Origin of the sequence: Pedobacter sp., from assembly GCF_041645105.1 — a bacterium.
GTDB lineage: Bacteria > Bacteroidota > Bacteroidia > Sphingobacteriales > Sphingobacteriaceae > Pedobacter.
In genome coordinates, this window is sequence record NZ_JBAZQQ010000008.1 from 1 (window position 1) to 57,671 (window position 57,671).

Consider the following 57,671-nt stretch of genomic DNA (forward strand, 5'->3'; position numbering starts at 1 on the left):
GATTTTGCAGAACGGTATTGTTCCAACATTTGTCGTACACAATGCAACTTGAATTCAAGACTGTGTTTCTTTTTCTTTATCATAAAAATGCCCCCAGAAAGTGTCTAACTTTTTGGGGGCACTGCAATTTTCGACAGCTTTTTTTTGGTGTTATAGGTATAATTAGTTTAAAAAATATCCAGAATACATTAAGCTTAAAAATATACTAACGAATAAAAACTACCGCTAACAAGGGTTTGGCGATAGCGGGCAGGAAGTTATCAATTCACGTTTTGTGCTTCGGTCGAAATTTGTATTTTAGTTAAAGGTTTCGGCTTCGGTTTGCCCCCCCCATCGCGAAGCCCCGAAACGTTAGCGGCAATATTTACAAACTCTATGAAGACAGACAAAGAATTTTATTTATCAGTTGGAATAAACGATATTCCGTGGGACAGACTTGTTCATTGGTATGGACGTTCAACAGATTTTCCAGCTTATTTTTATGACATACTTTCTGACCAATCAGAACGACAAAAAGTGGCTATCGATAAGATTGGAATTAACATTGAGCATCAAGACGGAATAATGATGGCGACACCGTTCACATTAATATTCTTGTTCCGACTTTTATCATTTGACAACACAAACAAAAAGCAAATTTTAGATAAAATTCTAACCGTAGCAAAAGCGACAAAATTTCAGTTTGGACGTTACGAAAATCAAGAATACCCATCAACGATTAACAATATTCAGGAACTTCTAAGTGAGGAATATATTTGGGCGACATTTGAAAACGAACTTCAAGATGAGATAAATTGGGAAGAATATAATTACAGCGATGAGCATTACTATTGGTTGAAATATACTTTTGACATTATAAGAACATTTTCACCAGTTTTAAGAAATTTGACGGACAATGAAGATAGAAATATTGCAAATCAAATTCTATCCACGGTCGAATAATACTGCCGCAAACAAGGTGTTACCAAAAGCGGGGCTGAACGGCTTCGATTGAGAATTTGTACAAGGTTCAACATTCGTTCTTCGATTGAACTTTTGTGCTAAAATCCACCATCTATAAGCTGGGTATTTCGCCAAAGGTGGCCATTTGTTCCGCATTTAAGCTTTATCTTCCAAAATAAAACTGGGATACATATTTTAAAAAAGAAGCTGAAGAATTAATGCTTAATCTGTTATTGTAAAATCCTGAATTCCTCGTTAATTATGTGATTAAATATCTACTTGATCGAAGTTTTCGACTAACAAAATTTTTATATTTTTTTCTATTGCGATAGGTGTTAGTTAACCAGTTTTTTCGTTTACTGTTTGTTTTTCCGTTGAAAAGCAGTATATACCATAATCGCACTAATAGTCATTAGAATAGCGCCTAGAAAAAATGAGGCTCCTGGAAATTGTAAGGGCGATTTATCCTGGGTGAAATAATAGAATAAGTTTGTCATAATCGGAGGGCCTATCATCGCTGTAGCACTTATTAAACTTGCTAATGAACCTTGAAGTTCGCCCTGTTCATTTGAAGGAACATTTTTACTGATAATTGATTGTAGTGCTGGCCCACAGATGCCTCCTAAGGAGTAGGGAACGAGAAAAATAAACATCATCCATCCTTGATTAGTAAATGCAAAAAGCATTAACCCAAACGCATAGAATAGCAACCCAAAATATATACTTTTCTGTTCTCCTAGTTTAGGGGTTGTCCATCTTATTAGAACTCCTTGTACTAATCCAATCAATAATCCAAGTAACCCGAGTGATAAGCCCACAGTTCGTTCTGTCCAATTAAATTTATACATAGTAAAGAAATGCCAGTTGCTCTGTACTGCATGAAGAGCGACATATATCAAAATCAAAGCAACTACAAGACCTGATATTTTAGACTGGTTTCTCAAGAAATTAAATGTTCCAATGGGATTTGCGCGTTTCCAGTTAAATGAGCGACGATTGTCTTTTTCCAAACTTTCTGGTAGTATAAAAAGTCCATAAAGAAAATTCATAATGCATAGCACGGCAGCAGCATAGAAAGGCAATCTTGATCCAAGATGTCCAAGTAAACCACCTATTACCGGCCCAATAATAAACCCTAAACCAAATGCTGCACCGATCAGACCAAAGTTTTTGGTTTTGTCTTCGTCGGTGGATATATCAGCTATATATGCACTGGCAGTGGAAATACTTGCTCCTGTGAGCCCGGCAATGATTCTTCCTAGAAATAACCAACCAATTGAAGGAGCAAGTGCTAATAGTATATAATCAATTGCAAATGCAAAAAGTGAAATTAAAATAATTGGGCGCCTTCCATATTTGTCACTGAGATTACCTACTATTGGCGCAAATATAAATTGCGTTATAGCATAGGCAAAGCCCAGCCAACCGCCATATGTTGCCGCTTCACTAAGATTACCATGAATGAGTTCTTTGATGAGTTTAGGAACCACTGGAAGGATGATTCCCCAACCAGTAATATCAATTAGCAACGTGATAAATATAAATCCAATAGCTGCTTTTTTAGCTGTTTTTTTCATGCTGTAAAAGTAGCCAGAGGCAAAAAGAAGATATTGACAATTAAATGGTGTTTACGTACAATTTGAAAGTTAAGACTGTTCAATAACACGTAAATCGTGCTGGCGGATTATTGAAAGTCATTTATTATTCATTTCTGTAAGTTTTTGGTGATACCCCTGCTATTCTTTTAAAGTATCTGCAAAAGACACTTGTTTCCTCAAAATGAAGCTCATTGCTGATTTCTTTGATTGATAAACTAGAAGATTTGAGTAATGTCTTAGCATGCAGAATTGTAATATGATCAATCCATTGTAATACAGACTTTCCAGTTTTTTGTTTCAAGAACGTAGAAAGATACTGAGGTGTTAAATGGAGTTTTTCAGCGTAAAATCCAACGCTTCTTTGGTGACTGGCATTCTTTGAAATTAACTGATAAAAATCGTCTATAATCTCATGTGTACGGTTCTTTACTGAGCTTTTGTTATTTGGTAAATTAGAATATACTTCGGAAATCATACTAACTAGAACCATAACAAGATGCTTAAGCATTTCTGTTTTATTGGGGCTCTGTTTTTTATGGTAGAAACTCTGTAAAAGTGCTATCAGTTCATTTTGTAACTTAATATCTTCAGGTTTAAGTCTTATTATTGGCTGCCATCGAATCTGATTGTTCATTATGAACTCACGTAGAATTGGAAACGTTGTGATAAAATCCAATGAGAGGCCAATTGTTACTATTTCAGCATCCTCACTCAATGACTTAGTGTCAATCATTAATTGCGGCTGTAAAACAGCAATATCACCTGCTTTTATTTCATATTCTAAAAAATGAATTTGTGATCTCATAGATCCTTGTATCATAAATCCAAGCAATAATCCATCAAATAGGCGACTGTGATTAGTGTATTTTTTTTCCGGGTCATTTTGTTGACGAAGAACAACTATCCCTTCAGTTTTTTTGGCAGGGTCAAGGTTGTATAATTTATAGACATTATCTAAAGTTATAAATAGAGCCATGTTCAAAGGTCTAAAAAAAAGACATCCGTGGCAAGTATTTATGAGGTGGTACTTTACGAATTGTATGGGGCTCTGTCGCATTGATGAAACGAATGAACAGGAGAGAAGTGTCGGTAAGGGAGCGGGGATTGCATTAAGTATATGTTACGATATGATTCAGCAGATGAATGGCCGACTTTGGGTAGAAACTGAACCTACCAAGGGTACTACGTTTTATAATTCGCTTCCGCAATAAGGTTCAAGTAAAGAAGGCACATTATGTTTTTATAAAAATTCTAAAAAATCTCTTGTGTTTTTTTTATCTCGTTAGTGAAATTTGATTTAGCATAACCAATGATTTCAGGATCGGTTTTTATTTGAGATTTCATTTGGATAGATAGAAGTAAAACATGGCTTTTACAATCTGGCTCATGGAACGTTTGCCTGTGACCCAATCTGATATACTTTCCCTGTCAATGCCAGTTTCAAAGGCGATTTGCTTGATTCGTACTCCTTTTTCCTGCATTTTTCTTTCCAGCCATGCGGTGTTGACTACGCTGGTCGGTGAGGGTAGGTAAGTGAGTGGATGAACTTTGATTTGAAACTCAGTAATTTTACTGAATACCTCTTGTGTTCTTTTGATTAGGGTGGCTTCAGTGGCGTATTTGCCGGATTTGTTTTCGCCCTGGGCAGTTTCTATTTCGATCAGATTGTCCTCAATGGCCAGTAAGGTGAAACTGATGTTGGATTGTGTGGTATGTCTATCTGCTGCTTTATTGAGCTGGTCAATTTGTTCGCTTGAAAGTGCTGTGTTTAATTTTTCTATTCCTGTGATCATCTGCGTATTTGGTGTTTTATTGTAGAGATAGCTGCCTTTTATCAAGTGGCTTTTTGTATTTAGACTGTTGGATGGTTACTGTCTATATGCTTGCAGACCGAGTATCCGCTGGGTTTTTTGATCATGCTCGCCATTGAAAAACTGATCAATAGCTTGCTGAAATACCGGATCTGCGTGTGGTACTGCAGCAAACAAGGTTATACTTGAACGCAACTTGAGCTCATCTGGAGAACCAAATATTTCATAAGCGGTTTTATCCGTGTGATTGAGTAATTCTTTGGCAACTTTTATCAGTCTTGGCCCGAGAAGGGGATGAAGGTAATACTGGGTTGCTTCCTTCAGATCCTTTATGTCGTAGTATTTGGCCGTATCTGAAAAACCCAGTCCTTGGATTTGGGGAAATATGTACCACATCCAGTGTGTTTGTTTTTTGCCATAGCTGATTTCAGTTAAGGCAATTTCGAAATCTCTTTCCTGGGCTAAAACAAATCTGTCCAGGCTGGGCGTATTTATTGTGATCATAGGTGGGGTTTATACTCCATAACCATTTTAGATGAATTTGGTTTTTAAAGACCGGAGAAATAATTAAAAATACAGTTGCAGTATTGCTGCCAGCATGGTGTGCTGGGGATTATCAAACTTATTTGATCTGGGGATTGTAATGATTTATACCATTGGAAATTGCCCGATCAGCAACAGTTTAGACAAGTAGATTAATCATTTCATAATTGAGTGAACCTGCATCAGGGTTGTCAAAGTTGTAAGTGAAGGTGCATCAGCAAGGGATGCTTGATGCACCGTTTTCTTCCGGATAACTATAGTTACCCACGCAACGGGTTTGTATGGCATCTTGGATCATTTTTCTGTAGTTCATCATAAATGGTATTAGTAATTAATTTTTGTGATAAGCGGTTGTTACTGATCAGGGTGTGATTAATTTTTCTTTTTGGTCTCATCATCTGCTCTTTTATTGCCTAAGTCTGGTTTTGGTACGCTATGTTCCGGTTTGGTTTTCGCTTTTTTATGCTCTTCATTCAGGTTTTCTGTAGCTGGTAATTCTTGGCTGTTTCTGTGATCGGTACTGCTATGAAATTTTGGTGTGGTGAGTTCTTCTGTTTTTTCAACGTTGTATTCTGCTGATCCAGGTTTCGGAGTTTTCTTTTGATTGTTCATAGTCATATAATTAGGGCCAAATACGGCTGGTGATTAGACTCTTATAACATTCAGTTTAGCGCATTGTTTATAGAAATTTTTAATTGATTTTTTTGAAATATTCTATATTTCAGGATGTTGGGTATAGGTTGTAGATCCTTTTATAAATATGGAATTCAATACTTGATAATGAAATAAAACTGCTTTTACCAATATTGAAGAAACTATGGTGGGGAGAGCAGGGAATGTCCCTTACCAATTGGAAAGCAGGTTAAAAGAATTGGGAGCCAACTTATCCAGCGCAATGATACCTTTTGTAAGTCACGTTGAAATAGACGGGTTGCTGGTTACCGGACAGAATCCTTTATCTGCTGGTCCGGCCGCAAGAGCATTAATAAAAGTGATAGAAGAGGGCTATTAAAAAGATAACATAATGAAAGAACAGGATCAATTTGCTGATGCAGATGATATCAATATGGAAAGCGATTATGAAATTTATTATTGGACCAGTCAGTTGAAAGTGACCAATGATGAACTGAAAGAGGCGGTCCGAGCAGTTGGAAATGAAATTGAGTCGGTAAAAGTGTATTTAAATAAAGCTTAACAAATGATGGAAAACAATAAGCATATATTGGAAGAGGCCAACGCTGCCATGACCAAAGGCGACTATGAAGGTTTTCTTTCCTTCTGTACAGCAGATAGGCTATGGCCAGGCCTTGATCGCCGCTTTCTTCTAATATGGCATTGGCTATTTCTACTGCTTTTTCCCTGAGTTTAACGGGAAGGTTTTTATAGGAGGGTGGATAGGTTTCTTTAAGCCAGGGCATAATGTTTTGATTTTGGTTAAAGTTTCCAGTTTTCGTGTGCTTGAATTTGATCTCGGATGGAATTCAGCAGTGGCATATCCAGTTCGCATCCCTGGCTTTCACATCGGGCATGGTCTTTTTCGTCCAGTTGAATCGTTCCTATGGTTTCTCCTTCAATGTATATCTGATAACGTGCGTTACCTAAAGGTTTGATGTCGTAAAACTTCGCTTGTCCGTTATCTGCTACTTCTATTTTAAATTGTTCCATCACTTGTAGTATTTATCGTATTCAACAATGTAATTGCATTATTGTTTAAAATTGAGCAGGAGTGTCTTGATTATGAGTGGATTGTCAGCTCACTTTAATTGTTTCAGTTTTAATCTTTACTGAGGCCCAGATTTTTCCGGGTTTTGGTTTTTTATAAGGGACTGTATGTTGGATGATTGGGCTCTTATTTAGAAACCCGTTTGTCAGTGTTGATCCTATGCCTGCTCATCTGGAATTTCCAGCATGCTATGTAACAATGGCCATACCCGCTCAGCGATGATCTGGTAACCTGCGGCATTGGGGTGAAGTCCGTCAGGCATATTCAGCTCTGGCTTTCCGGCAACGCCTTCGAGTAAAAAAGGTAAATAACTCATTCCGTATTTTTCGGCCAGGCCTCTATAAAGTTTGCGGTAAGGCTCCGCTTTTGCCTGTGTGATCCAGGCAGGAAGTTCCATTCCCAATAAAGCCAGCTTAACTTCCGGGTTAGTTTCTTTTACGCGCTGGATGATCTTTTCCAGGTTGGCGGCTGTTGCAGTAGGTGAATGACTCTGGAGCATGTCATTTGCACCAAGGGCAAGGATAAATATAGCTATTGGCGAGCGCAGTACTTTTTCCAGTCGGTATAATGCAGATTGAGTGGTATCTCCGCTGATTCCTGCATTAATAATTTGGTAAGGAAAACCACTTTGATTGATTTTCTGCTGTAATAGTGCCGGAAAGGACTCAGTGGGGGCTGAGCGCAAGCCGTATCCTGCGGTGAGGCTATCGCCAAAAAAGATGATTTGTTTCATTCGGTGCTTATTGACTGTTATGGGCTGTCCAAACCAGATCCGCTGTGCGGTAGCCTAATTTTTCAGCTTGCGCGAGATAATTATTTTTTACGGACTCGGGTATAGAACTTGTTCTGGAAAGTATCCAGAGGTATTTCAGGTTGTTGCCGGCCACGAGTGCATATTGGTAATCTTTGTCGATGGCGATTACGTTATAACCTGCATAGAAGGGGCCGAAAAAAGAAACTTTTAATCTTCCCTCATCTGGTCCTTTTACCAGCTTTGCTTTACCTATGCTTTGTTTCCATTCTTTTTTTATGGTGTGATAGCCGCGGTTATCTACCTGGATTTGACCTTTATCTTTTTCAGTATAGGTTGCTGTTACATTATTGAGGTTCTTTTCATATTTAAAATCAAGGCGTGCGATTTCGTACCATTTGCCCAGGTAACGTTTGCTGTCAAATGGTTTTACTGCTTTGGCTCCTTTTGGTATGCTGACTTTGCAGGCATTGAAAAGTATCGAGCAGGTACTGAGTGCTAAGCTGAGGTATAGTAGGTTTTTTCCCGTATTGTTCATATTGGCTATTTGTTTCATCTGGATAGGTGTATGCTCCCGTTAAAGGATTCATTTACTTAACTAGGGTAACAATTGCGGATGAATATAGTTTCGGGGTTGAATGGATCAGCTGGGATTTGGAGGTGAATTTTTGGCATTATGAAACTGAAATTTTTTCATTGCTGCTGAAAATTTTTCAGTCTGAGCGTGTGTTTTTGGCATTGGCATTTTGCTTGTATTAGGAAAACTGAACGCGAAGTTCATGAGTTTAATTAATTGTATGTTTTAATCATTAAATCAAATTAAGGAGGAAGAACCTATGACACTAGTTAAATTTAATCCAAAGAGTAACAATTCATTAATGCCAGGCTTTAATGATGTTTTCGATTCTGTTTTCAATGATACTTTTTTTTCGGATCGCATGATGACAAAGGTGCCTGCAGCGAATATTTCGGAAAGTGCCGATCATTTTCATGTGGAGCTGGCTGCCCCTGGTTTGAAAAAGGAGGATTTTAAGTTGAAGCTGGAAAGGGATGTGTTGAGCATTTCGGTTGAGCAGGTGCATGAGGATCAAAAACAAGAGCGCAATTATGCGAAACGTGAATATAGTTATAGTTCGTTTGTACGTTCTTTTACTTTGCCTGAAACTGCGGACCAGAATGGAATTGAGGCGAAATACAATGATGGGGTATTGTGTATTGATATTCCTAAACGGGAGGAAGCGAAAGTGCAATCCCGCCAGATTGAGATTAAGTAATTAATGGTTTTAATTTAGGTTGACCGGGCCGCTCTTTGGGGAGCGGCTCTTATATGTGATAGATGATGGAAACAAGTTATGAGATTTCGCTGAATATGAAAACCCTGAAAGGTGGTCGTGACCATATCCATCTATTTCTGGTTTAAACGTAAAGGCTGGCTTAAAAGGGCTCGCTAGTAGACTGGATGCTTATATTTGTGTTTTTGTGCCGGAGTTTATGTGTTGTATCTTCCAGGTGACTAGTCAAGAGTTAAACATTGGTTGTGTAGATATCTTTTGATGCTGTGATTTTAAGTCTCTGCCTGCTTTTTTTCGAGAGCTATTTCCTGGTCTTCAGCTGTGACTTCCATGCTTTCCTGCTGATGTTTTGCTGTGGGCTCGTATTGTAAGGCGATGTAGATGGGGAAATGGTCTGAATCAAAATTATTTAATCGTTTCATGCTATTGAGTTTAAAGTCTGTGGAAATAAATGCGTGGTCTAACGGGAAACGCATAATCGGGTAATGGGCATGAAATGAGTTGTAGAATCCCCGTCCTCTTCTTGGATCGAGCAATCCGCTCATTTTTAAAAATAATTCGGTGGTATAGCTCCAGGCTACGTCATTCATGTCTCCGATCACGATGACTGGATCTTTTGATGCTTTGGCTAAGTCGGCAACAAGCAGGAGTTCCTTGTCACGCTCAGTTGATCTGGGGTTTTCATTAGGTACTGGTGGTGTGGGATGCAACGCATATAATTGTAGGAGCTGTCCACTGGGAAGTTTGATTTTTGTATGAATAGAAGGGATGTCTTTTTCTACCAGGAATTTTACTTCGGTGTCAATCAGTTCATATCGGGAGTAAAGCAGCATTCCATAGGTGTTTTCTAGAGGCAGACGTTGATGGAAGGGATGTGTTTTTTCCAGGCTGAGGGTTTGCTGTTCCCACATTTTATTGGTCTCCAGCAGCAGAATTATATCTGCCTGGTTTTTACTGAGCTCGTCAATACAGCTTTTATAGTTGGTGTTTTCCTGGTATACATTGGCGATGATAATGCTGATGCTTTGATCAGGGATTTGTTTTGTTATTCGTAGGATATGTTTTTTGCTTAAGGGGGTGAAAGGAATAATCTGATAGGCCAGGAAAACCAGATTTATGGACAGTAAAGCCATCAAAATATACTGTATGGTTGCTCCGTTGTAAAATACTGTGACCAGGATCAGGGTCAGAATGGTGGCTACGAATTTCTGTAGTCTGGGATAATCGAATACTCTGAATGTCCAATAATCGTGTCTGATGACTGAGAGCAGGGAGAATGTCAGTAAAAGGGAGCTAAGTACGATTAAAAAAATGTTCATCTATGAATTGGTTTAGGATAAATCGATCTTGCTGATGAACAATCATTATGCCTAGTTTATTTAAAGGGTGAATTTGAGATTTTACAGTTTGTAGTGATCAATTATATTTCCACTTGTTCAGGAATGTCCTTTACAAAGGCCTGCTGCTCACCCATAGTAAAACGGCGTTCAAATACGCAGTATTAGATCCAGCCATTTTTATCCGTATGTACGCTGGTCATAAGGAGTACTTCATCCGGGCCGGTAATTACCTGGAGTTCGTCGCATCGAAAACTGGCCTGTAGAGTTAAAATGAATAGTTTCTAGCAGGGAAACCACCAGTGTATAAAAGATACTTTCCCATTCCTGAAAAATATTTTGATATGCCCGTCAGAAATCCCTTCATGATCTTCTCTTAATTGGATTACCCAGAGTTTTCCTTCCTTATCCATACCCAGTCTTCCACTTACAGCGGTCGGGAATAATTGTTTGATATCATTCATCGTAGTATTGGCATCTATACGGATGCCTTTGTAAGTGATAAAATTCCCATTCAGGAACCAAAATTCATCTACAGCCACTTTGTTTTTGCTGGTTTCAAAACGTGAGCCATTTTTGTATAAATATTTATCATCGGGGGCTTCGGTATCAAAAATGGTAACACAAGGAGCCTGATCTTTCAGCAATTGTATGCTGTCGGGTTTCCCAAATACATTTTCAAATTCAGTTATTGTAAAAAAACGTTTCAGTTTACCATTGAATCTTATATCTGCTTCCTGCATCACATCTCTTTGTTCATAATCGGTTCCGGGTTTGGCAATAGCTGCTTCGGTGCCACACAATTTATAAAGATCATACCTTTGCAAAAGGGTGGTATCATATTGTAATACCAATGGTCTATCGGGGTCATTGGTAATGTCTGTCAACCGCTTGGTTTGCCTGTGAAATTCTAACCAGCCTACGGCATTTTCTGTTAGCTTTTTATTGGCCGGATCTTCCGAAATATCACTGAGTACATATAATTTAATCCTTGCTTTTTCAGCTGTAAAGTATTCCAGACGGACTTTTACAAGGGTATCACTAAAATGTTTCAGCGCAACTGCATTGCTGGATTTTACAATGGCTGACAGGAATTGGTCGCAGGAAATTTCTTGAGCATCCCTGGTCATAGCTGTTTTTGTTGTGTCGGATGTACTGGTTGATTGCGATTTATGACCAGAAGGGCTTTGGCATGAAAGCAACACCAATACCATAAAAAAGGCTGAAATTTTTGACATACAATAGGAGTTACAATCCTTAACTTCATAGGCTCCGGTAATTGTATCTTTTATTTCTTTTACATAGTTCATAATCGATTATGTTTTAAATGCCGACTTATTTCCAATTTAATTGTAACAAATCACCAAATATCTCCTTCAGGAAGGGAATAAAGTTTTCAGGTAAATTTGCTTTCTCAAGATCTATTGCTATCTCACTATCCTGTATAATAAGCCTTAATTTCTTATTGTCAATGCTTATCTCATGACAACAATTAAAACATGAATCTCCGTTACACTCAATATATATACCATTAGTTTTTGCATTCGGATCATCGTTTTTACTTAATTTATATGGTTTTTGAAAAATTATATATTTTTCAAAATCAAATTCATCTTCAGCAAGACCAACTAAATAATAATTGTCTTTTTTTTCAATTGATGCATGTGCAAATTTTGCCTCTATTTCTACTTTGTACATATTTTAATAAAGTTTTGGATGTGATTTCTCTTAATTGATTTTAAGTATTCCCAACTTCCCGTTATAGAAATAATTTCCATTTTCTGTAATTAAATAACATGAAGATGCAGACTTAAACTTTTTTCCATCAAGTTGGTAATAAAAGATTTCGTGCATCGTACCAAGCCTGCCGGTATTTGTCCATTTATGGATAATACTTTTGTCAAACTCATCCAGTTCGTTTAATTTTTCATCCACTTTTATATCTGAAGTTTTCTTTGCAAAGGCTGTATCTGCTGGTTTTTTTGAGGTGTAATCAGGGGCTAAGAACATGACATCATTTATGATCACGTCATTTTTTTCGTTTATGAGCACCGATGATTTTGAATCTAACATTTCTGAATGATACGTTTTGCCGTTAAATACATTTTTAAGTGCAAAGTTGTTTTTTATGCTCACCTCAGTCGCCGTTTTTTCATTACTTTCAGGGTTTTTAGTTTCTGAGTAAATATGATGAGGGGTTTGCGTTAAATAGACCGAGTCGCTTAAAAACGTGATGAAAGGAAATAATGAAACTGAATCTTTTTTCTCGATGAAAATAACCTCCCCGTTTTCAATTAGTTTTTCCAGGGTTAAAATATCAGGATGCTTATCCTTACTTGTGCAGGATTGCAACATAAGTGCCGTAAAAAATAACGTGGTTAGTTTTTTCATGTTTGCTCTTTTTTTAAAATCTTTATTTGTCTATTTTTCAGATTTGATTTGTGGTTTTATTTATTGCAGGATACAGATCCGGGCTATCGGGTTTAAAAATATCTATAAAGCCATCTAAATTGTGGTTTTCCAAAATACAATAGAACCTGAATTAAATTCTCTTTTTTTTTCTATTGCTATTGTAGCAGGATGGGGAATTGATTTAACAGGAGCCGCTGCCCCAATTGTAACAGGTTCTTCTACCGATTTGGGATCACTTTGGCTTTTTGTTTTTACTTTCTGCTCACAGGAAATGATGACTACAGACAAGAAAACAATTGCGCGTATTTTTTTCAGAAACTTGATCTTCATTTTAATTGAAATTTTAAGGCTGCTCAATTTTATATCCATTGTTTGTAAAATTTGTTACCCCCAGAGTTTGTCTTTTTATCTTTTTGTATTTCAGTTACGTGAGCAGAAAAACTTGCTTGTTATCCTCTAACATAATATCGGAAGCTAATTTGGTTTTTTCACAGCTGATGATTTTCTGTCCTAGAACCTGAATTAATCTACAGTTGCGCTTTTTTGCTGAGATCAAAACGCGAGCCATTTTTTCATATTGTTTGTACAGGTTGGCAAGAGTTTTGATATAATTTCATGAGCCCAGGAACGTGCATAACTTCTGATTGGAAAGGTTTTGAAAGAAAACAATCAACTAGATGATGATAAAAATACGCAAATGCTTTTTCAAGATATTAATATTCTTGTTTCTCTTATTTGCATCTAACTTATCTTCTTTTGCTCAAATGAATAAAGAGGTGGTTGTTGGGTATGCGGAAACTTACGAGAAATTACCAAAACTTTCATTTACGACAAGCAGTTTTGCAGAGTACGATGGATGTCCGGCAATAGAATATATGGTCAAACCTACATTAAAAACCTCAAAAACACATCATATCATCTCCACAAGAAGGAAACAATTTAACCTCAGAAAATATAAGGATTATGGTGGTAACGATGGTTTTAGAGGGTATGAATTTCTAGGTTTCTATCCACGGTTAAAAATGTTTGCAATTACGGAAAGCTCGACCACTGAGCATTTAGGATTTAGCAGTTTGGTATTAATTGATAGTTTAAGCTCGTACCAATATCATGTTGTATCAATTGGTGATGGGGCTGTAGAGGCACCCATACCTTCGGCACAAAGTAAATATTTAGTTTATTTTTATAACTGGCCATATGAAGACAATAGCTGTTTTATTGGGTTGTTAAAAGTTAATCATCTCTCTAAGCCAGATAAAATGCTTGTCGAAAAGGCTAGCTACGATACAAGAAAATGGGCTGTTGAAAGCATTAAGTGGTTGGATGATGAAATTTTTTATGTTAAAGCATTTACTGTAAAGCCACACCAACGACAGGGAAGAAGGCTTTATCAATATCTTAAAGGGAAAATAGAATGAAGGGACTGACTACATTTTTTGTTTTTTGTCGACAAATCTATTTGCTCAAAATTTTACCCACGTACAAGTCTGTATTCGTTATAACACATTACAAGATTAAAACCGAGTAACAGAATAGCCTCTGAACTTACCTTCAACTTGTTCGTGTCAATGCCTAGTATTGCCGATATAAACAAAGTTGAGAAAACCAGGATTGCACCAACAAAAAGACTGAGATGAACAGAACGGAATAACATAGTAATCCTGAAATAGTTCCTTTTAAAAAATAAGTCAGGATTGCGGATCAGCTGCATCAGATTTATGAAAATAAATAAGCCAATAATCAGGATATATCCATTCAGGAATGGACTGTTTGTGTTCCAGGAGGGGATATTGAAAAAGCCTGCATTAATAAAGTAGCTCAGAATTCCAATACAGATCAGGCTCTTTATGATTGTCCAGCTGCTCTTTTTTGCCATTAATGCATGCCATTTTGGGTATTTCTGCTGATCAATAAGTGTTGAAAACCGCATCAGTTTCTCTGAAGGCGTTACAAAAGGATTGAATAGACCTAGCAACATGAGCAGGATGGTACTTGAAAATTGAAATGCTGCATCTGCTACCAATCTGTTTATATGCTCCTGATCCAGGATAACATCCTTTGAATAAGTAAATATGGAAAGACATATCAGTACAATCACTACAAAATGAAAAAATACTCCAAAATAACTGGTAATATTGTTTTCCTGAAAAGCCGTTGTAGCTGAACCTTGCTGTATGTTGTTGCGCAACGAAAAACGGCCGGCCATGTCCTTCAATGAATCGGCGGTTCCTCTAACAAAGAGTGCGATGGCAAGAATAAAAATGCCTATTCCTAAACTAAAGGCCGCTATACCTGCCGCTTCGAATTTGTACAGGCTCAGTAAAAAAATGATTAGACCTATGCTAAGCGCAGCGTGTTTATATTTTATTTTGCTGAAACCGTGCAGATTAAGCAGTAAAGAATAAAATAAACCCAAGGCACCACCGATAACTGCAGCAAGAGCTATTTTTGAGATGATATTTTCAGTCATAGTAACAGATGTGAATCAAGGGTGAATATAAAAGATTGTTCTCAAATATACCGGCATTAATACCGTTTATATCAGTCGACTTTAATTTTATACCTGTTAAGCTATGGCTGTTTTAGTATTGGGCCGTTTGTGATTAGCCCGATGTGCGAAGTGTTTGGACTTTGGTAGGAATAATGCTAATGAGTACCTCTGGTTATTGTTTAACCAGAGGTATATTCTTATTCTGCTGGGGACTTAGCTTTCCAAGCTGTGGTACCAGCTGAGGGTATTTTAATTTGTGTTGGATCTTTTCGTTTACTTTCTGGCCCTTGAAGTTGAACCGCATGTTCACGCGCGGCTTCCCGAAGGTCATCAAATAAATGTTCTTCGAGCTCATGTTGAGGATCTTGCTGACCAAACCTGAGTTTTTCGGCCAATAGTTTTCTGAATTCACGTCCGGGCTTTGGTGCGAATAATACAGCTATTGCAGCGCCTGCTGCAAGTCCTGCAACGAATGCAAAAGTGCTGAGACTATGGTCTTGTCGGCTTTGTAGAGTATTTTGGATGATTTTTCTATAGTTCATAATAACAGGTATTAATAATTAATTTTTGTGATAAATAGACTCTTATAACATTCAGTTTAGCGCATTGTTTATAGAAATGTTTAATTGGTAAGTTACTATAGTCTATAATATTGTTGGTGAGTATTGACAAATGGAGGGGCAATCATTATTTATCATAGGATAATTTTTGTCCTATATTTTCTGAATAGCTTTGCTCCGTTCTTAGCAATAAGAACAAGAATAAAACAATTTACTTTCTTATTATGGAACAAAAAGAAGGCCCCATTTCTCAATTTATGGAGAAAAACTATTTGCATTTTAATGCTGCAACTGTGGTAGATGCTGCTAAAGGATATGAAGCTCATTTAACTGCTGGAGGTAAAATGTTGATTTCTCTTGCAGGAGCGATGAGTACAGCTGAACTGGGGATCTCTTTAGCAGAGATGATCAGGCAGGGAAAAGTTGATATCATCAGCTGCACAGGAGCTAATCTGGAAGAAGATATCATGAACCTTGTGGCACACTCACATTATAAAAGAATTCCAAATTACCGTGATTTATCACCTCAGGATGAATGGGATCTGTTACAAAATAAATACAACCGTGTAACAGATACTTGTATTCCTGAAGAAGAAGCATTCCGTAAGATACAAACGCATATTGAGAAGATTTGGAAAGATGCTGAGACTGCAGGAGAACGCTTCTTCCCACACGAGTATATGTACAAGCTGATATTAAGCAGAGTATTGGAGGATGAATATGAAATTGACCCAAAGAATTCCTGGATGGTTGCAGCAGCTGAACGCAATTTACCAATCGTTGTTCCGGGGTGGGAAGATTCCACAATGGGTAATATTTTTGCTTCATACGTCATCAAAGGAGAATTAAAAGCCTCAACTGTAAAAAGTGGAATAGAATACATGGTATGGTTAGCTGATTTCTATGAGAAAAATACAGTTGGACACGGAATCGGATTCTTCCAAATTGGTGGTGGTATTGCCGGAGATTTTGCAATGTGTGTAGCACCGATGCTGGAACAGGATTTGGAAAAAGATAATATTCAGAAATGGCGTTACTATTGTCAAATAACCGATTCTACAACATCTTATGGTTCATATTCAGGCTGTATACCAAATGAAAAAATTACCTGGGGAAAATTAGATATAGATACACCTAGTTATTTTATAGAATCGGATGCAACGATTGTAGCTCCTTTAATTTTTTCTTGGATTTTAAATCATTAAAAATAAATTTTGGTAAAGAGAATTGTAATCATAGGTGGTGGATTTGCGGGTGTCAACCTTATAAAATATCTCAATAGCAAAGAATATCAGGTTACCCTAGTAGATAAAAATAATTATGCGTTTTTTCCACCGCTTTTATATCAGGTGGCAACAGGCTTCTTAGAAACCTCAAATATAAGTTACCCTTATCGTAAAATGTTTCGTGGTATATCGAATCTCTGCTTCAAATTAGGAGAGGTAGTAAAAATAAACCACGAGGAAAATAGAATTGTGCTGACAACAGGGGAATTGGAATACGACTATCTGGTGCTTGCGACAGGCACAGAAACCAATTATTTCGGAATGGATAATGTAGAAAAGAAAGCCATTCCGATGAAAACTGTTAACGATGCTTTAGAAATGCGGAATTACATCCTAAAACAATTAGAATTTGCTACTTCTCTTCCGTCTGACAATGAAAGGTTACAAAAGGTGCTAACCATTGTAATTGCAGGCGGTGGGCCAACAGGAGTCGAAATCTCGGGAATGTTAGCGGAAATGCGGGCTTCTGTATTTCCAAAAGATTATCCTGAATTTGGAAAAATGAATGTGCAACATCATATTTATCTTGTGGATGGCAGCCCTACATTGTTGCCATTATTAAGTGAAAAATCACAGAATAACACACTCAATGCATTAAGAGACATGGGTGTAACGGTTATCTTAAATGCAAAGGTTATCGACTACATAAACGATAAGGTCATATTAAGTAATGGTCAAAGTATTGAAACAGAAAACTTGATATGGGCAGCAGGCGTGACCTCAAAAATGTTTGAGGGTATACCAATAGAATGTTACGGACGAGGAAAAAGGTTGATTACAGATGCTTACAATAAAGTTGAGGGTTTAAAAAATGTATATGCCATTGGTGATACTTGCATACAAACAACAGATGATGAATTCGCTTCAGGGCATCCGCAAGTAGCACAAGTAGCCTTGCAGCAAGGAAAAAATCTAGCTGCCAACTTTAAGCTAATAATGCTTAATAAACCACTAATACCTTTTATATATAAGGACAAAGGTACTATGGCTATAATCGGACGTAACAAAGCAGTAGTAGATCTTCCGTCTAATTTGCATTTCAAAGGTTTTGTTGCTTGGTTTATCTGGATTTTTATACATCTTGTTTCATTAGTGCACTATAGAAATAAGATTACAACTTTATATAACTGGGTTGTTTCTTATTTCACCAAAGACCAATCTCTGAGAATGATTATACGGCCAATAACAAAAGAATAAAAGTCTTATTAATGGAAGTTGTTGCACTAACAGGAGAAATGTATAAATCGAAATTTAACTTCAATAAATAAATTGGAAAGATAACTTAGGAACTAATAATTGATAATATAGTACATAATCTGGATAATAAATTTCAAAACGACAAAGCTTGTATCTCGCATATTTGTGTAATGCCCTTCTTAATTTTATGAAGAGGACATTACAAATAGCCAAATAGATGTAAAAACCATGATTACTTTAGTTAAGCTACTGTTAATCTAAAAAGGGCCTGAAGGTGTATAAAAATTCAGATAGTTTAGATATTGATAAACTTATTGCAGGTGATGAATCTGCATTCAATAGCGTTTATCACCTTTATTCTGAAAGAGTTTTTAGACTGGCATTCCGATTTGTAAAAAATAGAGCGCAATGTGAAGGGATCGTTCAGGAAACTTTTCTCAGACTCTGGTTATTTCGCTCAAGACTCGATCCATCGGGTAATTTGTGGCTTTATTTATATGTAATCGCGAAAAGACTCTCGTTCGATGCGTATAAAGAAATTAGTAAGTCATCAGTATTGAGACAGGAACTATTACTAAATCTCCAGGTAATTAGAAATACTACAGAGGAAGAAATTCTGGCAAATGAACTGGATTGCTTTACCCAAAGCGTAATTAGTAAATTACCAAATCAACAGCGGCTGGTTTTTAAATTAAGTCGCCATGATGGTTTATCTCATGGGGAGATCGCTAATCAACTGAACATCTCTCAAAATACTGTAAAAAACCATATGGTTGAAGCATTAAAGACCATAAAGAAAGAGTTGAAATATGCCGATTTAATCTATATCCTGGCGCTTTTTTATATTATTTAAAATTATTTTCATTTTGACTAGTCCTATAGTCCAAATTTTCAGTACTCTCTTTTAACAACCCTTAAAAGACCAAATATAAACCAGATTTGAACAAAGAAAGATTGCAGCTTTTATTAAAAGCCTATTTAGATCACACGATCAGTGAAGAAGATTGTCTTGAGTTGATGGACCTTACTAAAGAAATGGACCAGGAAGAAATGGACGAGATGATCGATAAGGAATTGCAGGGGATAAATACTGGACCATCATTTAATGGTGCAGAAGCCAATGCAGTCCTAAACCTGATTAAGAAAGATCCTCAGTTTAACAATGTGAGTGTACCGATATACAGAAGACTTTATAACAATAACATTTTCCGTATTGCAGCTATCTTAGTACCTGCTGTATTTACAATCCTATATATTGTCTTTACAAAGAAAGAGGATACAAGTGCTAATGTTAAGCCTAATCAAATAGTAATCGCGCCTGGTAAAAACAAAGCCATACTCACTCTGGCAAATGGGAAAGAAATATCACTAAATGATGCACAAACGGGGGAACTGGCTAATGAGGGTAATGTATCCATTACAAAAAACCGCACCGGGCAATTGGTTTATAATCAGTCAGACTTACCATCTGTTGATAAAAAAGAGCTGAGTTACAATACGATCAAAACTCCAAATGGAGGTGAGTATCATATCATTCTTCCTGATGGTACTCGGGTATGGTTAAACTCTGCTTCATCACTCAAATTTCCAACCAGGTTCTCCAAACAAAATAGAGAAGTGATTCTTAAGGGGGAAGCGTATTTTGAAGTTGCACATGATAAAAGAACACCTTTCCATGTAAAAGCAAAAGGAAGTATGGTAGAGGTACTTGGAACTCATTTCAATATTTCGGCTTATGACGATGATGATGAAGTTGCAACTACATTATTAGAAGGATCTGTAAAAGTTTCCAAAAATAAACATAAGTCTCTTTTGGTACCAGGCCAGCAATCTTTAATACTGGATGGAGTAGACAGTATTGTGGTGAAAAATGTTAACACAGAAGATGCTATAGCATGGCATAACGGATTTTTCAAATTTCAAAATGAAGACATTAAGAGTGTGCTAAAAAAAGTATCCAGGTGGTATGACGTAGAAGTAGAATATAGAAATACAAAGAAAAGCCCCAAACTAGGAGGTCTGTCTTACAGAACCAAAAGTTTAAATGACTTACTGGCTCAATTAGAAAAAATTGGAAACTTACATTATAAGCTCGAAGGAAGGAGGATCATTGTTGTAGACTAATACTAACCTTTTACTACAATTATCGACCAAAAATACCGGAAGTGTTCGCTGCACTTCCGGTTACCGAAAAATCGGGTCGGATAATTCTATTTATTGCCTTAAACAACCAAATATTAATTAACCTAATAACCAAATGTATAAAAAATCCACTGCAGTACCAAGCAGCAGGGCGACCTCTGCTTGGTATAAAATTTTTCTTATAATGAAGCTATCTACTGTTTTATTACTTCTAAGTATTTTGCAGGTTAGTGCATCCAGTTATGCTCAAAAAATTACTTTGAAAGCGAACAGGATGTCTATGGCAGCATTTTTTGCCCAGGTACAAAAGCAAACAGGCTATGATTTTCTTTACAATTCCGATGACCTTGAAGCGGCCAGACCAATTACAGTCAGCATAAAAAATATGCCTTTAAAGGAGACACTGGATTTGTGTTTTAGCAACCAGCCCCTTAATTATTATATAGATAAGAATTCTATACTAGTAAAAAGAAAGGAGCCCGAAGTTTTTAGAACCACTAAGGAGTTTATGCAAACTGTAGTAACGGGGAAAGTTACCGACGTAAATAGTATCCCCTTTCCAGGTGTTGCAATCAGGGAAAAAGGTGGTACTGCAACCGCGGTCTCTGATGTTAAAGGGAATTTTAGTATCAGACTCTCTAAAAGTAATGCAGTACTTGTTTTTTCCTTTATCGGCTATGATAATATGGAAGTGGCAACCGAAAACAAGAATGCTTTGAATGTTGTACTGAAGGAAAAACCAACTAAACTTGATGAAGTATTGGTGGTAGGGTATGGTACTGTAAACAAACGAGATCTTACGGGTTCCGTAGCTGAAGTCAAAGTGGCTGAATTACAGCAGGCACCGGTAACAAATTTTGAACAGGCTCTGGCTGGAAGAGTCTCTGGTGTTCAGGTATCTAGCAACGACGATCAGCCTGGTAGCGGGATGAATATCGTCATCAGAGGTGGTAATTCTTTAACGCAAAGTAACTCCCCATTATATGTGGTAGACGGATTTCCAATTGAAAACTTTTCTACTTCTTCATTGAATCCTCAGGATATCGAATCCATCTCCATACTTAAAGATGCATCGGCCACAGCTATTTATGGTTCTCGTGGGGCAAATGGGGTAGTGATAGTAGAAACCAAAAAGGGTAAACCAGGTAAACCGGAAGTAAGTTATAAAGCTTATGCAGGGAAGCAATTTGTTACAAAGAAAATGGATATGATGAATCCTTATGAGTTTGTCAAATATCAATTAGAAGTGCAACCTAATGAAATGGGAGATCTGTATCTGACAAAACCCAATATGAAGCTGGAAGATTATAAAAATGTTGAAGGTATAGATTGGCAGGACTTATTGTTTAGAGGGGCAGTGATGAACAGCCATGATCTGGCAATTAGAGGCGCAACCCCGCAAACAAAGTATTCTTTTTCTGGTTCTTACGTAAATCAGGATGGGGTAGTTATAAATTCTGGATATAAAAGAACTCAGGCTAGAGTATCCATAGACCAAAATGTTACTAGTAAACTAAAAGCGAATATAAACGTAAACTACAGCGTAGACAGAAATTATGGCTCTGTAGCTTCTCTTCGTCAATCTTCTGCAAATTCTTTCGCTTCGTTTTTAATGTATAGAACTTTAGGTTATAGACCAGTTTCTAACGAAGCTGATATTGTGAATGATCTGTTTGACACTGAAGATGCTGTCGCATTGGCTTTAATGAATCCTCTTATTACAACTCAAAATGAAATCAGACAACAGACTAAGAATAGTTTATTAGTAAATGCAGGCTTAGTTTATTCAATTTCCAATAATTTAACTTTAAACATTAGAGGTGGACTTAATTCTTTAGGAACTAAAGATGAGGCTTTCTACAATTCAAAAACTTATAAGGGACTTGCCAGTAGCGTTAATGTAAATGGCGTAAATGGGGTTTATGGCAATAGTGATTTAAAAAGCTGGGTTAGTGAAAATACCTTAACCTATAAAAAGAACTTTCGTAAAAGTAGTTTAGATGTGGTTGGTGGATTAACATTTCAGCAGAATGAAGTAGAAACTTATGGTTATGAATCAACTAATATCCCCAATGAAGATTTGAAATTGAGAGCATTACAATTAGGTACTCCTACAGGAATAATCTCTTTAGCCTCAAGAAATGCTTTGGCATCTGCCATGGCCAGAGCCAATTATAGAATAAATTCAAAGTATTTATTTACGGCCTCCATGAGAATGGACGGTTCATCAAAATTTGCACAGGAAAACCGTTGGGGATTTTTCCCTTCTGGAGCATTTGCATGGCAAATGGGGAGCGAAGATTTTATTAAAAGATCGGATATTATAAGTGATGCAAAATTACGTATTAGCTATGGTTTAAGTGGAAATAACAGGATCGGAGATTATGCAAGATATCAGAATGTAGTACTGTCAACATTCTTCTCATTTAATAACCAGAAGCCGGAATATATTGCGATGGTGAATAATATGGGCAATAAAGATCTGAAGTGGGAAAAAACAGCACAATTGGATATTGGTTACGACTTATCTTTATTCAAAAACAGAATTAACTTGAATCTCGATGTCTACTCAAAAATAACCAGAGATTTACTTTTGAATGCTAATCTCCCATTAAGTACAGGTTTCTCAACGGTATATAAAAATGTAGGAAAAATTAGAAATCAAGGTTTGGAGTTTACTTTGAATACTGTAAATATAAATTCCAAATCATTTAAGTGGCAAACCGAATTTAATATCAGTTTTAATAGAAACAAAATATTAGAATTAGCTGAAAACCAAGATATGATACAGTCTACTGTGCCATTCACAGGGGATTATAATGGTACGTTCTTATATCAGGCCAAACTAGGTGAACCTGCTGGTCAGTTTTATGGATACGAATGGTTGGGGAATTATCAATATGAAGATTTTGATCTTGTAAGTGGCAACTATGTTTTAAAATCTGGCGTTTCCACTAATGGAAATACTGCAGCAACTATTAAACCTGGTGATATCAAGTATAAAGATCAAAATGCTGATGGCGTTGTAAATGATAAGGATGCTGTTGTTATCGGAAGGGGATTACCTGTGCATTTCGGAGGTTTCACTAATAACTTCATTTACAAGAATTTCAGTTTAAATGTATTTTTTCAATGGAATTATGGTAACCAGATCATGAATGCAAATAGACTGGCATTTGAAGGGAACTTTGCCAATAGGGCAAACTTTAACCAGTTCGCTTCATATGTTGACCGCTGGTCGCCTGAGAATCAAAGTAATGAGCATTTCAGGGTGGGAGGTTTCGGCCCTAAAGGCAGGTATTCAACAAGGACTTTAGAGGATGGGTCTTTCCTGCGACTTAAAACGGTCAACCTTTCTTATAATCTGCCTAGAAAGCAATTGAAGAAAATCAGTGGACTGGAAATATTCGCAGCTGCTCAAAATCTTTTTACCTGGACAAATTATACTGGGTTTGATCCGGAGGTTTCAACCGCAAATAGTACGTTAACTCCTGGCTTTGATTATTCTTCTTATCCAAGAAATTTTACTGTCACCTTAGGTGCCCGAATCTCATTATAAATTGAATTATAGATCTATAAAATATTGATATGAAAATCTCAAACTTTAAATTATGCTATTTAAGCTTGTTGCTATTCCTTTCTGTAAGTGTGCTTCCTTCTTGTAAAAAGATGTTGGAATTGGATATAGATGGATATATTTTAGCAACAGACAATTATTATAAAACTCCAGAACAACTGGAAACTGCGCTTAAGGGTATTTACTCGACTCTTAGAGAAACTTATGTGTATGGAAATACAATGTTAGGCCGAATGGGATTGGAAGCTGACGAAGGTTTTCCAAATTTTAGTAATGATAAGGGGACAATCACATATTATACAGTAAATACAACAGATGATAAACTGTTGAATCATTGGAGAGCAATTTATAAAGGGATAAACAGAGCAAATCTCTTATTGGAAAATGTTGAAAATAAGGATATTGATATAGCTCAGGTGGATAGGGATAATGTAAAGGGACAGGCCTTATTTTTAAGGGGCTATTATTATTTTATGTTAGTCAGCCGGTATGGAGGGGTACCTTTAGTATTAAAACCATCAGTATCTGGAAAAGAAGAAGATGTTCAGATTCCAAAATCTTCAATAAAAGAAGTTTATACTCAAGTGCTCCAGGATATGGAGCAAGCGGCAGATTTAGTGCTTGATGCAAATAAGGTAGAATCTGCTGGAAGAATTAGTAAATCTGCTGTTTGGGGCATCTTAGCAAGGGTAAATTTATATATGGCTGGTTTTCCATTAAAGGAAACTGATAGATATGCTGAGACCGAAAAATGGGCTAGTAAAGTAATTACTTCTGGTCAACATGCACTTAATGTTTCATACGATCAGATCTTTATTAATTATGCGAAAGACTTATATGATATAAAGGAAAGCATCTGGGAAGTTGAATTCTATGGTAATGGAAGCGGTCTGTATGCCAGTACTGTTGGTCAGGTTGGAATAAACAATGGTATAATGTACTCTGCTACCGGTGTTGGAGGCTTTGGATATTCTAATGGAATCCTTCATCCCACAAAATGGTTGTATGATTTATATCTAACGGGAGATAGTAGAAGGGATTGGGCGATTGCTCCTTTTCGTTACTTAAGTGATAAACAAAATCCCTGGCCTGCAAATATTGATATCATTAATAGATTTTGTGGAAAATTTAGAAGAGAGAATGAAAGTGTTTTACCAAAAAATAGTGTTGGTACTCCGCAAAATTTCCCTTTATTACGTTACTCAGATGTTTTGTTAATGTATGCAGAAGCAATAAATGAAGTAAACAAAAGTCCAAATACATTGGCTTATAATGCTATCAATCAGGTGCGAAGAAGAGCCTATAAAAAGCCTTTAAACGCAACTAGTATAGAAGCTGATCTTCCGCAATTAGATTATGATGGTTTTATAAAGGAATTGAAAAATGAACGGGCAAGGGAGTTATGCTTTGAGGCTTTAAGAAAAAATGATATCGTGAGATGGGGTGATTTCTATTTGAACATGAAAGAACGACTGAAAGAAATTCCTGCTGGAACAGCTTCTGTAAATGTATCTGGTAAAGAATATTATACCAATGCTAGTGAAAGAGACGTGCTTTGGCCTCTTCCTTCTTATGAAACTGGTGTAAATAAAAAATTGATTCAAAATGAAGACTGGTAAAACTTTAACTATTATGATCAGGCACTACATGAGATGTATCCTGTTGTTTTCAGTATTATTTTTTTATACAGTGAATAATGCAATTGGACAAGAAACATCGGAATTATTAGCACCTCTTAGGTACCCCGATAGCTTAGTAACCAATTTTAGTTTTGGCTTGGAGCTGACACCAACAGTCCTTCCAGGTGGTAGTTTATTGACGAATATTTCTCTTCTCGGAAAGGGGTTTTATTTAAGTAAATTATTGGGTAGAACTATTGAGGGAGCTTTAATCTATAGCAGACCCCGGTTTTTAAATAGTTTGTCCTCAACTATAGATATGGCTAAAGTGGTTTACTTAGAAAATGATGAGCCTAAGTTGATTGCGTCAAATAAAAAGAATAAACACTGGCAGTATTATCAAGTAAGCGAGGTTAGGGATAATCTATTTTTATCTAATCCTGTTGATATAAAAGTAGATGGAAAACCATTGACTGGTGATTTTACTGTTTTTAGGCAAAATGGAAAAAACTACGCGCTAAAAATCAGGGCAATTAAAGGTAATTATTGGCCTGGTAACCAACATCCATGGGGTGTTCCGCCAAACCCAGATATTGGCTTTAATAAAGGCTATGATGCTGATGGAATATGGTTGGGACAAAAAACGGTAATTCAGGTTTCTTATGCTGAACAGTTAAATGATTGGAATTTTACTGCATGGAAAACTGTATTTGAAGATGATAAACCTTTTGTGATTAATGAATATTCAAGCGCTATTAAATTAACTGTTTCTGACTTTCTCCAAAATGGTCAAAAACAGGTCTTAATTTCCTATGATGTTGATAAGCAAACAGCTTATGATATCCGGATTTTGGATAAAGGCATGGTATTTAAATTGATCAGACTTCCTAAAGGGATTCCCTCCACAACCAAAGAGTCGTACTTTAGTATGCCTACAACGCTTACAAAAGCTATAGATAAAAGCAATGGATTTCTGCTTGGAGGTAACCCAGGTACTTTAACAGAGTTTTATAGTAAGAATGGCGTATGGGGTTCCAGACCTGTCATGATGAAAGGTGGGGATTTACATGTACAAACATTAGCCGTACCTAATTTCATTGATTGGGATAATAATGGATCTGCAGATATAATTGCAGGTGATGCCTCTGGATTTTTATGGTTCATTAAAAATTTAGGTACCACAGATCGCCCTGTATGGGATATTCCTCAGAAGATGCTGGCTAATGGTAAAGTTATACATCACCAGGCGGGTTATTCTGGTTCTATCCAGGGACCAAATGAAAAGAGATGGGGATACTTACAACCTTTAGTATGCGATTGGGATAATGATGGATTGCTGGATGTAGTGTGTAATGATATTACAGGGAAGTATTTGTTTTATAAAAATACAGGGAGTAAAGGAGCTCCGGTCTTAGGTAAGGCAGTTCCAATAATGTACATGAAAAAACAATATAAAGCTGCATGGAGAAGTAAACCTGCTCTGCTGCCAAAAAAATATTTATCAGATCACTCACCCAAAAGCCTACCTTCTTTTGTAGCTATTAATGGTGGGGGGAATTTATGTTTATACAAAAGAGATTCTTCCGCACCAAATCACATTTTTAATGAACAAATATTGATGAACAATAAAAAAGAACCAGTAAGGATAGTAGGTTATGCAGGCCATGAAGGGCGTGCTACATTAGGGGTCTGTGATTATAATAGTGATGGAGTATGGGATGTAGTTTTTGGACAGGGAGTGCATATGTCCCAATCAAAAGTTGCCCCGGGCGCCAAGCCCTATGCTACCGCCTATATAATGCTAAATAAGGGAACAAATGAAGAACCCATATTTGATATTCCAAAACCAATTTGTCAGGAAAATGGGGAGCCTATAAACTTAGATAGACATGGTGCCTGGATTCATCCGATATTAAATGACAATGATAACCTGCTTGATCTGTTTATCGGCGGTGAAGATGGGAGATTTTACTACTTCAAAAAAGTAACCCTTTGCAATTAATAGTTTCAAACATATTTTTTAACTCATCCCATTTTTAAGCAAGGATATTATTTAAAAATAGGAATTAAAACAAATAATTATGAAAATCCTTTCAATTTCTGTTCGTACCATACTGCATGTTTGTATTGTACTGACATGTTGTGCGTTTATTTCTTGTAGCTCTAAGCTGACATCTAACCAATCTGCTGCAAATTCCATTAATCCTGAAGTTTCTCTAGGCTGGAAATTAGGGGCACAAGCTTATACCTTTAATCGTTTTAGTTTTACAGAAGCTTTGTCAAAAATTGATAGCTGTGGTTTAAGATATGTAGAAGCTTATCCTCAGCAAGTGATTGGTGGTGGAATAGCAGAAAAAATGGATTATAAAATGTCGGCAGCTAGTAAGTTATACTTGCAAAACCTGCTTAAATCGAAAAATATCCGATTGATTTCATATGGTGTAATCAAGACTAAAGATAGTAATGATTGGGAGAAGATTTTTGCATTTGCGAAATCAATGGGAGCAGAAAATATTACTTGTGAGCCTGAATTGAAAGACATAGACCTGGTATCACAACTTTGTGATAAGTACCAGCTCAATGCCGCTATACATAATCACCCTAATCCAAGCTATTATTGGAGTCCGGAGGTTGTTTTAAAAACGATTAAGGGAAAAAGCAAACGAATGGGCGTTTGTGCCGATATAGGTCATTGGGTACGTTCTGGACTGGATCCGGTTGCTTGTCTTAAACAATTGGAAGGTCATGTTAAACAGCTTCATGTTAAAGATTTGAATGAAAATGCGAATGTTAAAGCTCATGATGTGCATTGGGGAACTGGTGTTGCTAATATGTCTGGCGTAATTGCTGAACTAAAACGTCAGGGCTTTAAAGGTGTACTTTCTGCTGAATATGAATTTAATTGGAACAATAATACACCAGATGTAACGGCTAGCGTAAAGAATTTTAGAAAAATGTTGTCGAAATAATAATCATGAATAGTATCATTCCCAGAAGAACTGCTATACGAAACCTTTTAATTATTGCCGGTGGAGCAATGGTACTGCCTGCATGTTTTAGAGAGTCGGGAAAGCTGACCATTAAATTAAATAATTTCAGCATTACAACGGAGCAGGAATCCCTCCTTGAAATGCTTTGTGAAACGCTTATTCCGGAAACGGATAACCCTGGAGCTAAATCTCTCAAATTGCACTTGTTTGTCCTGAAAATGGTGGACGATTGTTACAAAGAAGAAGATCAGCAGATATTTATCAAAGGGCTGGAAAAGTTTGGTCATTTTGCAAAAGAAAACGCAGGTAAGCCTTTTTCTGAAGCTTCAGGTCTTGAACGGGAAGCATTGCTAAAAAGTATTCAGCTGGATAAAGAGGAAGATAGTACAATTAAAAAGTTTTATAAAATCACAAAAAGTAAAACCATTCAGGGCTATTTAAACTCCGAATATGTCATGACAAACCTGGTTAAGTATGAACTTGTACCTGGTCGTTACAATGGTTATTTCCCAGTATAATCCTGATTAAGGATTTTTTAGATTATAGAAATATGGCGAATATCGCAATAGACGGTATAAAAGAAAGAACATTTGATGCTATCGTTATTGGCTCTGGTATCAGTGGTGGATGGGCAGCGAAAGAATTTACTGAAAAAGGCTTAAAGACCCTGGTTTTGGAGCGGGGCAGGAATGTGGAGCATATCAAAGATTATCCAACCACAAATAAGTTTCCATATGAGTTTGAGCATCGTAATGAAATGCCCTTTAAAGATAAGGAAGCAAATCCTATCGCAAATCGTTGTTATGCTTATAAAGAGGATTCACAACATTTTTTTGTAAAGGATAAAGAACATCCATATGTGCAGACAAAACCGTTCGACTGGATTCGCGGTTACCAGGTAGGTGGCAAATCTCTGCTATGGGCAAGACAGACCCAGCGTTGGAGTGACTTTGACTTTGAAGGTCCGGCACGTGACAATTTTAGTGTTGACTGGCCAATCAGGTATAAAGATTTAGCAGATTGGTATACTTATGTAGAACGCTTTGCAGGTATTGCAGGTAATAAAGATGGATTGGCAGAATTACCTGACGGTGATTTTCTACCTGCATTTCCATTGAATGCTGCTGAAGAGCATTTCAGAAAAGTAATTAAAGGAAAATACCCCAATCGGCATTTAATCAGTGCCCGATGTGCACATTTGTCTAAACCTAATCAAATTCATTTTGATCAGGGCAGAGGGCAATGTCAAAATCGTATCCTTTGTCAGCGGGGATGTCCTTTTGGTGGATATTTTAGTAGTAATGCGGCTACGCTGCCATGGGCTCAAAAGACAGGCAAATTAACATTAAGGCCATTATCTGTAGTTCATTCAATTATTTATGATTCGAAAAAAGGTAAGGCAACTGGGGTTAAAGTGATTGATACAGTTACTAAAGAAGAAATAGACTTTTATGCCGATGTAATTTTTGTAAATGCTTCTGCCATCAATACCAATCTCATTTTGTTAAATTCAGTTTCTGATCGATTCCAGAATGGTTTGGGTAATGATAGCGGATTGCTAGGTAAGTACATGGCTTTTCATAATTATAGTGCAGCAATTACTGCTGAATTTGATGGACAGCTTCAATATAAAACAGATGGACGGAACCCTGCCGGGGGCGGTTATATCCCACGTTTTAGAAATGTACATCAGCAAGAAACAGACTTCTTAAGGGGATATGCGGCTGCGCTGAGTGCCAGGCGTAAGGAATCGAGTGATACAACTGGAGTAGGTGTTGGATTAAAAGAGAACCTGATTAAAAAGGATTTGGGACCATGGAGAATCGGATCACATATGATGGGCGAGACCATTCCAAAAGAAAGCAATTTTGTGAAACTAGATGCCGACTTAAAGGATGCCTGGGGTATCCCTCAATTAAATATCTCTATTGATTATGATGAAAATGACCATAAAATGAGAGCCGATTATTTTGAACAGATGACAGATATGTTCAAAACTGCAGGGTTTTCAAATATCGAAACGCGTATAGATGATAGAAGACCAGGGAATGATATTCATGAAATGGGTGGGGTACGTATGGGGAAAGATTCTAAAACATCACTTTTAAATGAATGGAATCAATTGCACTCCTGTAAAAATGTATTCGTGACTGATGGAGCATGTATGACTTCCACTGGTACGCAAAATCCATCTTTAACTTATATGGCTTTAACCGCTCGTGCTTGTGATTACGCTGTGTCACAACTTAAAAAGGGTAATATCTGATTGGTATAACACCTGGATAATGCCTCTCTCAGCAGATATTTGTAATAACTCAAATATCTGCTTTTTTTAATCTGCAGATCTATCAATTATAAATGATGGTTCCAATATCTATTTTCCAGAATAATTTATTAACATTGCCTTATCAAGAGCCAAATATAGCATTAGGGCAATCAATGGGGAATTATGCCAGATATACGGATGAACAGTTGACCGCATTACTTCGGACAGGAGACCGTATGGCTTATACTGAAATATACAATAGGTATAAACGACTACTCTATCTTTTTGCTTATAAGCGCCTTGGTGAAAAGGAAGAGGTGTGGGATATTGTTCATGAAATCTTTCTTTCCCTATGGCTCCATCATGAAGGATTGGAAATTAATTATACTTTAAGTACCTATCTGCATAGTGCTGTTCGTAATAAGATTGCCAATTTAATTGCCCATAAACAGGTCTCCGGCAGGTATCTGGATAGTTTTAAAAGTTATCTGCACAACGCAAACAGTACCACAGATCACTTATTGAGGAGTAAACAATTGGCTGATTTGATCGAAAAGGAAATCGCAGCCCTACCTGATAAAATGCGTGAAGTATTTGAAATGAGCAGGAAAACGAATTATTCCCGTAAAGAAATTGCTGAAGAACTCGGTCTATCCGAAGAAACCATAAAGAGCCATATGCATCAGGCCCTGAAAAAGCTGAAAATAAAGCTGGGCTCTATGCTGGGAACGGTGTTTTTCATCTGATAACTGAAATATTTTAATTTTTTTCTTTTCAGACTAACCCTTAGGTGCTGATTAGCTGACTAACTCTTAAAATCAGCAAATAGCGGTTATGGATAATCAGAAGGAAAGAGCATTGTTAGAGAAGTATAAGCTGGGTCAGGCAACTGAGCTTGAAAGGGCAATGGTAGAAGATTGGATAGCTCATGGTATTTTCCCTGAATATGAAATTTCAGATTTCGAGCTTGAAGCACAATTATCCGAAATGGATAAGCAACTTCCTTTGGTGGAGAAGCAAATAAAGCTATGGCCACGTCTTGCTGGCGCAGCAGCGATTTTTATAATGTTGGGTGCTGGCATTCTATACTATATTGGTAAAGCAGACAATAAGCTACCGCAAAATGAAGTTTATGCGAATGATGTGACCCCTGGGGCTGTTGGGGCAACTTTGACCTTAGCTAACGGGAAAAGAATTAAGTTAACTGATGCCTTAAATGGGGAACTCGCTAAAGAGGAAGGTGTGGTAATTTCTAAGTCTGCTAATGGGAAATTGGTGTATAGTGCTAAATATGCTGTAAAGGAAGTTAACACAATAAATACGCTTTCTACCGCTAGGGGAGAGACTTATCAAGTTCAATTACCAGATGGATCAAAAGTTTGGTTGAATGCGGCTTCAAGTTTAACTTATTCTGCATCGCTAAATAGAGAAAAAACTCGTCAGGTTGTGTTGCAAGGGGAAGCTTATTTTGAAATTGCCAGAGATAAGAAACGCCCTTTTATAGTGAAAACGGCTAAACAACAGGTTGAGGTATTGGGTACGCATTTTAATGTGAACAGTTATTCGGACGAAGCTTTTACGGCAACAACCTTATTGGAAGGCTCAGTTCGGATAAATACAAATGCAGATGCTGTTGCAAATAAGGTAATCAGGCCTGGCGAAAAAGCCGTTCTTGCTGCAAATGGTTTGCGTATTTCGGAAGTGGATATTGAAGAAGCTGTAGCTTGGAAAAATGGTAAGTTTATTTTTCAGCAGGAAACAATTGGAACTGTTATGCGTAAGATTGCCCGTTGGTATGATGTTGAGGTAGTTTATGAGGCAGATTTAAAGGATAAGACTTTTAGTGGTTCTATGAGCCGCTTTGAAAATGTTTCACAAGTTCTTCGTAAGATAGAAATGACCGATCTGGTTCATTTTAAAGTGGAAGGAAGGAGGATCGTGGTAATGAAATAGGGGCTATCTAAAAGGAAGGTCTTAAAAAACAAGAACCGGGAGTACTTGGAACTACCCCCGGCAAATGTCTGGACTATCCTTTATTAATTTTTTCGAATCAACTAAATAAGAACCAAACTAAACAAATGTAATGATTTTTACTGACCGTAGAAGGTCTATGCCTTTTCCTGATGGAAGGGGTAGACAAAATGCTATAATAAGAAAATTGCTGATGAGGTTAAACTTTACTATCCTTATGATGATTTTGATGCTGTTACAGGTAAGTGCTGTTAGTAAAGCACAAGTGTCTGTTAATGGTTCAGGAATGCCATTACTCGAGGTAATTAAAAGCTTAAAAAAACAAACAGGCTATGATTTTTTTTACAGTGACCAAAGTGTAAAAAAAGCCAGACCGGTAACGGTAAACCTCAAAAATGTCTCCCTGGAACTTGCTCTGAAAACTTGTCTGGACGCACAATACCTGACTTTTAAAATTGATGAGCGTACGGTTATTATTAAAGAAAAGTCTGTAAACCTTCTTGATAAAGCTGTAGAATACATCCAGAATTTAAAGATAACCGGAAAGGTAAATGATGAAAAAGGGATGCCCATTCCAGGTGTCACAGTAAAGGTTAAAGGGACTAATACAAGCGTTATTACTGATAAAATGGGCAGTTTCAGAATGGATGTAACTCATCCAAACTCGGTGCTGGTCTTTTCATATATAGGATATGAGAACTTAGAACTTGAACTAAAGAACAGAACTAGCTTAGTGATTACATTAAAGGAAAGTCCTACCAAATTGGATGATGTAGTGATTATAGGTTACGGTCAGGTTCGCAGAGGAGATTTAACGGGTGCAGTTGCTACTGTTGATATAAAGAGCTTTGAAAAGGCTCCTGTTGCAACATTCGACCAGGCATTGGCAGGACGTATAGCCGGTGTTCAGGTTTCTGGAAATGACGGGCAACCTGGTAGTATCAATAATATAGTTATTAGAGGGAATAATTCAATTACTCAATCCAACTCTCCTTTGTATGTCATTGATGGTTTTCCCATCGAATCTATCGACGAAAGTCCGGTGAGCCCTTCTGATATAGAATCGATACAGGTATTAAAGGATGCTTCATCTACCTCTATTTATGGATCAAGAGGAGCTAATGGGGTAATTATTATTACAACAAAACAAGGGATGAAAGGTGCACCTGTGATTAGTCTGAACAGTTATTACGGACTTCAGCATGTGGCTAAAAAACTGGATATGTTATCTCCTTATGAATTTGTGAAATATCAGAATGAACTGAATCCTACTACAACTGATAAATTGTATCTGGATGGCAGAACATTGGAGGATTACAGAAGTGTAAACGGAATTAATATGCAGGACGAACTGTACCGTACCGCTCCTATACTTAATAATGACATCGCTATAAGAGGGGGAAGCCAGGGAACACAATATTCAGTTTTTGCAAATATCCTCGGATCTGATGGGGTAATTCTTAACTCTGGTTACAAGAGAACTCAAGGTAGGTTTTCTTTATCTCAGCAAATCAAGAAAAACCTTAAAGCCAACATAAATGCAACCTATACAAAATCAACAACAACAGGTTCCATTATTTCTGATCCAACAGCTGGAATCCCTAGTTTAAGCACAATTTATAGTGCTTTAGGTTATAGGCCAGTATCTGGTATTGCTGATGTAGATTTATTGGAAGAACAATTTGATCCAGCTGTAATTTCCGAAACACCGACAGATTATAGGGTGAATCCTATTATATCTCTTAAGAATGAGATCAACGAAAGATCTCTTAGTAATGTCATTATCAATGGTACGCTGGATTTTAAAATCATCAATAACCTGGATTTAAAAATACGAGGAGGATATATCGGGAATAATTTTGGCACAAAAACATTCTATAATTCCAAAACCCAGATAGGAAGTCCTTTTTATCCTACAACAAAAGGGACAACAGGTGGTATTTATAATCGGAAAATCGATAACTGGCTAAATGAAAATACACTTACCTATAATACCAAAATCAATAAAAGCAGGATAAATGCCATGGTGGGCTTTACCATCCAGGAAAATACAAACTTTTATTCTGGCTATACAGCTAGTTATATAGAAGATGAAAGCCTGGGTATTGATGGCTTAGATCTGAGTACATCGATAGTACCAGAAAGCATGACAAAAAAATGGAGCCTTGCATCTTTTCTGGCAAGGTTAAATTACGACTATAACGACAAATATCTATTCACATTTAGTTTCAGAGCAGATGGTTCTTCTAAATTCAGAAAGAATAACGTTTGGGGATATTTTCCTTCAGGTGCTTTCGCGTGGAAAATGAAACAGGAAGACTTTATGAAAAACCTGAGTTTTGTGTCTGATGCAAAATTACGTGTAAGTTATGGTACAACTGGAAATAATAGGGTAGATGAATATGCTACTTATTCAGGAATCACTTATCCTTACGTGAATTACTATTCGTTCAACAATGGTAACCCAGAAAGAGGAGCAGCCTTAACTTCAACAGGGAACCTCGATTTAAAATGGGAAACCACTGCCCAATTTAATATCGGTTATGATCTGGGTTTTTTTAAGCAAAAATTAAGACTTGTTGCTGATTATTATAGCAAAAAGACAACTGATTTATTACTTAATGCCCAATTGCCACACACTACCGGCTATCTTACCTCTTATCAGAATATTGGAAATGTTAAAAACGAAGGGTTTGAGTTTTCACTCCAATATGATGCAATCAAAACGAAGAATTTTGAATGGGCTACATCTTTTAACATTAGCTTCAATAAAAACAAAGTCTTAAAATTACAAGATGACCAATCTTATCGCCTATCTACCGTAAGCTTTGTAGGTGATTTCAGTGGTATTGCACCATATTATGCAGAAGTTGGAAAACCAATGGGCATGTTCTACGGAGCAGAATTTGATGGTTTGTATCAATACCCGGATTTTAATTTAGCAAATGGGATATATACGTTGAAAGATGAAATACCAACGAATGGAAGAACCAGAAACAGTATTCAACCTGGGGACATGAAGTTTAAAGATCTGAACAACGACGGAACAATCAACACCAGTGATTATACCATTATAGGTAATGGAAACCCGGTTCATATAGGTGGATTTATGAATGATTTTCGATACAAGAATTTTGACCTGAGTGTTTTTCTACAGTGGTCTTATGGTAATGATATCATAAATGCAAACAGGTTATACTTTGAACAAAATACCTATAACTATTATAATTTCAATCAATATGCTACTGTGGTTAACCGCTGGTCGCCCGATAACCAAAACACTAGCATTCCCAGAACGGGTGGTGTACCGCCTAGAATTTATCACTCAAATATTATTGAGGACGGATCATTTTTAAGGTTAAAGACGGTTTCATTAGGCTATACTTTTTCTAAGGAATTGCTGAAGTCTATAAAGCTCAAAACTGCAAAGGTATATGTATCAGCCCAAAACTTATATACATGGACAAATTACACAGGTTCTGATCCTGAAGTTTCTGTAAGAAACTCGGCTTTGACACCTGGATTTGACTGGTCTGCTTATCCAAGAGCCAGAACAATCACTTTCGGTTTAAATGTTTCACTTTAAAGGTTAAGAAGATGAAAAAAATTATATTATTATTTGTCTCATTATGTTTTTTCGGATGTAAAGACTTCCTGGAAAACACACCTACAGACTTTATCAGTCCTGAAAATTATTATAACACAGAAAAGGAATTGAGTAGCGCCTTAACCGGTGTTTACGATGTAATGGGTGACGCCTATATCTATGGTAAGTGGTACCAGATGCAGATTACTGTAGGTACCGATGAAACTTATATGACAGGGGTTCAGCCATCTGGCGAGCTCAATACTTATCAGCATAGTCCATCCAATACCTATGTCCGTTATTTTTGGAGATACCTGTATTTTGGTATAGAAAGGGCTAATAATCTTATCGCCAATATAAATAAGCCAAAAATGGATGAGACCAAAAGGGCTCAAATTTTAGGTGAAGCAATGTTCTTAAGGGCATATTATTATTTCGTTCTGGTTTCTCATTATGGTGATGTACCATTACAGCTAATTCCAAATCCATCTACTAAGGACGTAAGTATTGCCAGAACAGATTCTAAAGTCGTATATGAGTATATAATAAATGACATGAAAAAGGCTGAGGAGCTGTTGTCGGCACAAACTGCCAGCAGTCTTGGCTTTGGTGGCAGAGTTAGTCTTTCTACAGTCCGCGGGATATTAGCCAGGGTCTTTTTACATATGGCGGGCTTTCCTTTAAAGGATGAATCGAAATACAATGATGCCCTCATTTATGCCAATAAAGTGATTGATTCTAAAGAACACGCGTTGAATCCAAGCTATCAGCAGATATTTATCAATTATGCTCAAGATAAATATGATGTAAAAGAAAGCATTTGGGAAGTTGAATTCTGGGGTAATAGAACAGGAAATGCTTTCCAGGAAACCGGAAATCTTGGAAATATCAGTGGCCCTCTTGCCAGAGACCCTGAGATTGGGGTGAGTACTTCTGCAATAAAAACTACAGGACTGTTTTTTAAAGCTTATGAGGTTGATGAAAATAGTGCAGCTACGTTAAAGTATTCTCCTGATTTAAGGAGAGACTGGAATTGTGTGCAATATGGTTATGGTACTGCTACTAGTAATCCTGGTAGGGTAAAGACTGTAAATACTAATATTTACAATATGGATTTAGGTAAATGGAGACGCGAGTATGAAACCCTTGTTCCTAAACATACCACTTTTACGCCTCAGAACTTCCCTTTACTTAGGTATGCTGATGTATTACTGATGATGGCTGAAGCAGAGAATGAAGTAAACGGACCTACTTCTGTCGCAATTAAAGCAGTAAATGATGTCAGAAAAAGAGGATATGGAGAACTTGTAAATGGTCAGACTTTAAAAACTATATCATTGAGTAATGGTGGAAGTGGTTATACGACAGTGCCTAATGTTACCATTACCGGGGGCGGAGGAACTGGAGCAGTAGCTACAGCTGTTATTGCTGCTGGTAAAATAACCAGAATAGCCATCAGTAACTATGGTAAGAATTTTACTTCGGCACCTGTAGTTACAATAACTGGCGGAAACGGAACAGGCGCAATTGCAGTCGCAAGTATCATGGATGCAAATTTGACTCCTGCTCAAACGGCTTCAAAAGAAGAATTCCGTAAAGCCATACAAAAGGAAAGGATGCTTGAGTTGGGTGGTGAGTTCTTAAGAAAACAAGATTTGATACGCTGGGGCTTACTGGTTAAGAATCTAAAAGACAATTCGGATGATATTATAAAGAATGCAGCTGCAAATCGTAAATATACTTCCCAGGCAGGAGATAATGTTACTGAAAGAGATGTATTGCTGCCAATTCCTGAGTACGATCTTAGTCTCAATAAATTGTTGACACCAAATCCAGGCTGGTAAAACGTACACTTATTTATTTTGAACCTTTTAACTGCTTATCATTAAGCGGGTAGACAACTATTTTTTATTATGAAACATATAATTCTAATATTCCTATTAGCACTTTCCTGCAATTTATTTGCTCAAGAGCCTGTAAAACACCAAAAAGTACCCGGTATTCAAATTGTGCATTCTCCAAAAAGTTCAGGAAAATACCTGGGTAGCCCATCAATTATAACACTACCAAACGGAGACTACCTGATGTCATTTGATTTCTTTGGTCCTGGTTGTACATCTGATATTGTGCAGGTGTACAAATCATCTGATAAAGGAACAACATGGACCTATTTGGCTGAATTACAAGATACTTTCTGGGCGGGTTTGTTTATGGTGAAAAACGATGTTTATATCCTGGGTGTCAGGGGGTCCGACAGAAACCTTTCCATTAGAAAGTCTACAGACTTCGGTAAAACATGGTCAGCTCATTCGATCTTAAGAGCAGGACGTTTTCATGGTTCTACTACACCAGTAATTTTTCATAATGGAAGAATATACAAAGGATATGACCATCTTGGAATTGAAGACAAAAAGAAGAAATGGATGGCTGATAACAAATCCTTTATCATGTCGACCCCTGAACAATCAGATCTCCTGGATCCGAAAAGCTGGTCTTATACCAATGAAATAGTAAAACCGGCTGCAATAGATGGAACTGGATGGCTGGAAACTAATGTCGTTCTGGGAAAGAATGGCAATATAGTAGGGTTAACCAGGCTAGCGAATGAATCTGGTTATAATGCAGGCTACTATAGTCTTAAATCTAATACTGAAATTGATGAAAATACAGTTGGAAGAATTCCTTTTATCGGTGGGGCAACTAAGTTTAATGTGATGTGGGATGCGAAAACAAAAAGATATTGGGCATTAACTAATTATCCGGCCGAGAAATTAAGAGCACCAAAGATGAGAGCAGGAGGAATGAGAAGTGTATTGTCATTAATCTCTTCTAAAGATTTAAAAAGCTGGAAAACAAATGCAATTCTGCTGGCAAGTGAAAATGTAAAATACCACGGATTTCAATATGTCGACTGGCAATTTGAGGGCAAGGACATCATCTTTATTTCCCGTACTGGATTTACTGATGCTTTCGGAGAGGCTGATAATGCTCATAACTCGAATTACATGACATTCCATAGGATAAAAAACTATTCAAAAGCCAAAACCCCAAAGGAACTCAAATACCTGATAAACTGAAATGAATAAAAATTAAATTATATTTTGATGAAAAGATTACTGTTTACATTTTTTATAGCATATCCTATTTTTCTGTTTGGTTGCAAAAAAGTAGAAGGAACTAACTTTATGGTGGTAAATGATACCACCACAAACCAATTTGCTCAGGTGCCAGGAGTTGTTGTGGTTCATAGTCCCAAATCAAGTGGTAAATACCGTGGGACTCCAAGTTTGGTGAAATTGCCGAATGGCCATATTTTATCATCAAATGATGTTTTTGGTACAGGTATACCTAATGCAACAGATATTTTTATTTCGAAAGACAATGGTGTCTCATGGTCATATGTATCAACCGTTACAGGGGCTGTTTGGTCCGGTTTATTTTACCATCAAAATAAATTGTTTCTATTAGGAGCTGATGTAAGTCAGGGAGCAAATTTGGTGATACGAGGCTCTACAGATGAGGGATTAACCTGGTCTGCTCCAACAATTATTGTTCCGGGTGCTTGTCACGGTTCTTCTACACCGGTTTTATTTGCTAACAATAGAATTTATAAAGCTTATGAATTTCATGATACGGATCTCAACGGTAAATGGATGTCTGGAAATAAGTCTTACATTGTTTCTGCCTCCCAAACTGCAGATCTATTGAACCCTTCAAGCTGGCTGAAATCGGATGCACTCCAAAAACCAGCGTGGTTAGATGGAACGGGTTGGTTAGAAACAAATGCTGTAATAGGCCCTGATGGTAAGATAAAAGGGATATCTCGCCTCGCTTCTATGGAAGGTATTTATGCAGGATATTATTCTTTGTCCTCCGATGCACAAATTGAAGCGGGTTCTGGAAAGAAAATTCAGTTTTGGGGTGGTTCTTCAAAATTCAATATCAGGTACGATTCCAATACCCAAAAATATTGGGCTTTAGTTAATTATGCCCCGGCACAGTTTAAGGAGAATAACAGATCAGCTGGTGGAATCAGAAATGTTCTGGCGCTTAGTAGTTCAACAAATCTGGAAACCTGGGTGATCGAGTCTATTGTGCTGGCCAATAATGATGTAGAGAATGTAGGCTTTCAGTATGTCGACTGGGTGTTTGACAACAATGATATTCTTTTTGTTTCGCGTACAGCATTTGATGATGGATTTGGAGGGGCAGACAACTATCACAATGCAAACTTTATGACTTTTCACAGGATTACAAATTATGCTTCAACAAGTACTCCTGTAGAATGGCAAAATCTTTTGCCTGGAAATAGCTGGAATGGTGGGTTGCAGGAGATAGATATGTCGGCAGGTAAAGGGGATACCAAAGCTAACCCGGCATTAATTTCTCATCCCGGACAATTGGTTTATCTGTCAGAACAGGTTTATAAGGGAAATTCTTTTGAAAATAAATATTTCAAAATGACCAATAATATTGATCTGAATCACTTTAATTATCTGCCAATTGGCTGGTACATCACAACAACCGTAAATAAACCTTTTAGTGGAAATTTCGATGGCGACGGACATCAGGTATTGAATCTTAAGATCAATAGAAATGACGATACGTATACCTCAAGTGGTCTATTTGGATATACGCTTAGAGGCAGCATCACCAATTTGGGCATAGGTGGACAAAGTGATATCCTGGTCGGTGGGGTAGCTGGTGGAATTGTAGCTTATGCTAATGCAACTGTGATCTCTAGCTGTTTTAATAAGGCAAATGTAAAAGGTGTTTCTTTTGTGGGGGGAATCATAGGCTATGGTGTAAGCGCTCCTAAAATTAGCGATTGTTACAACACTGGAATAATTTCATTGCAAACAACAACAACTGTTAATAAAAACGTAGGTGGAATAGCTGGCTATCTGAACACCGGTTTTATAAAAAACAGCTATAATGCCGGATCTATTTCTACAACATTAACTTCGACAACAGGTGCGGGTGCCATATCAGGTAAGACAAGCAGTTTAATTTCTAACTGTTATTTCTTGTCCGGAACTATTGCCAATACCAATAACAATGAGGTTGAATTGACCGAGACCATTATGAAAAATATTTCAACAGTTAATCTTTTGAATAATGGACGAACACCATTGTTATGGAAAACAGATGATCTCAATCTGAATAATGGATATCCTATTTTAAATTATTAAGCTTATTAAAAATGTTAAAATATAAAATCATAAAAGATTTATTAGCAATTGCCTTCTTGACAATGTTAAGCTATAGTTCTTCTGCACAGGAGATACGATGGTATAATCCTGAGAAAGAAACAGACTTTATTATAGAAGGACAGGCCTGGTCTAACACTGTTAAAAACCGTTACGACAGACTTCCTGCCTCTGCTGAATCGCAAGTGAGAAAAGAAGTCTGGAAACTTTCAAATAACTCAGCAGGGTTATACATCAGTTTTACAACAGATGCAAAAGACATCAAAGTAAAATATGGCTTGAAAGAACGTTTGGCTTTAAATCAGATGCCAGCCACTGGGGTTAGTGGAGTTGACTTATATGCACTCACTAAAGACAATAAATGGAAATGGGTAAAAGGACAGTACCTTTCATTTAAAAGTGATACGGTTTCAATCAATTTTGATAATCTTTATCCTGAATCTGTTAAAACATATAGAATTTATTTGCCTTTATACAATACACCTAAGTGGTTTGAAATCGGAATTGATAAGAACTCAACTTTTCAAACCTTGTCAGATAAGCAATCAAAACCAATTATTGTTTACGGAACCTCTATAGCGCAAGGTTCTTCAGCATCCAGAGCAGGGATGGCCTGGACCAATATTCTTAACAGAAAATTAAATGTCCCTGTGATCAATCTGGGTTTTTCAGGAAATGGTAGACTGGAACCAGAGATTACAAGTTTGATCGCTGAAAAGGAGGCTTCAGTTTTTATCCTGGATTGTTTGCCCAACCTGATGATTTTCTCTGAAGCTGAAGTAAAAGAAAAAATCTTAAAGGCAGTTCAGATGATCAGGCTAAAACATAAGCAAACACCAATTATACTTACTGAACATGCTGATGCTACAATTTCCTTAGTAAATGTAGATAGACAAAAGCCTTTTTTAAAGATTAATACTTTAATGAAAGAGTTGTTTATCCATATGAAACGGGAAGGAGTTAAGAACATACACTTGTTAACTGCCGAAGAAATAGGGCTGAATATCGATAGTACTGCAGATGGTATACATCCTTCCGATTTAGGGATGATGCAGTATGCTGAGGCTTATGAAAAGCTGATTAAAAAGATAACTAAGTAGTGCTCATTTAAAAATCCTCACAGCAATGTGGGGATTTTGTGTTTTGATATTAATTTAATCTTTTATAATATTGTTATAACCAAATCTAAATCTGGCATCATAAAAGATGGACCCGCAGTTTGTTTCATATACGTTAGAAGAACTCTTCTTATACATTAAGGAAGGGGACCATAGAGCATTCGATGAATTGTATGGAAGAACCTGGGAAGAGTTATACATTAAAACTTATAGCAAATTAAAGATCGAAGACCTGGCAAAAGATATTGTTCAGGAGGTTTTTGTAGATCTTTGGAATAAGCGGACGGAGCGCAACATCGATAATGTAATAGCCTATTTAATGCAGTCGGTAAAGTTTAAAGTGATCGATGAGTTCCGCAGATCCAAATATAAGTTTGTAGAGATCGATAATTTTATTGAACAGATACGTGATAGCAGTGATGCTGATTCTCAGCTTATTTCGAAAGAGTTTTTTAGTCTGCTCAGACAATGGACAGAAACACTTCCGCGTAAGAGAAGAGAGATTTTTAGATTAAAATACGAAGAAGACCTCTCAAATAAAGAAATTGCAGAACAATTAGGAGTGTCGGTTAAAACTGTTCAAAATCAATTGCTTAACTCGTCTTTTGAGCTGAAGTTATTACTTCGGAATGCACTGTTTACATATTTTTTACTTTTTTTTGGGAGATAAGGGTACTTTCTACGACAAGTAGTTATAAGACCATTTATAAACCGAACCTGTATGTCAAACAAATCTATTCGAAATAGATTTTTGTCGATTTTCGACAAATACCTGAAAGGAAAAACTACTGCTGAACAGAATAATCTTGTAGATTATTTTTATGATTCTATTCCAGATGAAGTTGTAGCTCCAGAAAAACTTACAGCGATCCAGTCGGAAATTAAATCTGCTATAAATGAGAGAATTAGGGGTAGTGTAGTAAAGTTGGCCCCTCGTCGTCGATTTAACTATTTAAAAGTAGCTGCTTGCCTGGCATTAATTGGTCTTTCAGCTACCTTCATCTATCAGCATTATTTTGCTCCAGCTAATCAAACTGCATATACACTCGCCATGAACGACAGCAGTTCACCTGTTATCGTGCTTAATGATGGGAAAAGCTATGATCTGAATGATAGTCGTCTCCATAAAAAAGCGCTTAAAATAGAAGACAATGGAGAGAAAGTATTTGTACTATCAGGAGATTCCAAGGATAGTCAGGATATCAACCTCATTAAGAACCCCACCAGTCGGATATTTGCTTTTCAATTGCAAGATGGAACCCGGGCTTGGTTAAACCCAAAGTCGACTTTAGAAATACTTCCTGTGTCGAATGGTAAACGTATTGTTAAGATAGAGGGAACAGTGTTGTTTGATGTGCAAAAAATAAAAACTGCCGATCATTATATACCCTTTGTAGTTAAGACTGCATTACAGACCATCGAGGTATTGGGAACAAAGTTTATTGTTAATTCCTTTGATAAGGATGAGGATGTCCTCTTATTAGAAGGAAAGGTTAGGTTAACTCATAACAATTATAATACAGCTGTAATACTGAAGCCAGATCAGAGAGCCTCTTTACAAAGTAATGATCCAAGGATTTTAATTACCAAATCTACAGACGGACATAAAGTAGAAGCATGGCATAAAGGATTATTCTATTTTGAAAATGAGAAAATGTCCGATGTAATGGCAGAATTGGCCGACTGGTATGGTGTAGAGATTATAGTAGATCGCGCCATTAAAGACATCCCGATTACTGGTATGATCAGCAGGTATGAAGATGTTGAACAAGAACTGAAAATGATCGAAATGACCAACAACGTAAGCTATAAACGTAGTGGTGGAAAGATTTATATAAAATAACAAACTAAATATACCCTTGTGATGCAAAATTATCTATCCAGGCCACTGTGCTTGTTGGTCCTTGTCGGTTTTTTAAATGCCAGTCAGGCATTAGCTAATCAGCAGACAATTTCCATTTCGTTCAGCAACACCACCATTAAAGAAGTGTTTAAAGAATTGAACCAGAAAACTGGCTTGAAATTCATTTATTCAACACTTGATTTAAATGAAAACAAGAAAGTAAGTGGAACTTTCAAAAGTGTTACTGTCGATAAAGTAGTAGGTCATGTTCTGGCCAATTCATCAGTAACTTATGTCATTAAAGACAACACCGTTATCATCAAGAAACTAAAGGAAAAATCTACTCAGGATAAGGTAATAAATGGAAGGGTAGTAGATGAGCAAACTAAACCTTTGCCCAATGTGACTATCAGGACAAATGTATCTAATGCGGTGACTTTGACAAATAACGACGGTAGGTTTTTTATCAAAGTGACTGATAGTGATACAGAGCTGAACCTAAGTATGTTGGGTTTTACTACTCAGATACTGAAGCTGGATGAAAGGCTTGAATATGAAGTGAAATTGGTTGAGGCCGATCAGTACTTGAACGAGATTGTTGTAGTAGGCTATGGTGTACAAAAGCGTAAAGATTTAACGGGTTCCGTATCGTCTGTAACTTCTGCCCAAATCAATAAAATGCCAACGACCAGCATTGCAGAAATGTTAAGGGGAGCAGCTACAGGTGTACAGGTTACTGCTGGTAATGCATCCCCTGGTGGAAGTTCTAGCATTCTCATCAGGGGTAGAAGATCTCTTTCAGCAGGTAATGATCCTTTATATATTGTTGATGGTATACCTACAGTAAGTATTGATGATATCAATGCCAATGAAATTGCCTCAATTGAAATCTTAAAAGATGCTTCTGCTCAGTCAATTTATGGTGCCAGAGCAGCAAATGGAGTGATCCTGGTGACCACAAAAAGAGGTATATCTTCAAAAACTAAAGTAAATGTAAATTCTTATGCAGGGGCACAAAACCTTTATCGAAACTTTGAGTTTTATGACGGTGAACAATGGGCAGCTTATAGAAAAGAAGCTTTTTATAATGCTTATGGTTATTATGATGAAGAAGAGGCTTTTAGAGGCTTAATGCGTGATGTATACCGCTCTAAAGAATATGTGAATTGGGAAGATGTAATGCTTGGTACTGCTTATCAGAATAAAAATGATGTACTGATCCAATCAGGAAGTGAAAAGACAAAATATGCATTGTCGCTGGGACATTTTTATCAGGATGGTCTGGTGCCCTCCTCAGACTTTAAACGCTTCACGGGTAGATTGAATGTCGATCAAACACTATCCAAAGCAATTTCGGTTGGTACAAATATTTCCTATACCAAATCATATCGAAACATTGCTGATGGAAGCTTTAGTTCCTTTATCACAATGCCCCCATTGTCAAAGGTTTATAATGATGATGGTTCTATGAGAGAGGATGTAACTGAAGCAGGAGAGTCACATTATAATCCGCTTTGGAATATCGATAATTCCGTAAATAACAGCATCACGGACAGGGTGAATATTAATCTTTTTGGCGATTGGAAGATCAACAAAGATTTTTCTTTTAGACTAAATACTAGTTTAAACAACAGAAAGGTACAGGATAACACTTATTTAGGACTAAAACATACCACTGGACGAAATAATGGAGGTGAAGCAACAGTTTCGGAAAGCACTTATAATGATTATGTGGTAGAAGGGATTCTAAATTACAATAAGGATATCAATAAGCATCATTTTGATGCCACAGCCATGGCCAGTATCAACGGAATCCAATGGAAAAGAGTTGGCAATACTGGCTTTGGTTTTGCTAACGACGACCTATCGTATAATGCCATTAGTTCTGCCAAAACTTATGCGGTAATGGCCTATGAAATGTCGGATAGGAAGTTACTGTCTTATATGGGAAGGGCAAGGTATAATTTTGATAGTAAGTATCTGGTGACTTTGTCTTTAAGGGTGGATGGTTCTTCTGTTTTCGGAGCTAACAATAAGTATGGCTATTTTCCTGCGGCCGCAGTTGCATGGAGACTTAAAGAGGAGTCTTTTTTAAAGGATGTTAAATTTCTATCAGATTTAAAACTGAGATTGAGCTATGGGCAGGTGGGTAATCAGGGGATTAGTCCATACACCACGCTGGGATTGGCTGATCGTTACCTGATTGAATTCGGAAATGACACACAGGTGGGGTATCTGCCAGATTCACAATTGAGAAATCCAAAACTAAAATGGGAAACTTCTACATCAAGCAATTTGGGTATTGATTATGGTTTTTTTAATGGCAGACTTAATGGTTCCATTGAATTGTATGATACACAGACTACTGATTTACTGGTAGAACGTTCTTTGGCTACAACCACTGGATATCAAACCCAATTGGTTAATCTGGGCCATGTACAGAACAGAGGTGTAGAGATTGGTGTAAATGGAGCTATCATAGAAAACAAAGACTTTAAATGGAATATGAGTGTGAATTTCACGCTTAACAGGAATAAGATTAAGAAAATTGATGGTTCTTTAGATGCGAATGGCCTTCCTAAAAACGATTTAAATAACAAATGGTTCATCGGTGAATCCATGAACGTGTATTATGATTATCGTTTTGACGGAATCTGGCAGTTGTCGGATAATATTGCAGGATCGGCTATGCCAAGTGCTAAACCGGGCGGGGTAAAGGTTGGTGATATAAATGGTGACAATGTAATTTCAGTTGATGACAGGGTGATTATCCAAAGAGATCCGAAATGGCTGACTTCATTCATTACCAGCTTTGATTATAAAAACCTAAGTCTATCGCTGGATTTCTATTACCTCACTGGCGGCTATCGTTATAATTCTTATCTGGCTACTTTCGAAACGGGTGGAGATTTGACTGGAAAAAGAAACGGTATCCGTAGAGACTATTGGACCATACATAATCCTTCAAATTCGGCACCAGCTCCAAACATGGTACAAGCTCCTGCATTTTTGGCTTCTGGTGCTTACGAGAAAGCAGATTATCTAAAATTGAGGAATATCTCCCTGGCTTATAACATGCCCGAAAAATTGATACAGAAAGTTAAGCTCGACAATTTAAAATTGTTCTGTACCATGAGCAATGTATGGACCATGACTGATGTTCAGGCTTATGGACCAGAACAAAATCCTGGGCAGTATCCGGAGCCAAGGACCTTATTATTCGGAATTAATTTTTCATTCTAAACGAACGGAATTATGAAAAGAAGTATATTTTATGTTTTATTGTTGTCAGCAACAATGATATCCTGTTCTAAAGTATTAGAAGAGGAAAATCTGACAAAGTACTCAGCTGATTACATCTATAGTACTGAAGGTGGATTAAAATTAGCTACGAGTGCTGTTTATGCACTGTTACGCAGTTATGCAAATGACACAGAGAATGCCACAATTTTTGCTTTGGAAAGAGGTACTGACCTGTCGGTAACTAACGGTGGAACAGGAAACTACTTTGGTATTTACGATGCCAACAACCTTAGGCCATCATCTTCACAGGTAGCCCACATGTGGCGTACAATGTATCAGATTATTGGTAAGGCAAATGAGATTATCAGTGCGGGTGAAAAACTTCCTGAAACGAATGGATTGAAGGCTACAATTGCAGAGGCGAAATGCTTTAGGGCACAGGCATATTTCTTACTATACAGAACTTATGACAGGATCTGGCTTAATACAGTTCCTACAACATGGGAAAACGTAGATGCGCCTAAAAATTATAAAGCAGCCAGCAATGCTGAGGTTTTTGATCTTTTGTATAGTGATTTAAATTATGCTATTGAAAACTTACCCTGGAAATCCTCAGAGCCAGGAAGGTTTAATCAGGCCGCAGCAAGACATATGAAAGCTAAAGCTGCATTATGGGCCAAAGATTGGGATACGGTACTAGATCAGGTTGATAAAATCGATAAATTCGGACAGTACAGATTGGTGTCGTTGGATAGTGTTTTTAACGCGGCAGATCTGAACCATAGTGAAGCATTAATGGTGCAGCAATGGAGCAAGAATCCAGGCGGAAATTTATCTAATACCACGCCTTTGGGGAATTATTTCTCAGCTTATTTTATCGCTTCTTATAGAACAGAAATTGGAGGAACGGCAGAATATGCTTGTAGTTATGAGAATTGGGGCTATACTTATGGTAGATGCTTACCTAGTCCTTATCTATTCTCTCTGTATAACCCGCTTAAGGATAAACGATATAATTCCTTCTATATCCATAAATATAAAAACACCACGCCTAAGGCTATTCCATATGGTAGTGTGACGGTTAATCCTGGTGACTATTTTCCATTATACAAAAGTGGTAACAAAAACAGATTGGTTTATCCTGGATGTACAAAATATGGAGACATCTGGACACGTACACCATCGGAGACGCGTAGTTATAAAGACCTGATCATCTATCGTCTTGCCGAAACCTATATCATAGGAGCCGAAGCTGCACTGATGAAAGGCAATCAAACCTTAGCAAAGGAATACTTTAATAAAGTTTGGAAAAGAGCTGGTAATGATGAGTTTACAGGTTCATTAACTATCAAAGATATCATTGATGAACAGGCCAGAGAGCTTGCTTTTGAAGGTGATAGATGGTATTTCCTGAAAAGATTGGGAATCCTCATCTCTCAGGTTAAAAATTATGCAGGTGATCCGGAAATATCAACTTCTGTAACCGGACGTGTTAACCTGCCAGCAAATCCACACTTTGTAAGATGGCCAATTCCAGAAGCAGAAATTATTAATATGGGAGCCAATAACTTCCCGCAAAATCCAGGATACAACTAAATTAAAATCAAGATATGAAACAGATCATTTATATAATTCTATTACTTACTTCATTTAATACTTATGCTTTTAATAATCCGAATACCTACGATATATGTGTATATGGGGAGTCGGCATCGGGTGTAATTACTGCTATACAGAGTGGTCGATTAGGCAAAAAAGTGGTATTGGTTTCTAAGAACAACCATGTAGGTGGCTTGGTGACTTCAGGCTTAACTGCTACAGATATGAACAGAAATGAAGTAGTGGGCGGACTGACAAGAGAATTCTATCAGCGCTTGTATAATTACTACTTAAAGCCAGAAGCCTGGGTAAATCAGAATCGTGATGAATTCTTCATCAAATCGCTCAAAAGAACCTATAAAGGTAAAAATGAAGAACGTAAAATGCAGTGGGTATATGAGTCGAAAATTGCAGAAAGGATTATGCTAGAAATGTTGAAAGAATCAAATGTTGAAGTATGGCATAATGAACGTTTAAAATTAAAAGGTGGCTTAAAAAAGAAAGGAAAGCAAATTGTAGGCATTCAAATGGAAAGTGGTAAGTCAATCGAGGCTAAGGTATTTGTAGACGCCACATACGAAGGTGACCTTATGGCTAATGCTCGTGTGTCTTATACCGTAGGCAGAGAATCAAATGATACTTATGGAGAGACCTTAAATGGCTACAGGATCAATTATGAAAAAGGAGCTGATTTAACCAAAATAGACCCATATGTAATCGAGGGTGATAAAAACTCTGGTTTGCTGCCTTATATCGATAAAAGAATACCAAGTAAACAAGGTGCAAAGGATAAGAAGGTACAAGCTTATTGCTACAGACTTACTTTAACTGATGATCCGGCGAATAGAATAAAAATTCAGAAACCTGCAAACTATAATCCATTATGGTATGAGGTGTTGGCCAGACAGTTGAAATTAAATCCAGATTTAGAGCTGCAAAAGATCATTACCTTAACGCCAATGCCAAACCGTAAAACTGATACCAACCATTTGGATTTCTTTGGTGCCAGCTATGATTATGCAGAGGGAAGCTATGAGAAGAGAAAAGAACTGGAACAACTGCACAAAGATTATGCTTTAGGAATGTTATGGTTCCTGGAAAACGACCCAAGGGTTCCAGAGCATGTCAGAAATGAAATGAGCAACTGGGGTTTGCCTAAAGATGAGTTTGCTGACACAGGTAATTTTCCTTACCAGATTTATGTTAGAGAGGCCAGAAGAATGCAGGGAACATATGTCATGGTCGAAAAAAATATCAGCAAAGAGAACAGACAGAATGCAGAACATGCTGTCGGTTTGGGTTCTTATGCTTTAGACTGCCACTATGTATCTAAAGTGTTGGATGGCGAAGGAAAATTGCGCTTTGAAGGGACTATTTTTAAAGCTGTTGTGCCATATCCAATTAGCTATTATGCAATTACACCAAAGAAAAACGAATGTACCAATCTTTTAGTACCTATATGTTTGTCTTCATCTCACGTAGCCTATAGCTCGATAAGAATGGAACCTGTTTACATGGTTCTTGGCCAGTCAGCTGCTGTTGCAGCTGCGATGGCAATAGATGGTAATGTCGCTGTTCAGGATGTTTCATATACTGATCTGGCGAAGAAACTAGAAGGATTAAATCAGATCATCAAAACCAATTAACCTATTTCGATATGAAAAGTCATTCGATCATCTTTTATTTGCTCCTGGTATTAACAGCAGGTGCATGTAAGGATAATTACGATTATCCAATACCTAAAAATTCGTTCGAAGAAACATTTATGGATCCACCAGCAAAGGTTAGCCTGTCTAAAGTGGCCGGACAATGGCAAATGCAGGTAAATGGTGCTGAATTTTACATCAAAGGTGTATCCACTAATAAATTCTCTGAACGTGCAATAAATTATGGAGCAAATACCATTAGAACTTATGGAGTTAATGATACGACAAGAACAGTTCTCGATAGAGCCTATGCTGCAGGTTTATATGTGAATTTTGGGCTTTATATTGGAAGAGAAACTGACGGATTCGATTATAATAATGCAACGGCAGTCAGTCAGCAGCTCGAAAAGATGAAGCAGGATATCATCAGGTTCAAAGACCATCCTGCAATTTTATGCTGGTCTATCGGAAATGAAGCAGAAGCTAGTTATACTAATGTTAAGCTATGGTCTGCGATCAATGAAATTGCTACATTTATTCATCAGATAGATCCGAATCATCCTACTACAACTGCATTAGCTAGTTCTAATGTTGATCATATCAAGAATATCATCAACCTTGCACCAAATATCGATATCCTTTCTGTAAACACGTATGCACCTAATTTACCAGGAGTGTTGGGTAACCTGACTACAGCCAATTGGCAAAAGCCATATATGATTACTGAATATGGACCGAGAGGTACCTGGCAAATGGCGCCAGAACCTACAAGAATACTTAGCTGGGGTGGTTTGGTTGAGCAGACGAGTACAGAAAAAGCTGATGTCTATCAGCAAGCTTATAAGGATAATATTCTGGCCAATAAATCTAAAGGCTGTATCGGATCTTTTGTATTCTTATGGGGCTATCAAACACATGGTGAAGTATTGACATGGTACGGTTTTTTTGATAAGAAGGGTTACACTTTTCCTGCTGTAGATGCAATGCAGTTTGCCTGGACAGGAGCTTATCCTTCTAATAGGGCACCTATAATTCAGGATAGGAACCAGGTTTTAATGGATGGTAAGAAAGCAGAGGATAACATTATGGTTGCTAAAGCTTCTGCACATACAGCAACAGTTGTAGCGACAGATCCGGATAATGATCCGCTGACTTACTCCTGGAGAATCGTTAAAGAGAAAACAGCGGCAGCTGATGGAAGTCTTCCGGATGGTATTGCTGGTCTTATTCCCAATAATACTTCGGCAAATATTTCTTTCACGGCGCCAAATGAAACCGGTGCATATCGGTTAATTGTTTTTGTAAATGATGACGCCCATAAGAAAGTCGCAAGTGCAGTAATTCCATTTTACGTTAATTAGTATTGATCATGAGATACAAATTATTAAAAATTGTTATGTTCTTATTGATAACAGGCTTCGTCGCTTGTAAAAAAGACAATAAGGAACAACAACCGAATCAGTTTTCTGTAAAGGTTACACAGAATGTGGCGCTCCCGTATATAGTCAACTCTTCTAAAGAGATAAATTTCGATTTGAGCATCACTTCTGCAAGTGCTTTAAAGATTAAAGACGCAGAGCTTATACTTGATGGGAGCAGTCTTAAATTAGTTACAGCAGGTGCCACAAATCAGGTAGATTTAAAACATGTATACAAAGTTTCCATACCTGAGGTTGGGAAAAGCCTGATTTTTAAACTGAAAGTTTCAAGTGAAGAAGGAGAGGTGGTAGAGAAAGATTTTGTAGTGTATGTTGAATCTGCTCCCGCTAACATCAGTGTCGTTATTCCAAGTACAGCTCCTGTTGAAATTAAAGATACTGAAACTGCTGATTTCAATATCTCTGTTAAATCAGAATACGATTTCCGGTATATCAAGACATTCCTCAACCAGGTAGAAGTGCCTGCTTTAAGCAAAACGAGCTTTAATAATCCAAAAGAGGATACTTATCAGTTTACTTATCATCCTTTAGCTACTGATGTAGATAAAACACTGGAGTTCTACATAGAGGTAATGGATGTCATGGGGAACCTGGTCAGACAACCTTTTACTCTGGCTGTAAAACGTTCTCAGGTTGTAGATTTTAATGTCTACCCTAATCTTAACCTGGGAGCTCAACGTTGTACCACTGCAGGTCCATTCTTCAATGCAGCTACCGGTCAGGTTTATCCTACAGCTGGTTCAGCACAAATATCGGCAAGTATTGATCTGTCAGTTTTTTACAGCGGTTCAACAAATAGTTATAATATCACTTCGCCTACTTTAGCAAGTGTATCGGATAATATTTATACCGTTGCTGCTTATGGGGCAGACGCAATGGCAAATTGGTTAACAAGAAATAAAACTCTTATCAAGAAAATTGTATTTTCACAGAATGATTTTGATTTGATCAGTTCAACTGCTGATATCACAGCCCTTTATGAAAACTCTCTTGTTGTCGCTTCGGAAACGTCAGGTGGAATGGCTAACGGGAATGTGATTGTGTTTAAAACAGCTGGCAACAAATATGGTGTGCTAATAGTTAAATCAAGATCTGCAAATGCTAATACAGGATTTATAACCGTAGACATTAAAGTTGGAAAGTAAAATGAAAAAAGCCTGGTACCCATTCCTTTTAATATGCTTGAGCTCTTTGCTGAGTGTAGCAAATACAATAAAAGAAATCTCTGTAGATATTTGTATCTACGGAGGTAGCTCGGCAGGAGTGATTTCTGCGTATACCGCTGCCAAATCTGGTAAAAAAGTAATATTAATAGAACCAGGAAATAGGTTAGGTGGACTTAGTGCAGGAGGATTAGGGCAAACTGATATTGGAAACAAGTATGTGGTATCAGGCCTGGCTTTAGATTTTTATAGAAAACTTGGTACTCATTATGGTAACCTTGAAAACTGGATTTTTGAGCCGAAAGTAGCCTTAGGCATTTTTAATGATTACATAAAGCAAGGTGGTATAAAAGTACTTTATCAGAATCAGTTGATAATTGTAACAAAAACTGGCCGTAGGATTAAAGAAATTGTAGTAGCAGATTTGGATCATAAAAGTGCTGCGCATGTTAGGGTTAAAGCAAAAATGTTCTTAGACTGTACTTACGAAGGTGATCTGATGGCTAAGGCGGGAGCAAGTTATTTTGTAGGTAGGGAAGATAATAAAGTTTATAATGAAACCCTGAGTGGTGTACAATTTCTGAAAGGCCATCAATTGCCTGATGGCGTAGATCCTTATGTAGAAAAGGGTAATCCTGCAAGTGGTTTATTATGGGGGATTAACAAGGAAAGTTTGTTACCTGATGGAACCGGAGATAAAAAGGTACAAGCCTATAACTTCCGTATTGCTTTAACAAATGACCCTAAGAATAGAATTCCAATCACTAAACCTGATAATTACAATCCAAAAAGATATGAACTCTTAATCAGACAAAAAGAAATACTACCATGGAAGGGTTTGAACGACGTATTTATCTGGAGCAGGATGCCAAATTCTAAAACTGATATCAACAACAGAAATGGAATGTCGACAGACATGATCGGAGCTAATTGGGAATATCCGGAAGCTGGCTATTTGAAAAGAAAAGAGATCATAAAAGCACATGAAGATTATACTAAAGGATTGTTATATTTTGTTGGGAACGATCCGGCAATTCCTGAATTCATCAGAAAAGAGATGCAACTTTGGGGTTATCCGAAAGACGAGTATCTGGACAATAACCACTGGTCGCCACAACTGTATATCCGTGAAGCCAGAAGACTGGTAGGAGAAGTCGTTATGAATCAGAACCATTGTCAGGGAAGAGAAGTAGTCACAGATGATATTGGCTATGCTGCATACACTATGGACTCGCACAATTGCGACCGATTAGTGGTCAATGGGATGGTTAAAAATGAAGGAAATGTCGAAGTAGGTGGGTTCCCACCATTCCCAATTTCTTATCGCGCCATTATTCCTAAAAGAAATGAAGTCGACAACCTTTTGGTTCCAGTTTGTTTATCCGCCTCTCATATAGCCTTTGGTTCGATAAGGATGGAACCTGTATTCATGGTATTGGGACAATCAGCTGCGGTTGCAGCTTGCATCGCTATTGATAAGAAAATTAAAGTACAGGATGTAAACGCAAATGCCATTAAAGTAATACTGAAAGCTAATCCTAAAGCCGATTTTCGCAAACCCGACCTGGTTAGCCAGGTGGCTGATAGCACTGCTGTACAAATGGAAGGAAACTGGAAAAAAATCATAGCAAAGGGTTATGGGAAATATTATCTTGAAAATAATTCAAAGAAAGCAGATGAATATGTGAAGTTTAACTTCAATCCGAAAGCCTCATCAGGTAGTTATAAAGCTTATTATTATTTCCCTAAAAGTAAATCAAACAACAAAACTGTCCAGTTGGCCATTTATAATGGAAAAGAAATGAAAATGATCACCCTAAGATTAGATGAGGTTAAGATACAAGGGCAAACAAGCAGTACCTGGGTAGAGATAGGAGAGTTTGAATTTAGCTTTGCAAATAATCCTTACATTAAAGTGTTAACAACTGATGCTGCCGGTATTGTAGCCGCAAATGCCATGCTATTGGTTCCAAATAATTAAGAATGAATGGAGTAAATCAAGATCTCCTTTTTTAATGGATTGTGTGCTTTTTTAATTTATTTATAATGTTTTGAAAGATTTTATTTTTCATCAAAAAGCAGGCGTATTTTTATTAAAAAAAAATGTACTTTCACAAAATGATTTTGAAATGATCATTTCTGAAAATATCAGTAATGCTTCATAAAAATAAATATATTTAAAAAACAGATAATTAAATATGGAGTTTTTAAACGGCGTTAACGCCCTTACATTAGTGTTTGTCTCGCTATTGGTTTTTGCTATTGCCTATCGGTATTATGGATTGTATTTAGCCCACAAGGTATTGCGGTTAAATGCTGCAAATGTTACCCCTGCCATAGAATTTGCAGATGGCAAAGATTATGTAGCCACCAATAAAAATGTACTTTTTGGGCACCATTTTGCTGCTATTGCTGCGGCCGGACCATTAGTAGGCCCTGTATTGGCAGCACAATTTGGCTATTTGCCTGGTACATTATGGATTTTAATCGGATGTGTTCTGGCAGGCGGGGTTCATGATATGGTCGTGTTATTTGCTTCAGTACGTCATAAAGGTGAAAGTTTAGCTACTATCGCTGGTAAGGAAATTGGTAAAGTAACTGGTATCATAGCCGGATTTGCTATTCTATTTATCCTGATCTTAACCTTAGCGGGTTTATCATTGGCCTGTATCAGTGCCATGCATGAAGCTTCCTGGTCATTGTTTACTGTAATTGCAACGATGCCTATCGCGGTTATTATGGGATTGATCATGAGGTATAGAAAAGACAGTGTGACTATAGCAAGTATTATCGGTGGGGTATTATTGATTGCAGCGATTATCGGTGGACATGAGCTGATGAAAATCAAAATGCTAAGCGATATATTCCATTGGGATATTAAAACCATCTCTATATCTATTACTGTTTATGGATTTTTAGCTTCGGTATTACCTGTATGGTTGTTATTGGTACCACGTGATTACTTGTCTACCTACCTAAAAATCGGCACAATTTTAATGTTAGCTGTGGGTGTCATTTTTGTACATCCAACTTTGCAAATGCCTGCATTCACTGAGTTTGTAAGTGGCGGCGGACCAATAATCGGGGGTCCGGTATTACCTTTTATCTTTATTGTTATTGCTTGTGGTGCTATCTCTGGTTTTCACGCTGTTATTGCTACAGGAACTACACCTAAGATGTTAAATAATGAAAAGGAAATCCTTTTTGTAGGTTATGGAGCAATGTTGGTTGAAGGATTTGTTGCCCTGATGGCGCTTATTGCCGCTTGTACTTTGGTGCCGGGCGATTACTTTGCAATCAATACTCCAAAGGAAATGTACGACTCTTTCATTGCCCAACATCCGGAATTGCATACGGTAGACCTCGATCATTTTAGTGAAATGATTGGGGTAGATTTACATGGCAGGACAGGTGGAGCGGTATCTTTAGCTGTAGGTATGGCTCATATCTTTAACAAGATCCCTTTCATGGATGATGTAATGGCTTACTGGTACAATTTTGCCATCATGTTCGAAGCGGTATTCATTTTAACTGCTATCGATGCTGGAACGAGAGTTGGAAGATTCTTTTTACAAGAAATGCTGGGTAATGTTATCCCTAGATTCAATGATAAGAATTGGATGCCGGGAATTATTATCAGTAGCTTACTGTTTACTTTCTCCTGGGGTTATCTTGTGTATACAGGTAACGTGAGTAGCATCTGGCCTCTCTTTGGTATCAGTAACCAGTTGTTGGCTGCATGTGGATTGATTGTCTGTACAACCATGTTGATTCGGATGAACAGGAAAAAATATGCCCTGTGTTCAGCCATTCCAGGTGTGTTTATGGCTATAATTACCTTTTGGGCCGGTTATGAACAGATTGTAAATGTCTACATGCCTAAGGAACAATTTTTACTCGCATTCCTTGCATTGGTAGCTATGATATTAATGCTAATTGTATTTGTCAATACGTTCAAGAGATGGCATAAACTTTTAACGATGGATGGGGAACATATTGATCATTATGGAGATTCTGTAAAGGAACTGGTAGAACGCTAGCAGTTCATGCTTTCATTGTTCCGGTTTCTCTTAAGCGGGTATGCCAGCTAAATGCTTCTTCAAGGATATGTGGCGTTTGTCCACCTCTTTCAAGCGCGCGGTCAAAATAATCCTGTAACTGTTTACGGTAATCAGGATGTACGCAATGATCAATAATCGTTTGTGCTCTTTGACGCGGAGCAAGCCCTCTAAGATCAGCAAGCCCTTGTTCGGTTACAATCACATCTACATCATGCTCAGTATGGTCTACATGTGATACCATTGGAACGATACTGG

48 protein-coding genes (1 of these 48 running past the window's edge) are annotated in these 57,671 nt (G+C 37.2%); 32 read left to right on the plus strand and 16 right to left on the minus strand.

Annotated features, from left to right (window positions below; genetic code table 11):
- Positions 1 to 375: 375 nt before the first annotated feature.
- Positions 376 to 942 carry a hypothetical protein gene (locus tag WC623_RS20865; protein ID WP_372854753.1) on the plus strand — a complete coding sequence of 189 codons (567 nt, stop codon included), beginning with the start codon at positions 376 to 378 and terminating at the stop codon, positions 940 to 942.
- A 356-nt stretch (positions 943 to 1,298) separates the two neighbouring features.
- Here WC623_RS20865 and WC623_RS20870 read toward each other — a convergent pair whose 3' ends face one another.
- Both WC623_RS20870 and WC623_RS20875 read right to left on the minus strand, forming a co-directional pair.
- Positions 1,299 to 2,519, minus strand: coding sequence for a TCR/Tet family MFS transporter (locus tag WC623_RS20870; protein ID WP_372854755.1), 1,221 nt, complete (start codon positions 2,517 to 2,519; stop codon positions 1,299 to 1,301).
- Between the two features lie 124 nt (positions 2,520 to 2,643).
- A complete protein-coding gene (locus WC623_RS20875; RefSeq protein ID WP_372854757.1) occupies positions 2,644 to 3,516 on the minus strand; it encodes a helix-turn-helix domain-containing protein in 873 nt (290 codons plus the stop codon).
- On the opposite strand from WC623_RS20875, the gene WC623_RS20880 reads away from it, so the two are divergent.
- Positions 3,515 to 3,751: an ATP-binding protein gene (locus WC623_RS20880; RefSeq protein WP_372854759.1), complete on the plus strand. Its 237-nt coding sequence runs from the start codon at positions 3,515 to 3,517 to the stop codon at positions 3,749 to 3,751. The genes WC623_RS20875 and WC623_RS20880 overlap by 2 nt on opposite strands.
- Before the next feature lie 129 nt (positions 3,752 to 3,880).
- Here WC623_RS20880 and WC623_RS20885 read toward each other — a convergent pair whose 3' ends face one another.
- The 3 genes from WC623_RS20885 to WC623_RS20895 all read right to left on the minus strand — a co-directional run bounded on the left by WC623_RS20885 (position 3,881) and on the right by WC623_RS20895 (position 5,506).
- Positions 3,881 to 4,333, minus strand: coding sequence for a helix-turn-helix domain-containing protein (locus WC623_RS20885; RefSeq protein ID WP_372854761.1), 453 nt, complete (start codon positions 4,331 to 4,333; stop codon positions 3,881 to 3,883).
- A gap of 75 nt (positions 4,334 to 4,408) precedes the next feature.
- Positions 4,409 to 4,855: a DUF1810 domain-containing protein gene (locus WC623_RS20890; RefSeq protein WP_372854763.1), complete on the minus strand. Its 447-nt coding sequence runs from the start codon at positions 4,853 to 4,855 to the stop codon at positions 4,409 to 4,411.
- A gap of 411 nt (positions 4,856 to 5,266) precedes the next feature.
- Positions 5,267 to 5,506, minus strand: coding sequence for a hypothetical protein (locus WC623_RS20895; protein WP_372854765.1), 240 nt, complete (start codon positions 5,504 to 5,506; stop codon positions 5,267 to 5,269).
- Between the two features lie 205 nt (positions 5,507 to 5,711).
- Here WC623_RS20895 and WC623_RS20900 point away from each other — a divergent pair, with 205 nt between their 5' ends.
- The gene (locus tag WC623_RS20900; RefSeq protein WP_372854767.1) at positions 5,712 to 5,906 is read left to right on the plus strand and encodes a hypothetical protein; all 195 of its coding nucleotides are present in this window, start codon (positions 5,712 to 5,714) and stop codon (positions 5,904 to 5,906) included.
- Positions 5,907 to 5,918: 12 nt separating this feature from the next.
- Positions 5,919 to 6,089 carry a DUF3606 domain-containing protein gene (locus WC623_RS20905; RefSeq protein WP_372854769.1) on the plus strand — a complete coding sequence of 57 codons (171 nt, stop codon included), beginning with the start codon at positions 5,919 to 5,921 and terminating at the stop codon, positions 6,087 to 6,089.
- 239 nt (positions 6,090 to 6,328) lie between these two features.
- Here the strand turns inward: WC623_RS20905 and WC623_RS20910 are convergent, their stop codons facing one another.
- From WC623_RS20910 to WC623_RS20920, 3 genes are all read right to left on the minus strand, one after another.
- The gene (locus WC623_RS20910; RefSeq protein ID WP_372854771.1) at positions 6,329 to 6,559 is read right to left on the minus strand and encodes a hypothetical protein; all 231 of its coding nucleotides are present in this window, start codon (positions 6,557 to 6,559) and stop codon (positions 6,329 to 6,331) included.
- Between the two features lie 215 nt (positions 6,560 to 6,774).
- Positions 6,775 to 7,350 carry an arylesterase gene (locus WC623_RS20915; protein WP_372854773.1) on the minus strand — a complete coding sequence of 192 codons (576 nt, stop codon included), beginning with the start codon at positions 7,348 to 7,350 and terminating at the stop codon, positions 6,775 to 6,777.
- Positions 7,351 to 7,357: 7 nt separating this feature from the next.
- Complete coding sequence (locus WC623_RS20920) at positions 7,358 to 7,924, minus strand: lipocalin family protein (protein WP_372854775.1); 567 nt, start codon at positions 7,922 to 7,924, stop codon at positions 7,358 to 7,360.
- A gap of 280 nt (positions 7,925 to 8,204) precedes the next feature.
- Here WC623_RS20920 and WC623_RS20925 point away from each other — a divergent pair, with 280 nt between their 5' ends.
- Positions 8,205 to 8,642 (plus strand): Hsp20/alpha crystallin family protein, encoded by a 438-nt coding sequence (locus WC623_RS20925; RefSeq protein ID WP_349787986.1) that lies wholly within the window; start codon positions 8,205 to 8,207, stop codon positions 8,640 to 8,642.
- Positions 8,643 to 8,932: 290 nt separating this feature from the next.
- Here WC623_RS20925 and WC623_RS20930 read toward each other — a convergent pair whose 3' ends face one another.
- From WC623_RS20930 to WC623_RS20950, 5 genes are all read right to left on the minus strand, one after another.
- Positions 8,933 to 9,979: an endonuclease/exonuclease/phosphatase family protein gene (locus WC623_RS20930; protein ID WP_372854777.1), complete on the minus strand. Its 1,047-nt coding sequence runs from the start codon at positions 9,977 to 9,979 to the stop codon at positions 8,933 to 8,935.
- A gap of 302 nt (positions 9,980 to 10,281) precedes the next feature.
- Complete coding sequence (locus tag WC623_RS20935) at positions 10,282 to 11,307, minus strand: hypothetical protein (protein WP_372854779.1); 1,026 nt, start codon at positions 11,305 to 11,307, stop codon at positions 10,282 to 10,284.
- Positions 11,308 to 11,332: 25 nt separating this feature from the next.
- Positions 11,333 to 11,695 (minus strand): hypothetical protein, encoded by a 363-nt coding sequence (locus tag WC623_RS20940; RefSeq protein ID WP_372854781.1) that lies wholly within the window; start codon positions 11,693 to 11,695, stop codon positions 11,333 to 11,335.
- Positions 11,696 to 11,725: 30 nt separating this feature from the next.
- Positions 11,726 to 12,388, minus strand: a complete 663-nt coding sequence (locus WC623_RS20945; protein ID WP_372854783.1) for a hypothetical protein — start codon at positions 12,386 to 12,388, stop codon at positions 11,726 to 11,728.
- Positions 12,389 to 12,502: 114 nt separating this feature from the next.
- Positions 12,503 to 12,739 carry a hypothetical protein gene (locus tag WC623_RS20950; protein ID WP_372854785.1) on the minus strand — a complete coding sequence of 79 codons (237 nt, stop codon included), beginning with the start codon at positions 12,737 to 12,739 and terminating at the stop codon, positions 12,503 to 12,505.
- Positions 12,740 to 13,173: 434 nt separating this feature from the next.
- Here WC623_RS20950 and WC623_RS20955 point away from each other — a divergent pair, with 434 nt between their 5' ends.
- A complete protein-coding gene (locus WC623_RS20955) occupies positions 13,174 to 13,827 on the plus strand; it encodes a hypothetical protein (RefSeq protein WP_372854787.1) in 654 nt (217 codons plus the stop codon).
- A gap of 53 nt (positions 13,828 to 13,880) precedes the next feature.
- Here WC623_RS20955 and WC623_RS20960 read toward each other — a convergent pair whose 3' ends face one another.
- Together WC623_RS20960 and WC623_RS20965 are read right to left on the minus strand one after the other, a co-directional pair.
- On the minus strand, positions 13,881 to 14,879 hold the full coding sequence (locus WC623_RS20960) for a hypothetical protein (RefSeq protein ID WP_372854789.1): 999 nt from the start codon (positions 14,877 to 14,879) through the stop codon (positions 13,881 to 13,883).
- 218 nt (positions 14,880 to 15,097) lie between these two features.
- Positions 15,098 to 15,442 (minus strand): YtxH domain-containing protein, encoded by a 345-nt coding sequence (locus tag WC623_RS20965; protein ID WP_372854791.1) that lies wholly within the window; start codon positions 15,440 to 15,442, stop codon positions 15,098 to 15,100.
- Positions 15,443 to 15,684: 242 nt separating this feature from the next.
- On the opposite strand from WC623_RS20965, the gene WC623_RS20970 reads away from it, so the two are divergent.
- The 26 genes from WC623_RS20970 to WC623_RS21095 all read left to right on the plus strand — a co-directional run bounded on the left by WC623_RS20970 (position 15,685) and on the right by WC623_RS21095 (position 57,395).
- Complete coding sequence (locus tag WC623_RS20970; RefSeq protein ID WP_372854793.1) at positions 15,685 to 16,665, plus strand: deoxyhypusine synthase family protein; 981 nt, start codon at positions 15,685 to 15,687, stop codon at positions 16,663 to 16,665.
- A gap of 9 nt (positions 16,666 to 16,674) precedes the next feature.
- On the plus strand, positions 16,675 to 17,943 hold the full coding sequence (locus WC623_RS20975; protein WP_372854795.1) for an NAD(P)/FAD-dependent oxidoreductase: 1,269 nt from the start codon (positions 16,675 to 16,677) through the stop codon (positions 17,941 to 17,943).
- Positions 17,944 to 18,217: 274 nt separating this feature from the next.
- Positions 18,218 to 18,796, plus strand: a complete 579-nt coding sequence (locus WC623_RS20980) for an RNA polymerase sigma factor (RefSeq protein ID WP_372854797.1) — start codon at positions 18,218 to 18,220, stop codon at positions 18,794 to 18,796.
- An 86-nt stretch (positions 18,797 to 18,882) separates the two neighbouring features.
- The gene (locus WC623_RS20985; protein ID WP_372854799.1) at positions 18,883 to 20,067 is read left to right on the plus strand and encodes a FecR family protein; all 1,185 of its coding nucleotides are present in this window, start codon (positions 18,883 to 18,885) and stop codon (positions 20,065 to 20,067) included.
- A gap of 202 nt (positions 20,068 to 20,269) precedes the next feature.
- Complete coding sequence (locus WC623_RS20990; RefSeq protein WP_372854801.1) at positions 20,270 to 23,644, plus strand: TonB-dependent receptor; 3,375 nt, start codon at positions 20,270 to 20,272, stop codon at positions 23,642 to 23,644.
- A gap of 29 nt (positions 23,645 to 23,673) precedes the next feature.
- On the plus strand, positions 23,674 to 25,281 hold the full coding sequence (locus WC623_RS20995) for a RagB/SusD family nutrient uptake outer membrane protein (protein ID WP_372854803.1): 1,608 nt from the start codon (positions 23,674 to 23,676) through the stop codon (positions 25,279 to 25,281).
- Positions 25,268 to 27,283 carry a hypothetical protein gene (locus WC623_RS21000; RefSeq protein WP_372854805.1) on the plus strand — a complete coding sequence of 672 codons (2,016 nt, stop codon included), beginning with the start codon at positions 25,268 to 25,270 and terminating at the stop codon, positions 27,281 to 27,283. The genes WC623_RS20995 and WC623_RS21000 overlap by 14 nt, the downstream gene beginning before the upstream one ends.
- 79 nt (positions 27,284 to 27,362) lie before the next feature.
- On the plus strand, positions 27,363 to 28,250 hold the full coding sequence (locus WC623_RS21005; RefSeq protein WP_372854807.1) for a sugar phosphate isomerase/epimerase family protein: 888 nt from the start codon (positions 27,363 to 27,365) through the stop codon (positions 28,248 to 28,250).
- Between the two features lie 5 nt (positions 28,251 to 28,255).
- Positions 28,256 to 28,789, plus strand: a complete 534-nt coding sequence (locus tag WC623_RS21010) for a gluconate 2-dehydrogenase subunit 3 family protein (RefSeq protein ID WP_372854809.1) — start codon at positions 28,256 to 28,258, stop codon at positions 28,787 to 28,789.
- A gap of 32 nt (positions 28,790 to 28,821) precedes the next feature.
- The gene (locus WC623_RS21015) at positions 28,822 to 30,537 is read left to right on the plus strand and encodes a GMC oxidoreductase (protein ID WP_372854811.1); all 1,716 of its coding nucleotides are present in this window, start codon (positions 28,822 to 28,824) and stop codon (positions 30,535 to 30,537) included.
- A 92-nt stretch (positions 30,538 to 30,629) separates the two neighbouring features.
- Positions 30,630 to 31,283 (plus strand): RNA polymerase sigma factor, encoded by a 654-nt coding sequence (locus WC623_RS21020; protein ID WP_372854813.1) that lies wholly within the window; start codon positions 30,630 to 30,632, stop codon positions 31,281 to 31,283.
- A gap of 88 nt (positions 31,284 to 31,371) precedes the next feature.
- On the plus strand, positions 31,372 to 32,490 hold the full coding sequence (locus tag WC623_RS21025) for a FecR family protein (protein ID WP_372854815.1): 1,119 nt from the start codon (positions 31,372 to 31,374) through the stop codon (positions 32,488 to 32,490).
- Positions 32,491 to 32,620: 130 nt separating this feature from the next.
- Positions 32,621 to 36,094, plus strand: a complete 3,474-nt coding sequence (locus WC623_RS21030) for a TonB-dependent receptor (RefSeq protein WP_372854817.1) — start codon at positions 32,621 to 32,623, stop codon at positions 36,092 to 36,094.
- 11 nt (positions 36,095 to 36,105) lie between these two features.
- Positions 36,106 to 37,938 (plus strand): RagB/SusD family nutrient uptake outer membrane protein, encoded by a 1,833-nt coding sequence (locus WC623_RS21035; RefSeq protein WP_372854819.1) that lies wholly within the window; start codon positions 36,106 to 36,108, stop codon positions 37,936 to 37,938.
- A 69-nt stretch (positions 37,939 to 38,007) separates the two neighbouring features.
- Complete coding sequence (locus WC623_RS21040) at positions 38,008 to 39,171, plus strand: sialidase family protein (protein ID WP_372854821.1); 1,164 nt, start codon at positions 38,008 to 38,010, stop codon at positions 39,169 to 39,171.
- A gap of 27 nt (positions 39,172 to 39,198) precedes the next feature.
- Positions 39,199 to 41,286 carry a sialidase family protein gene (locus tag WC623_RS21045; RefSeq protein ID WP_372854823.1) on the plus strand — a complete coding sequence of 696 codons (2,088 nt, stop codon included), beginning with the start codon at positions 39,199 to 39,201 and terminating at the stop codon, positions 41,284 to 41,286.
- An 11-nt stretch (positions 41,287 to 41,297) separates the two neighbouring features.
- Positions 41,298 to 42,404, plus strand: a complete 1,107-nt coding sequence (locus tag WC623_RS21050; RefSeq protein ID WP_372854825.1) for an SGNH/GDSL hydrolase family protein — start codon at positions 41,298 to 41,300, stop codon at positions 42,402 to 42,404.
- Positions 42,405 to 42,510: 106 nt separating this feature from the next.
- The gene (locus WC623_RS21055; protein WP_372854827.1) at positions 42,511 to 43,092 is read left to right on the plus strand and encodes an RNA polymerase sigma factor; all 582 of its coding nucleotides are present in this window, start codon (positions 42,511 to 42,513) and stop codon (positions 43,090 to 43,092) included.
- 51 nt (positions 43,093 to 43,143) lie between these two features.
- Positions 43,144 to 44,265, plus strand: coding sequence for a FecR family protein (locus WC623_RS21060; protein ID WP_372854829.1), 1,122 nt, complete (start codon positions 43,144 to 43,146; stop codon positions 44,263 to 44,265).
- Positions 44,266 to 44,286: 21 nt separating this feature from the next.
- A complete protein-coding gene (locus WC623_RS21065) occupies positions 44,287 to 47,508 on the plus strand; it encodes a TonB-dependent receptor (RefSeq protein WP_372854831.1) in 3,222 nt (1,073 codons plus the stop codon).
- Positions 47,509 to 47,520: 12 nt separating this feature from the next.
- Positions 47,521 to 49,104, plus strand: coding sequence for a RagB/SusD family nutrient uptake outer membrane protein (locus WC623_RS21070; RefSeq protein ID WP_372854833.1), 1,584 nt, complete (start codon positions 47,521 to 47,523; stop codon positions 49,102 to 49,104).
- A gap of 14 nt (positions 49,105 to 49,118) precedes the next feature.
- Positions 49,119 to 50,753 (plus strand): FAD-dependent oxidoreductase, encoded by a 1,635-nt coding sequence (locus WC623_RS21075; protein WP_372854835.1) that lies wholly within the window; start codon positions 49,119 to 49,121, stop codon positions 50,751 to 50,753.
- Between the two features lie 11 nt (positions 50,754 to 50,764).
- Positions 50,765 to 52,114 (plus strand): glycoside hydrolase family 2 TIM barrel-domain containing protein, encoded by a 1,350-nt coding sequence (locus tag WC623_RS21080; protein ID WP_372854837.1) that lies wholly within the window; start codon positions 50,765 to 50,767, stop codon positions 52,112 to 52,114.
- Between the two features lie 8 nt (positions 52,115 to 52,122).
- On the plus strand, positions 52,123 to 53,337 hold the full coding sequence (locus WC623_RS21085; RefSeq protein ID WP_372854839.1) for a hypothetical protein: 1,215 nt from the start codon (positions 52,123 to 52,125) through the stop codon (positions 53,335 to 53,337).
- 1 nt (position 53,338) lies between these two features.
- Positions 53,339 to 55,336: an FAD-dependent oxidoreductase gene (locus tag WC623_RS21090; RefSeq protein WP_372854841.1), complete on the plus strand. Its 1,998-nt coding sequence runs from the start codon at positions 53,339 to 53,341 to the stop codon at positions 55,334 to 55,336.
- Between the two features lie 217 nt (positions 55,337 to 55,553).
- A complete protein-coding gene (locus tag WC623_RS21095) occupies positions 55,554 to 57,395 on the plus strand; it encodes a carbon starvation protein A (protein ID WP_372854843.1) in 1,842 nt (613 codons plus the stop codon).
- 4 nt (positions 57,396 to 57,399) lie between these two features.
- On the opposite strand, the gene WC623_RS21100 is transcribed toward WC623_RS21095, so the two are convergent.
- Positions 57,400 to 57,671, minus strand: partial view of a succinate CoA transferase gene (locus WC623_RS21100; RefSeq protein ID WP_372854845.1) — the final stretch only. The gene runs 1,219 nt beyond the window's last position; the window shows 272 of its 1,491 coding nt (coding positions 1,220-1,491); its start codon lies beyond the right edge, outside the window — the gene reads right to left on this strand; the stop codon is at positions 57,400 to 57,402.

Bases quoted from the DNA above. Each gene is read 5' to 3' on its own strand.
- WC623_RS21010 (WP_372854809.1), top strand. From the start codon at position 28,256: ATGAATAGTATCATTCCCAGAAGAACTGCTATACGAAACCTTTTAATT.
- WC623_RS21080 (WP_372854837.1), top strand. From the start codon at position 50,765: ATGAAAAGTCATTCGATCATCTTTTATTTGCTCCTGGTATTAACAGCA.
- WC623_RS21030 (WP_372854817.1), top strand. From the start codon at position 32,621: ATGATTTTTACTGACCGTAGAAGGTCTATGCCTTTTCCTGATGGAAGG.
- WC623_RS21075 (WP_372854835.1), top strand. From the start codon at position 49,119: ATGAAACAGATCATTTATATAATTCTATTACTTACTTCATTTAATACT.
- WC623_RS21045 (WP_372854823.1), top strand. From the start codon at position 39,199: ATGAAAAGATTACTGTTTACATTTTTTATAGCATATCCTATTTTTCTG.
- WC623_RS21040 (WP_372854821.1), top strand. From the start codon at position 38,008: ATGAAACATATAATTCTAATATTCCTATTAGCACTTTCCTGCAATTTA.
- WC623_RS21060 (WP_372854829.1), top strand. From the start codon at position 43,144: ATGTCAAACAAATCTATTCGAAATAGATTTTTGTCGATTTTCGACAAA.
- WC623_RS20935 (WP_372854779.1), bottom strand. From the start codon at position 11,307: ATGAACTATGTAAAAGAAATAAAAGATACAATTACCGGAGCCTATGAA.
- WC623_RS21090 (WP_372854841.1), top strand. From the start codon at position 53,339: ATGAAAAAAGCCTGGTACCCATTCCTTTTAATATGCTTGAGCTCTTTG.
- WC623_RS21000 (WP_372854805.1), top strand. From the start codon at position 25,268: ATGAAGACTGGTAAAACTTTAACTATTATGATCAGGCACTACATGAGA.
- WC623_RS21025 (WP_372854815.1), top strand. From the start codon at position 31,372: ATGGATAATCAGAAGGAAAGAGCATTGTTAGAGAAGTATAAGCTGGGT.
- WC623_RS20875 (WP_372854757.1), bottom strand. From the start codon at position 3,516: ATGGCTCTATTTATAACTTTAGATAATGTCTATAAATTATACAACCTT.
- WC623_RS21070 (WP_372854833.1), top strand. From the start codon at position 47,521: ATGAAAAGAAGTATATTTTATGTTTTATTGTTGTCAGCAACAATGATA.
- WC623_RS20960 (WP_372854789.1), bottom strand. From the start codon at position 14,879: ATGACTGAAAATATCATCTCAAAAATAGCTCTTGCTGCAGTTATCGGT.
- WC623_RS20930 (WP_372854777.1), bottom strand. From the start codon at position 9,979: ATGAACATTTTTTTAATCGTACTTAGCTCCCTTTTACTGACATTCTCC.
- WC623_RS21050 (WP_372854825.1), top strand. From the start codon at position 41,298: ATGTTAAAATATAAAATCATAAAAGATTTATTAGCAATTGCCTTCTTG.
- WC623_RS20865 (WP_372854753.1), top strand. From the start codon at position 376: ATGAAGACAGACAAAGAATTTTATTTATCAGTTGGAATAAACGATATT.
- WC623_RS20955 (WP_372854787.1), top strand. From the start codon at position 13,174: ATGAATAAAGAGGTGGTTGTTGGGTATGCGGAAACTTACGAGAAATTA.
- WC623_RS20885 (WP_372854761.1), bottom strand. From the start codon at position 4,333: ATGATCACAGGAATAGAAAAATTAAACACAGCACTTTCAAGCGAACAA.
- WC623_RS20925 (WP_349787986.1), top strand. From the start codon at position 8,205: ATGACACTAGTTAAATTTAATCCAAAGAGTAACAATTCATTAATGCCA.
- WC623_RS20970 (WP_372854793.1), top strand. From the start codon at position 15,685: ATGGAACAAAAAGAAGGCCCCATTTCTCAATTTATGGAGAAAAACTAT.
- WC623_RS20895 (WP_372854765.1), bottom strand. From the start codon at position 5,506: ATGAACAATCAAAAGAAAACTCCGAAACCTGGATCAGCAGAATACAAC.
- WC623_RS21065 (WP_372854831.1), top strand. From the start codon at position 44,287: ATGCAAAATTATCTATCCAGGCCACTGTGCTTGTTGGTCCTTGTCGGT.
- WC623_RS20990 (WP_372854801.1), top strand. From the start codon at position 20,270: ATGAAGCTATCTACTGTTTTATTACTTCTAAGTATTTTGCAGGTTAGT.
- WC623_RS20890 (WP_372854763.1), bottom strand. From the start codon at position 4,855: ATGATCACAATAAATACGCCCAGCCTGGACAGATTTGTTTTAGCCCAG.
- WC623_RS20915 (WP_372854773.1), bottom strand. From the start codon at position 7,350: ATGAAACAAATCATCTTTTTTGGCGATAGCCTCACCGCAGGATACGGC.
- WC623_RS20880 (WP_372854759.1), top strand. From the start codon at position 3,515: ATGTTCAAAGGTCTAAAAAAAAGACATCCGTGGCAAGTATTTATGAGG.
- WC623_RS21055 (WP_372854827.1), top strand. From the start codon at position 42,511: ATGGACCCGCAGTTTGTTTCATATACGTTAGAAGAACTCTTCTTATAC.
- WC623_RS21085 (WP_372854839.1), top strand. From the start codon at position 52,123: ATGAGATACAAATTATTAAAAATTGTTATGTTCTTATTGATAACAGGC.
- WC623_RS20940 (WP_372854781.1), bottom strand. From the start codon at position 11,695: ATGTACAAAGTAGAAATAGAGGCAAAATTTGCACATGCATCAATTGAA.
- WC623_RS20995 (WP_372854803.1), top strand. From the start codon at position 23,674: ATGAAAATCTCAAACTTTAAATTATGCTATTTAAGCTTGTTGCTATTC.
- WC623_RS21095 (WP_372854843.1), top strand. From the start codon at position 55,554: ATGGAGTTTTTAAACGGCGTTAACGCCCTTACATTAGTGTTTGTCTCG.
- WC623_RS20910 (WP_372854771.1), bottom strand. From the start codon at position 6,559: ATGGAACAATTTAAAATAGAAGTAGCAGATAACGGACAAGCGAAGTTT.
- WC623_RS20950 (WP_372854785.1), bottom strand. From the start codon at position 12,739: ATGAAGATCAAGTTTCTGAAAAAAATACGCGCAATTGTTTTCTTGTCT.
- WC623_RS21015 (WP_372854811.1), top strand. From the start codon at position 28,822: ATGGCGAATATCGCAATAGACGGTATAAAAGAAAGAACATTTGATGCT.
- WC623_RS20870 (WP_372854755.1), bottom strand. From the start codon at position 2,519: ATGAAAAAAACAGCTAAAAAAGCAGCTATTGGATTTATATTTATCACG.
- WC623_RS20900 (WP_372854767.1), top strand. From the start codon at position 5,712: ATGGTGGGGAGAGCAGGGAATGTCCCTTACCAATTGGAAAGCAGGTTA.
- WC623_RS20905 (WP_372854769.1), top strand. From the start codon at position 5,919: ATGAAAGAACAGGATCAATTTGCTGATGCAGATGATATCAATATGGAA.
- WC623_RS21005 (WP_372854807.1), top strand. From the start codon at position 27,363: ATGAAAATCCTTTCAATTTCTGTTCGTACCATACTGCATGTTTGTATT.
- WC623_RS21035 (WP_372854819.1), top strand. From the start codon at position 36,106: ATGAAAAAAATTATATTATTATTTGTCTCATTATGTTTTTTCGGATGT.
- WC623_RS20945 (WP_372854783.1), bottom strand. From the start codon at position 12,388: ATGAAAAAACTAACCACGTTATTTTTTACGGCACTTATGTTGCAATCC.
- WC623_RS21020 (WP_372854813.1), top strand. From the start codon at position 30,630: ATGATGGTTCCAATATCTATTTTCCAGAATAATTTATTAACATTGCCT.
- WC623_RS20965 (WP_372854791.1), bottom strand. From the start codon at position 15,442: ATGAACTATAGAAAAATCATCCAAAATACTCTACAAAGCCGACAAGAC.
- WC623_RS20920 (WP_372854775.1), bottom strand. From the start codon at position 7,924: ATGAAACAAATAGCCAATATGAACAATACGGGAAAAAACCTACTATAC.